Here is a 57,671-nt window from a genome sequence, read left to right as displayed (position 1 = left end):
ACAGCCTGGGAGGACGACGACGGCGACCGCAGCGCCGGTCCCGCCTCGGCTGCCTGGACTGCTGGCGCTGCGGCGAGCGCCTCCCACAGCGCGGACGCCGCCTCGGGCACCCCCGCCGACTCCGCGGCGCGCTGCACGTCAGCGCGCGTCACCAGACGCGGCGCGACGCCGTCGTCGTCGTCCTGCTCTGCCATCCCGACAGGGTGGCGCGGTTCAGCCCCGCTCGGCCACTGGCTCGCCGGGGCCGACGCTGTCGGGTCCGGCGTCCTGTGCAGGGTCACCCCCGGGGTCTGACGTGTCCGCGAGTCCGGCGACGCGCTCTGCGACGCCTCGGGCGATGTCCTGCGCGGTCAAGCCCGCGGCGGCGAGCACCTGCGCGCGGCTGCCGTGCTCCCAGAAGCGCACCGGGACCCCGACGACGCTCGTGGGGACGTCGACACCGGCGTCCGCGAGCGCCTGCGCCGTGCAGGATCCGACACCGCCGGTGCGCACGCCGTCCTCGAGGGTGAGCACCAGGCGATGATGGCGGGCCAGGTCGACGACGAGCGGGGAGACCGGCAGCACCCAGCGCGGGTCGACGACAGTGGCGCTGATGCCGTGCGCCGCCAGCCGCTGGGCGACGTCGAGCGCGAGCGTCGCGAAGGCTCCGACGGCGACGACGAGGACGTCGCGCTGGCCCTGCTCCGTCCGCTCGCCCGTAGACCCGGTGCGGGCGAGCACGTCGATGCCGTGGGGGCCGCCGAGCCGCTCGAGCGCCGGCACGGACTCCGGCGCGGCGCCCTTGGAGAAGCGCAGCACGGTGGGGGCGTCGTCGACGTCGAGGGCCTCGGCCAACTCCTCGCGCAATGTGAGCGCGTCGCGCGGGGCGGCCAGGCGCAGCCCCGGTACGGGGGCGAGCAGGCTCATGTCCCAGATGCCGTGGTGGCTGGGGCCGTCGTCGCCGGTGATGCCCGCGCGGTCGAGCACGAACGTCACACCTGCCCGGTGCAGGGCGACGTCGAGCAGCACCTGGTCGAAGGCGCGGTTGAGGAACGTCGAGTACACCGCCACCACCGGGTGCAGTCCGGCGAAGGCCAGGCCGGCGGCAGCAGTCGTGGCGTGCTGCTCGGCGATGCCGACGTCGATGACGCGGTCGGGGTGCTCCGCGGCGAAGCGGTGCAGGCCGACGGGGATGAGCATGGCGGCGGTGATGCCGACGACGTCGGCGCGGCGCCGCCCGACCTCCACCATCTCCTCGGCGAAGACCTTCGTCCAGGTCGGGCCCGCGCTCGAGGGCGCCAGCGACTGGCCGGTGTCCGGGTCGATGATGCCGACGGCGTGGAACCTGTCGTCGTCGTTGGCCTCCGCTGCCGAGAAGCCGTTGCCCTTACGGGTCATCGCGTGGACGATCACCGGCCCGCCGTACGCCTTCGCGCGGCCCAGGGCGTGCTCGAGCGCCTCGACGTCGTGCCCGTCCACCGGGCCGATGTACTTCAGGCCGAGGTCCTCGAAGAGGCCCTGCGGCGCGACGAAGTCCTTGAGGCCCTTCTTCATGCCGTGGAGCGTGTCGTAGGCCATCCGGCCCGGAACGCCACCGCGCGCGAGGGTGGCCTTGCCCCACTCGAGGAACCGCTCGTACCCGCGCGTGGTGCGCAGCGTGGCCAGGTGATGGGCCATCCCGCCGATGGTGGGGGCGTAGGAGCGGCCGTTGTCGTTGACGACGATGACGAGGCGGCGGTCGGCGTCGGCCGCGATGTTGTTCAACGCCTCCCAGGCCATGCCGCCGGTCAGCGCACCGTCGCCGATGACGGCGACGACGTGCCGGTCGTTCTGCCCCTGCAGCGCGTACCCCTGCGCGATGCCGTGCGCCCAGCTCAGCGACGTGGACGCGTGGGAGTTCTCCACGACGTCGTGCACGGACTCCTCGCGGCTGGGGTAGCCGGCCAGCCCGCCCTGCTGGCGCAGGCCGGAGAAGTCTTGCCGGCCGGTGAGCAGCTTGTGCACGTAGGCCTGGTGGCCGGTGTCGAAGACGACGGTGTCGCGCGGGGAGTCGAACGTGCGGTGCACGGCGAGGGTCAGCTCGACCACGCCGAGGTTCGGCCCCAGGTGCCCGCCGGTGCGGCTGACCTCGCGGACGAGGAAGGCGCGCAGCTCGTCGGCGAGCTCGCGCAGCTGCGCGGCGGACAGGCGGCGAAGGTCGCGCGGACTCGTGATCTGCGGCAGCAGGCCCACCGGCTGCCCTCCCCTCGTGGTGCTCCGCCGCGCAGGGTGCGAGGCGGTGCGAGTGTCGAGTCTAGGCAGCGGACCTGGTCGCACCCCTCGGACGCCGAGCAAACCGCACATCACCTGCACACTTCCGGAGGACTGTGGCCGACGTCACGGGTCACGCCCACGTCACAGCCGATCTCAACGAGCGATGGCCAGGGGCCGTCACGCCCGCTGTGGGGCCGCCATTGCCCGACGCTGGCCCCCGCAGCGCCCGTCGTCGTGACGAGAGCTGTGTTCTGTTGGCCCCTTCGGCGTGACTGGCTGCTCACGCTGAAGGGGCCAACGCTGCACAGCTCCCGACACGGATCCGCCCCCGGTGAGGCCGTCCAGGTCGACGTCCACGACGACCTGCGGCTCGGCGCCCGGAAGAGGAAGACCGCCCCTGGGAATCAACCAACTAGAGGCGTGGAGGGCGTCTCACTCCGCGCAGCGCCTCGGCCACCAGCGCCACCCCGCGGCTGGCTGCGGCCAGCCGGGCCTGCTCGGCGTCGAGGACGTCCAGGGCTCGTTCGACGACGTCGACGCCGACCGCAGCGGCCAGGTCCGTGCGGAGCGTGGCCACCGCCCGGCGCTGCCCCTGCGCCTGCGCGGCGACGTGGTGCCCGGCGAGCACCGCAAGCACGAGCGGGTGGCGGACCAGCACGTCGTGCGCACGGTAGTCAGGTGGGCACAGGTCGAGCAGCCACGCGCTCGCCGTCCTCGTGAAGCCGTCGGTGTCGGGCGGGTGGACCTCGCGGGGCCAGCCAGGCGGCACGTGCGCGCTCACGGGTGCAGTGCAGCACCAGCCACCGACACCCGCCCTCCGACGCCCCCTCTCCGCCGTGATCATGGTCCCCCGTAAGCGGGAGGTACCCCCAGCCCGCCACCTCAGAGGTGGCCGACTGCCCATGATCACGGCGGGGACGAGGCTCAAGGAAGTTAGGCACGTTGGCCGTGCACAACTTCCTTGATCGTCACGGAGGGGGGAGGCAAGGACGGCGAGAGGCCGGCCCGGCTCCCCCGTGGGGGAGCCGGACCGGCCTCTCGTCTCGTCAGTGCATCAGCACAGACCCGCAGGTCAGGCGCTCAGCAGGCTCCGCAGCACGTACTGGAGGATGCCGCCGTTGCGGTAGTAGTCGGCCTCACCGGGGGTGTCGATGCGCAGGCGCGCGTCGAACTCGATGACCGAGCCGTCGGCCTTGGTGGCCTTCACCGCGAGCGTGCGCGGCGTCGTGCCCTCGTTGAGCTCGGTGACCCCGGTGATGTCGAAGGTCTCCGTGCCGTCCAGGCCGAGGGAGTCGGCCGACTCGCCCTCGGGGAACTGCAGCGGCAGCACGCCCATCCCGATGAGGTTCGAGCGGTGGATGCGCTCGAAGCTCTCCGTGATGACGGCCTTGACGCCGAGCAGCGTGGTGCCCTTGGCGGCCCAGTCGCGCGAGGAACCCGAGCCGTACTCCTTGCCACCCAGCACGACCAGTGGGATGCCGGCGGCGGCGTAGTGCTGCGCCGCGTCGTAGATGGTCTCCTGCGGGGCGCCCTCGACGGTGAAGTCGCGGGTGAAACCACCGGCGACGTCGTCCAGGAGCTGGTTGCGCAGGCGGATGTTCGCGAACGTGCCGCGGATCATCACCTCGTGGTTGCCGCGGCGGGAGCCGTAAGAGTTGAAGTCCTTGCGCTCCACACCGTGCTCGGCGAGGTAGCGGCCTGCGGGGCTGTCGGCCTTGATGGAGCCGGCCGGGCTGATGTGGTCGGTGGTGACCGAGTCACCCAGCTTGGCCAGCACGCGGGCGCCGTGGATGTCGGAGACCGGCGACGGCTCGGTCTGCATGCCCTCGAAGTACGGGGGCTTGCGGACGTAGGTCGACTCGGCGTCCCAGCTGAAGACGTCGCCGTCGGGCGTGGGCAGCGACTGCCAGCGCTGGTCACCAGCGAAGACGTCGGCGTAGCCGCGGTCGAACATCTCCTGGGTGATGGAGGTGCCGACCACCTCGGCCACCTCGGCCGCGGACGGCCAGATGTCCTTGAGGAAGACGGCCTTGCCGTCGGAGCCGGTGCCGATCGGGTCGGTCTCCGGGTCCCAGTCCATGGTGCCGGCCAGCGCGTAAGCGATGACCAGCGGCGGGGACGCCAGGTAGTTGAGCTGGACGTCGGGGTTGATGCGCCCCTCGAAGTTGCGGTTGCCCGAGAGCACCGCGGCAACGGCGAGGCCGCCCTCCTGGATCCCGGCGGAGATCTCTTCCGGCAGCGGGCCGGAGTTGCCGATGCACGTGGTGCAGCCGTAGCCGACAAGGTGGTAGCCGAGCTTCTCGAGGTAGGGCACCAGGCCCGCGCGCTCGTAGTACTCGGTGACGACCTTGGAGCCGGGTGCCATGGAGGTCTTCACCCAGGGGCGGACCGACAGGCCCTTCTCCACGGCGTTGCGGGCCAGCAGGCCCGCACCGACCATGACGAACGGGTTGGACGTGTTCGTGCACGAGGTGATCGCCGCGATGACCACGTGACCGTGGTCGAGGTCGAAGCTCGTGCCGCCGCCCACGCTGACCGGCACCTTCTTGGAGGGGCGCCCGGCCGGAGTGGGCAGGTCGCCGCCGGAATGCACCGGCGCCGCCCCGTTGCCACCGGAGGCGGAGGGGACGTCGGAGGCCGGGAAGGTCTCCTCGAGCGCCTCGTCCAGGGTCGTGCCCGAGTCCACCTCGTCAGCGCCCACGTAGTTCGGGAGCACCTTGCGGAACGCGGACTTGGACGCGGACAGCTCGATGCGGTCCTGCGGGCGCTTCGGGCCGGCGATCGACGGCACGACGGTGGACAGGTCCAGCTCGAGCTTCTCGGAGAAGCGCGGCTCGGCGGCCGGGTCGTGCCAGAGGCCCTGCTCCTTGCAGTACGCCTCGACCAGGGCGACCTGCTCGTCCGACCGGCCGGTGAGGCGCAGGTAGTCGAGCGTGATGTCGTCGACCGGGAAGATTGCGCAGGTGGAGCCGAACTCCGGGCTCATGTTGCCGATGGTGGCGCGGTTGGCCAGCGGCACCGCGGACACGCCCTCGCCGTAGAACTCCACGAACTTGCCGACCACGCCGTGCTTGCGCAGCTGCTCGGTGATGGTGAGGACGACGTCGGTGGCGGTGGCGCCGGCCGGGATCTCACCGGTGAGCTTGAAACCGACCACGCGCGGGATGAGCATGCTCACGGGCTGTCCGAGCATCGCGGCCTCGGCCTCGATGCCGCCGACGCCCCAGCCGAGCACGCCCAGGCCGTTGACCATCGTGGTGTGGGAGTCGGTGCCGACGCAGGTGTCGGGGTAGACGACCGTCCGGCCGTTGATGGTGCGGTCGTAGACCACGCGCGCCAGGTGCTCGATGTTGACCTGGTGGACGATGCCGGTGCCCGGCGGGACGACCTTGAAGTCGTCGAAGGCGCCCTGACCCCACCGCAGGAACTGGTAGCGCTCGCCGTTGCGCTGGTACTCGATCTCGACGTTGCGCTCGAACGCGTCCTGGCGGCCGAAGACGTCGACGATGACGGAGTGGTCGATGACCAGCTCGGCGGGAGCCAGCGGGTTGACCTTGGCCGGGTCTCCACCGAGCTCGGCGACGGCCTCACGCATGGTGGCGAGGTCGACGATGCAGGGGACGCCGGTGAAGTCCTGCATGACCACGCGCGCCGGCGTGAACTGGATCTCGGTGTCCGGCTCGGCGCTGGGGTCCCACCCGGCGAGCGCGCGGACATGGTCGGCCGTGGTGTTGGCGCCATCCTCGGTGCGCAGGAGGTTCTCCAGCAGCACCTTGAGGCTGAAGGGCAGGTCAGCGGCGCCCTCCACCGCGGAGAGGCGGTAGAGCTCGTAGCTCTTGGAGCCGACCTGCAGCTCGCCCCTCGCTCCGAAGCTGTCGATGCTGGTGCTCTTGGTGCTTCCCGAGCTCATGCCCGTCCTCCCGCTCGACCCGATCTTCGGTGACCGCAGACCATCCTCGCCCACGCCTGGTGATCACTCGTCATCGGGCATGGCTAACTGAAGTACCTTGAGCTCAAGATACCTCCTCGGGTCAACGCGCTACCCGGTGCGCACGAGTCGCGCGACCGCCTCCACGTGGTGAGTTTGCGGGAACAGGTCGAACGCGCGCAGCCCGTCGAGGCGGTAGCCGAGCTCGGCGAGGACAGCGACGTCGCGGGCCAACGCCGCGGGATCGCACGCGACGTGCACCACCGTGCGGGGTGCCAGCGCCACGACCCGCTCCAGCACCGCGCGGCGCGCCCCGACCCGCGGCGGGTCGAGGACGACGACGTCGACCCGCTCCCCATCGGCGGCCATCGCGGCGAGCGCCCTGTCGACACGGCCGGGCAGCACCCGCACCTGCGGCAGGTCACGCAGGTTGCGACGCGCGTCGGCAACGGCGCGGGCGTCACCCTCGACACTCACCACGGTCCCGTCGGCACCGACCTCGTCCGCGAGCGCGGCGGTCAGCAGGCCGGCCCCGGAGTACAGGTCGGCCACGTGCTCGCCCGGCTCCAGCCCGGCGGAGGCGACGACGGCCCCCGCGAGCGCCGCCGCGGCGCCGGGGTGCACCTGCCAGAAGCCGGACCCGGTGACGCGGAAGCTGCGCGGCCCGCGCGGCAGCTGCACCTCCTGGGCCACCCAGGTGCGGCCGCGCACGCGCGCCAGGCCTTCCTCCCCCACGACGGCGAGGGACGACGGCGCGGGCGGGGTCGGCAGGCGCAGCCGACGGCCCTCGCCCGTGCGGCGCGGGGTCACCACGAGCAGCCGGTCGTCACCGGTCTGCGGCGCCACCACCTCGACGCCCTCGGCGCCCGGCCAGGTCACGGCCTGCGGGTCGACCTCGGCGGCGCGCGGAGCGGCGATGCGGCAGTCGTCGATCTCCACCACGCGGTGGGAGCGGTGCTCGCGCAGCCCGAGACGGCCGCCGGGCCCGACGGCGTACTGCACGCGGGTGCGCCAGCGCAGGCCGGCCTCGACGTCCACGCCGTCGCCGTCGACGGCCTCCACCACCAGCCCACCCTCCCCCACCACGGGGACCAGCGCCGCGGCGTCGAGCCCGGCCAGCCGCTCGAGCTGCTCGGTCAGCACCGCGGCCTTGAGCGCGCGCTGCGCGGAGACGGTGGCGTGCTGCCAGTCGCAGCCGCCGCAGCGGCCCGGACCGGCCCAGGGGCACGGCGGGGTCACCCGGTCCGGGGAGGGGCTCAGGACCTGGACGGCGTCGGCGCGCCAGTAGCTGTCGCGCGGGGCGCCCTCGGTGACGCGCGCGACCACGCGCTCACCGGGCAGGGCGTGGCGCACGAAGAGCACGCGCCCCTCGTGGCGGGCCACGCAGTGACCGCCGTGGGCGACCGCGCCGACCTCGACCTCGACCTCGAGTCCGACCGGCGACACCTCGGGCTGGTGCTGGGTGCTCATCGCTTCTCCCCTTCCTGGGCGGCGAAGGTCGAGGAGGAGGACGACGACGACCTCGTCGTCCGGCCGGCCACCGCCCCCTGGCGGACCGACCCGGCGGCCGGGCCGCGCCAGCGGTCCTCCGCGCCTGCGGACGAGCTCAGCTGGAACGGCACGCTGGCCACCACCACACCGGGGGTGAACAGCAGCCGCCCCTTGAGCCGCAGCGCGGTCTGGTTGTGCAGCACCTGCTCCCACCAGTGGCCCACGACGTACTCGGGGATGTAGACGACCACGAGGTCGCGGGGCGAGGCGCGCCGCAGGTCTCGCACGTACTGGACGATCGGGCGGGTGATCTCGCGGTAGGGCGAGGCGATGGCCGTGAGCGGTACCGGCAGGTCGAGCTGGTCCCAGCGGCGCTGCAGCGCCGCGGTCTCCTCGGGCTCGACGTCGACGGTCAGCGCCTCCAGCACCGACGGCCGCGACACCCGGGCGTAGGCGAGGGCCCTCAGCGTGGGCCGGTGCAGCTTGGACACCAGCACGATGGCGTGCACCCGGGAGGGCAGCACCTTGGCCGCGGCGGACTCGTCGATGGCCAGCTCCCGGGCGACGCGGTCGTAGTGCTTGCGGATGGCGCCCATGAGGATGAAGAGCACCGCCATGCCCAGCAGCGTGATCCACGCCCCGCGGGTGAACTTGGTGATGAGCACGATGACCAGCACCGAACCGGTCATGGCCACGCCGACGGCATTGATGATGCGTGAACGCACCATGCGGGCCCGCTCGCGCGGGTCGCTCTCGGTGGCAAGCAGCCGGGTCCAGTGCCTGACCATGCCGGTCTGGCTCATGGTGAAGGAGATGAACACGCCCACCACGTAGAGCTGGATGAGCTTGGTGACCTGCGCGTCGAAGGCGACGATGAGCACGATCGCCACGCCGGCCAGGGCGAGGATCCCGTTGCTGAACGCCAGCCGGTCACCGCGGGTGTTCATCTGCCGCGGCAGGAAGCCGTCGCGCGCCAGGATCGAGGCCAGCACGGGGAAGCCGTTGAAGGCGGTGTTGGCGGCCAGCACGAGGATCACGCCGGTGGCGATGGTCACGAGGTAGAACGCCGGCGTGAACCCGGAGAACACCGACTGGGCGATCTGGCCGATCACCGGGTCCTGCACGTAGGAGTCGCCCACGGGCTGCCCGTCGCGGATGAGCTGGATGGCCGGGTCCTCGGCGAACTGCACGCCCGTGGCGCGGGCCAGCAGGATGATGCTGAACAGCATGACGATGCTGATGCCGCCCAGCAGCGCCAGCGTCGTCGCGGCGTTCTTGCTCTTGGGCTTGCGGAACGCCGGCACGCCGTTGCTGATGGCCTCCACACCGGTCAGCGCTGCGCAGCCGGAGGAGAACGCCCGGGCCAGCAGCAGCGCCCCGCCCAGTCCGGTCAGGCCGGCCTCGTAACCGGGCTCGGCGATGAGCCCCAGCCCCGCGCTCTCCGCAGGCGGCAGGTCTCCCATCACGTAGCGCGTGCCGCCAACGAGCGCCATGGCACCGATGGCGCCCATGAACACGTACGTGGGGATGGCGAAGGCGGTGCCGGACTCCCGGACGCCGCGCAGGTTCAGCGTCGTGAGGACGACGACGACGGCGACGGCGAGGAGCACCTCGTGGCCGTTGAGGAACGGCAGCGCCGCCGCGGCGTACTGGGCGCCCGCGGAGACCGAGACGGCCACCGTCAGCGTGTAGTCGCACAGCAGGGCCGCGCCCACGGTGACCCCGCCGGTGCGGCCGAGGTTGGTGGTCACCACCTCGTAGTCGCCACCGCCGGAGGGGTAGGCGTGCACGTTCTGCCGGTAGGACGACACCACGACGACGAGCACGATGACCACGGCGAGCGCGATCCACGGGGAGAGCAGGTACGCCCCCGTCCCGGCGATGGCCAGGGTGAGGAGGATCTCGTCGGGGGCGTAGGCGACCGAGCTCAGGGCGTCGGAGGCGAACACCGGTAGCGCGATGCGCTTGGGCAGCAGCGTCTCGCTCAGCTTGTCGCTGCGCACCGGGCGACCGACGAGCAGCCGCTTGACGGCGTCCGTGATGGGCACGAGCGACGATGGTAGGCCGGACGGAGCCCTGCGGAGGCCGAGCAGCCACCGGCCCGCTGTGCGCTGTAGGTTCGCAGCCGTGCGGGTGGTCATCATGGGGTGCGGCCGGGTCGGCTCGGCGCTGGCCCTTCGCCTGGAGGGCCTCGGGCACCAGGTGACGGTGGTCGACCAGAACCCCGACGCCTTCCGGCGCCTGGGTGCGTTCGACGGTGACCGGGTGACCGGCATCGGCTTCGACCGCGACACCCTCATCGAGGCGGGCATCGAGTCAGCGGACGCCTTTGCCGCCGTCAGCAGCGGTGACAACTCCAACATCCTCGCCGCGCGGGTGGCCCGTGAGACGTTCGGCGTGGCCAACGTCGTCGCGCGCATCTACGACCCGGGCCGCGCGGAGGTCTACGAGCGGCTCGGCATCCCCACCGTGGCCACCGTGCCGTGGGCTGCCGACCAGGTGCTGCGGCGGATCCTCCCGCAGGGCGCGGCCAGCGAGTTCACCGACGCCACCGGCGCGTTGTCGCTCGTCCAGGTGGAGGTGCACCCGGCGTGGGTGGGCACGCGGCTCACCACTCTCGAGGCGCGGGTCGGGGCACGGGTGGCGTACGTGGTCCGGCTGGGCCGGGCCTTGCTGCCGAAACCTGACACGGTCTACCAAGACGGAGACCAGCTGCACGTGCTCGTCCGCGGAGACGAGCTGGACGGCGTCGATCGGGCGCTGTCGCTGGCGCCCCCGGTCGAAGACTGAGCCACTGAGTCGAAGACTGAGCCACTGAGTCACTGGGTCGAGGACCGACCGGTGGGGAACCCAACCAAGGAGGCGTCGTGCGGGTCGTGATCGCGGGAGCGGGCAACGTGGGGCGCTCGATCGCGCGCGAGCTGCTGGGCAACGGCCACCAGGTGCTCCTCATCGACAGGGACCCCCGCGCGATGAAGATGCAGTCGGTGCCCCAGGCCGACTGGCTGCTGGCCGACTCCTGCGAGACCTCCAGCCTGTCCGAGGCGGCGCTGGACACCGCCGACGTCGTCGTCGCGGCCACCGCCGACGACAAGGCCAACCTCGTGACCAGCCTGCTCGCCAAGACCGAGTACGGCGTGCCGCGCACGGTGGCGCGGGTCAACAACCCGAAGAACGAGTGGATGTTCGACGAGGCGTGGGGGGTCGACGTCGCCGTCTCCACCCCGCGGCTCATGACGGCGCTCGTCGAGGAGGCCGTCTCCATCGGCGACCTCGTGCGCATGTTCACGTTCCAGCAGGGCGGCGCGGCCATGGTCGAGCTGACGCTGCCCGCGTCCTCTCCGCTGTCGGGTACCCGCGTCGGCGACGTCGCGTGGCCGCTGGACACGGTGCTCGTGGGGATCATCCGCGAGGGGCGTCCCATCGCGCCGTCCCCTGACGACGCCCTGGAGGGCCGCGACCAGCTGCTCCTGCTCACGGTGCAGGACAGCGAGGAGGCCCTCAAGGACCTGCTGGCGCCTCCGGCGTCCGCTCGGCCGGGGCCGCCGGACCAGCTGCTGGGCTGACGCCACCGTCGACACGGCGCAGGGCTAGCCACGTCACCCACGCGGCGGCCGCGAACAGCGGCAGGCCCATCACCAGTCGTGCGACGCCCAACGCCGTCACGGCTCCCGCGACGTACAGCGGGGTCTGCACCGCCAGGCGCAGCGCGAACAGTCCCACCCACATCCAGGTGAGGCGCCGGTGCAGGCGCATCTGGGCGGGGTCGTGACGCCAGGGCGCGCTGCCTGCGCCGCCACCACGGGCCGCGGCGACGAGCAGCCCCGTCACGGGCAGCGGTCCCCCGGGCAGCGGGCCGACCTTCGGCAGGGGCAGGGTGGAGATCGCCAGTACGACGGCGTACACGGCGTTGAGGAGGAGTCCCCACGAGTAGAAGTCGACGGCGTCGCCGGTGCGCCACGCCGTGAGGGCACAGACACCCACGCCGACCGCTCCCGCCAGTGCCTGCTGCAACGGCTGGCGGGCGACGAGCCGCGCCAGGGCCGCCAGGCCTGCCACGCCCAGGGCGAGTCCGCAGGCCCAGGGCAGGGAACGGGTCACTGTGACGACGATCACGAAGACGAGCCCCGGAAGGACCGCCTCGGCGGCTCCGCGGGGACCGCCGACCGCGTCGGCCAGGGAGAACCGCTCGGCGGTGGCGGCGCGCCCGACGCCGGACTGCATGCTCACCGGATCAGGAGGCGGCAGGGGTGGGAACGAGCTCGTAGCGGGGGTTGTAGACGGTCTTGTGGCCGTCGTCGCAACCGACGAAGCCCTCCACCCTGACGGCGGCTCCGGGCACGATGCCCGGGATCTCGCGCCGGCCCAGCCAGATGACGGTCAGAGTGCCCGTGCCGTCGAACAGCTCCGCCACCAGTGCCGGGACACCGGCTCGCGGCCGCAGCGTCACCGTGCGCAGCGTGCCGGAGACGCTGGCGCGCCGCCGCCCCGACAGGGATGCGCAGGGGGTGCCGCCCATGGCGGCCGACCGCTCCTGCGCGTCCTCGGCGATCAGCTGCTCGTTCCCCGCGGTGAGGCGCGACAGCGCGCGCAGCAGCGGGTGGCGAGCGGACTTCGCAGTGCCCATGGCGTCGAGACTAGGCGCTCCGCAGGGGTGCTGTGACCGGGTCCACGAGAGGGTCGCCCGGCAAGCTCAGGTGCTCTCGCCCGGCGCGGCGGAGGGCTGGCCGGGCTGGGACGGCGCCGGGCCGGACTGCGGCAGCCGCAACGGCAGGAGGTCACGGGGCGCCATGGCCTCGGAGCCGCGCACGACGACGGCGCCGCGCAGCAGCGCCTCCAGGGGTGCGGCGGCCTCGGAGTCGACAGCGGCGGGCCCGGACAGCACCGCGCGCAGGAACCACCGGGGACCGTCGACGCCGACGAAGCGCGCAGGGGAAGCCACCACGCGCCCGTCGGGCAGCCGCGAGGGGACCTGCGCCAGCAGCTCGGTTCCGTAGGGCCCCGGCACCTCCTGGGAGATGCCCCCGGAACGGGCGAGCGACTCGACGATCTCGGCGCGGACCTCGGCCCAGATCCCCTGGGTGCGGGGCGCTGCGAAAGCCTGGAGCTGCGCGGTGGACCCCTCCAGCGCCACCGTCGCAGCGACGACACGGCGGGTGCCGTCCTCGACCTCGAGCCGCAGCTCCATGCCGGGAACACCGGGCAGGCGCAGGGCGCCGAGGTCGACGCGGGGCAGCTCGTCGGTGACCTCGGTGACGTCGAAGGGGCCGGACGGCCGTGACGACAGCCCCGTGGGGGCCGGGTCCCCCGCGAGGGCGCCAGCGGTCGGCGGCTCGCCGTCCCGGGAGGTGTCCTCGGTGGACTCGGTGAACTCCGTGTTCTCGGTGGGCTCTGCGCCCTCGTCCTCGCGTGCGCGGCGGCGGAAGATGCTCATCGCGCCTCCTTCTCTACCTGGTCCGTGGTGGGCTTCCTGGGTACCGACGGTGCCGCGGGCTGCTCGCCACTGGCCCCCCACCCGCCACTCGACCCGTGCCCGCCCGCGCCGCGCACCGAGGGCTCGAGAGCCTCCACCGGCACGAAACGCACCCGGGCGACGCGTTGCAGCACCAGCTGGGCGATGCGGTCACCGCGACGGATCTCGAACGCCTCGTCGGGGTCGGTGTTGACGAGGGTGACCTTCACCTCGCCCCGGTAGCCGGCGTCGACGGTGCCCGGACCGTTGAGCGTGGTGACCCCGTGGCGGGCGGCCAGACCGGAGCGCGGGTGCACGAAGGCGGCCCACCCGTCAGGCACGGCGACCGCCACACCGGTCGGCAGCGTGGCGCGGCCCCCGGGGGCGATGACGGCGTCGACCGCCGAGCGCAGGTCGGCGCCGGCGTCACCGGGATGGGCGTACGACGGGTCGGGGAGATCGTCGGTGAGCCGCTGCAGCGGCACCACCAGCTCCTCGGCCGACGGGTCGCCCAGGACCTCTGCAGCTCGGACGCCTGTCACGGGCCGAGCGTAGGAGGACGCCGGACGTGCGAGGCTGGCGGGGTGGGCGAACCGCAGCAGCCGCAGCCAGCCGGCCACCGCACGACCGGCCAGCCAGCCGGGGAGTCAGCCGGGGAATCAGCGCAGGGATCGGGACCGGAGTTCCGGGAGCGCCTGTGGCCGGGGCCGGCCACGTGGCTCCTCGTGCCGCTGGCGGTGGCGTTCGGCGCCGCGACGGGCTACATCGGTGGGCCCTTCTGGGCCGCCGTGGGTGGCGTCGCGCTGGCCGCCGTCGTCGTCGCCTGGTTGGTCTCGGCCAGCACGGTGGTGTCGCTGAATGCTGACGGCGTGCTGCGGGTGGGGCCGGCGCGGATCGAGGTCGAGCACCTCACGGGGGCCATGTCGGCCCGCGGGGAACGCGCCACCGCGCTGCGGGGTCCTCTGCTCGACGCGCGCACGCACCTGCTCCTGCGCGGCTGGGTCGACCCGGTGGTGCTGGTCGGCGTGGGTGACCCGGAGGACCCCACCCCGGCGTGGCTGTTTTCCTGCCGCCACCCCGAAGCGCTCGTCGAGGCGTTGGCGGGTCACGGGGTCAGCGGCCCGGTGGCGGTGCACGTTCCGTTCAGCGGCGGGCTGCCCCTGTGGGGGCCGGGGAGCCGGGAGGCGCTGGACGCCGCAGCGCCCCGGCAGGAGCTGGGCTCCGACCGGGGCGCTGAGGACTGACCCGAGAATCGACGCTGCGTCAGCGCCGATGAGCGACCGCCGTCAGGCGGCGCACTCGGTGCAGACGAGCTGCCCGCCGTTGTCGCTGGCGAGCTGGCTGCGGTGGTGCACGAGGAAGCACTGCGAGCACATGAACTCGTCAGCCTGGCGCGGGAGCACCCGCACCGAGAGCTCCTCGCCGGAGAGGTCGGCGCCCGGCAGCTCGAAACCCTCCGCGGCCTCGGTCTCGTCCTCGTCGACGGAGGCGGCACCGGGCTCGTTGCGCCGTGCCTTCAGCTCCTCGATGGAGTCCTCAGACAGCTCGTCGTCGGTCTTGCGTGGTGCGTCGTAGTCGGTCGCCATGGTGGCTGCTCCGGATCTGGCTGGTGGTGGGGCTGGTCGGGGTCCGGCCGGGGCGCGGTGGGAGCCGGCTGGCCGTGGTCACGTCACCCGTCTCCCGGCGGAGCGCCAGATGTACTGGAACTCGCCCTGGATCCGCCTGTGACACGACGGGGAAGAAGCTGTGAACGATCTGTTGATGTTCTGCTGTCGTGTTCTCGGTGAGTCGTGGTGGTCGGGTCGTTCTCGTCGGTGGCCGCTCTCCGCCCGCGATGGACGGACCCCCTGCAACACCGGGGATGCCGCAGGCATGCCCGGTCGCGCCGGGATCATGCCCTACTCGGCGCGGGTTCGCGCACCGGGTCCCCGATGATGGGTCTCACGGAGATCACCCGAGGGGTCCGGCGAAGGTCAGGACGACGCCGCGGCGCCCGCTCCGGAGGGCACTCCGGCGATCGCTGCGGCGACCTCTTCGGCGAGGCCGGGCGCTGCCGCGACCAGCATCTCCGAGCTCGCGCCAGCGCCGTCCAGGCCCACCAGCGCGACACCGCACTCGCTGGCCACGAGCCACCCCGCGGCAACGTCCCAGGGGTTGAGGCCGCGCTCGTAGTACACGTCCAGGCGGCCGCTGGCGACGGCGCACAGGTCGAGTGCGGCCGACCCGATGCGCCGGAGGTCGCGCACGCGAGGCAGCAGGTGCGCGACGACGGCGGCCTGCTCGGCGCGGCGCTGCGCCGTGTACCCGAAACCGGTACCGACCAGGGCCTCCGCCAGCGGCGGCCGCTGCGGGCCGGGGAGCGCTTCGCCGTTCAGCCGCGACCCGGCGCCCAGGGCCGCCGTCCACGTCTCCCCGGTCTCGGGGTTGTGCACGCAACCCGCCACGGGCTGCCACGCCGGAGGTGACGGCGGTCCGGCCACCACGGCCACGCTCACCGCGTAGGCGGGGATGCCATAGACGTAGTTGACGGTGCCGTCGATGGGGTCGAGCACCCACGTGAGGCCGCTGGTGCCTCCGGTCGCGCCACCCTCCTCGCCGAGCACGGCGTCCTGTGGGCGCTCGGCCTCGAGCATCGAGCGGATCAGTCGCTCGGCGGCGGTGTCCATGTCCGTCACGACGTCGGTGCGGCTGGACTTGGTCGCCGTCACGGTGCCGTGCTCGGCGCGACCGGCACGCACGAGCTCCCCGGCGGCACGGGCAGCGCGCTCGGCAAGGTCAGCGAGCGCTGCCACCTCCGCTGCCGTCAGAGCGGCAGCGTCGCTGCCGGCTCCCGTCGGGGCCGGGCTCACGCGCCGCTCCCCGTGCCCGCAGCCGCCGACACGGGCGGGTCGACCCAGTCCGCGCCGCACGCCGCCGGCTTGTCGGGCGTGCGCAGGTTGCGGCAGCAGCCGACAGGGCAGACGTCGTGGCTGGGTCCCAGCGGCCCCACAGCAGCTCGCTGCGGGGGCTCGCCTCCCTCAGCAGCGGCCCGCTCGGCGGCGGCCCGCTCGACGACGAGGTCGACCAACGAGGTCACGAAGGCCGCGTGGACCCCCGCGGTGGCCGCGCGCGCCATGGGCAGGCTCAGGCCCTCTGCCGTCTCGGCGGCCTCGGTGTCGAGGTCGTACTTGACCTCCATGTGGTCGCTGATGAAGCCGATCGGCGCGACCACCGCCGCCGGGCCGCCCGCGGCACGGATCGCCTCTAGGTGGTCGTTGACGTCGGGCTCCAGCCACGGCTGCGTCGGCGGGCCGGAGCGGGAGCAGTACACGAGGGCGCTGGGGTGCTCCACGCCCGTGCGCTCGGCCACGCGACGCACCACCTCGGCGCGGACGGCCTCGTGCTGGGCCTCGTAGGCGCCGCCTCCCGGGCCCGCGGCCTCCGCCATGGCCGTGGGGATCGAGTGCGTCGTGAAGACCAGGTGGGCGCCGGCGCGCACGTCGTCGTCCAGCTCCTCCAACGCGGCCAGCACCGCGTCGGTGTTGGCGTCCAGGAAGCCGGGGGCGTTGAAGTAGTGCCTGACCTTGTCGGCGCGCAGCTCGCGGCCCTCGTCGGCGAGTGCGATGAGCGACGCGGCCACGTCCTCGCGGTACTGGCGGCACCCCGAGTACGAGGCGTACGCGCTCGTGGTGAGCACCAGCACGCGCCGGGCGCCGGCGTCGTGGGTCTCGCGCAGCACGTCGGTGAGGTACGGGTCCCAGTTGCGGTTGCCCCACACCACCGGCAGCTCACCCAGCCCGCGCGAGGCCAGCTCGGCCCGCAGGGCCGCCAGGAGGGCCTTGTTCTGGTCGTTGATGGGGCTGCGCCCCCCGAAGGCGAAGTAGTGCTCGCCGACCTCGACGAGGCGCTCACGGGGGATGCCGCGGCCCCGGGTGACGTTCTCGAGGAAGGGCACCACGTCGTCGGGGCCCTCGGGGCCCCCGAAGGACAGCAGCACCAGGGCGTCGTAGGGGGCGCTGGGGGACGTGTCGGCACTCACCCGGACATCCTGCCCCGCCCGCCTCGGCGCGTCGCACGGGAGATCGCCGGTGATCGCACGCGAGTCGACGCGGCGGCTCGACGCGGGGGAAGCGGGGGTGGCACCCTGGCAGCTCGGGTCACGGCGGGGGCCGCGACACCGCATGGCACCGTCGGGGGTTCGGCGGAAGAGACGGGGAGGCCTCGTGCGCGACGGGCTGGAGGAGGCGCCGCAGGGCGTCGACGGCGCAGCTGCCGGCGGCGGGAAGACCGCCGTCGAGCTGTCGGTGGTCGGCACCGACCCCGCCGACCCTTCCGTGGTGCTGCTGGAGGGTCCCGACGGGAGCCGCTACCGGCTGCCCGTCGGTCCGAGCCTCAAGGCCGCCCTGCGCAGCGCGGGCCCGGCTGCGGCGTCGGCGCTGCCCCCGAGCGGCCCGCTGCGCCCGCGGGACATCCAGGCGCGCATCCGCGCCGGCGAGACCGCCGAGGACGTCGCCGCCGACGCCGGCATGCCCCTGGAGCAGGTACAGCGCTACGAGGGTCCGGTGCTGGCAGAGCGCGCCCACATCGCCGAGCTGGCCCGCACCGCGGTGGTCCGCGGCGGCCCGGCGAAGCTGACCCTGGAGGACGCCGTCCGCACCCGCCTGCTCGCCCGCGGCGCCGACCCCGGCACCACCGCGTGGGACGCCTGGCGCCGCGACGGCGGCTGGGCCGTGCAGGCCTCCTTCCGTGCCGCCGGCCGCGACAGGTCGGCGCAGTGGTCCTTCACGCCCTCCAACCGGGCGCTAGAGCCCCTCGACGACGAAGCGCGCTGGCTGACGGCCCCCTCCGACGACCCGACCGGCCGCCGCCTCGCGGCGGTCCGCGTCTTCGACGTCGAGGCCGAGGACTCCCTGGCCGACGCGCACCACGACCCCCGCAGCGACCCCCGCAGCGACCCGCGCCAGGGTCCGGCGGTCCCGGCCGGCGAGGTGGCACCCCGACAGCCGGTTTCCCCGTCACCGGTGGCTCCGACCGCGCCGACGCCACCTGCTACCAGCGGTGTCGAGATCCTGCCGAACCTCGACACCGAGCTCGTCGCGCCTGCTTCCGGCCCGGCCGCTCATCATGCCTCGGCCGGTCACGCGCCCGTCGAGGCTGCTGGTTCCGCGGCGTCCGCCGGGGAGAGCCCCGACGACGCCGACCCTGCCCCCTCCGACGACCTCGCCTCCCGCACGCTCGACCTCCTCGACGCTCTCCGCGACCGGCGCGGCCGTCGGGTTCCCCTCGACCTCGGCCCGGACGGTGAACCGTGGGACGAGGAGGAGGACGACGACGACCTCCTCAACGCCCTGCTCGACCTGCCTCCCGGCGCCCAGCCCGACACCCGCGAGCTCCAGGAGGAGGTCGACCGGGCCCGCGCACGGCTCCGGATGGTGACCCCTCCCCGCGGCATCCAGCTCCCGCCCGCCGGCGCGTCCGACACGCCCGAGGATGAGGACGACGACGAGGGCGCTCAGCACCCGAGCCCGCCCCGCGCGTCGCTGGGTCTGGTGCCCGCTCCCCCGCCGACGGGGCAGCAGCGTCAGACGCCGGCGCCGCCGAGCGCCGGTGAGCGCCTCCTGCCGCGTCCGTCGTCCGAGGACCTGCCCCGCCGTGAGCCGGTGAGTCGCCGTGACCGCCGCTGGAGCGGAGACGCCGAGCCGTCGTCGTCAGCGACCGCGACGTCGACATCGCCGTCGAGCGGGTCGCCGTCGTCGGCCTCGTCGTCCCGGGTGGAGCCTCCGGCGCCGAGCGCGCCGGCCAGCCCGCGCTCACCCGATGCCGCGCGCCCTGCGTCGCCGTCGGTCTCTGTCCCCACCGGCATCGACGACCCCGAGCACGACGGAGACGACCCGGCCGAGCAGCCCGCGCGGCGGCGTCGCAGCGTTCCGAGCTGGGACGAGATCGTCTTCGGCGCTCCCCGCCGCGACTGACCGAGGTCACCGACGGACGTGACCGCGGTCAGTCGCGCAGCTGACCGCGGTCGGATCCCGACGCGACAGCGGCGGTCTCCCGCCGCATGTGGTGGCGCCGGCACAGCACTTCGTAGCCGACCACGCCGGCGTCCGCGGCGACGTCACCGATCACTACCTGCTCGCCCTCGACGACCATGATCCCGTCGACGGTGCGGGCGTTGTGGGTGGCGCGCGCCCCGCACCAGCACAGTGCCTCGACCTGCAGCACCTGCACCCGGTCGGCGAGCTCCACGAGGCGGGCGCTGCCGGGGAACAGCCGCGTGCGGAAGTCGCTGGTGATGCCGAAGGCGTAGACGTCGACGCCCGCCTCGTCGACCACGCGGGCAAGCTGTTCGACCTGCTCAGGGCGGTAGAACTGCGCTTCGTCGCACACCAGGTAGTCCAGACCGCCGTCCTCCGTGGCCGCGTGGGCGACCACGGCCTCGAAGTCGGTCTCCGCGGTCACCTCGCGGGCGGCGCGACGCAGCCCGAGGCGACTGGAGATGACGTCGACGCCGGCGCGGTCGTCGCGCGTGAAGAGCAGGCCCCGGCGCCCGCGGGCGCGGTGGTTGTGGTCGACCTGGAGCGCGAGGGTCGACTTCCCGCTGTCCATGGTCCCGGAGAAGAAGACAAGCTCGGCCACGGAGCCCATCCTCTCGGGACCTGTGCCGTCAGCGGCGGCGGGGGCTCCCCGCCACCAGCAGCGGTACGAGCACCTCGTCGGGGCTGCGGCCGCCGTGCATCCCGATCAGGCCCTCCAGTTCGGGGCGCTGGACGCGGGAGTCGTGGACGGACACGGGCGCGATGGCCGCGGCGACGACGTCGCCCGCGCGCTCCAGCACGCCCGCGTCGACGCCGTGCGGACCGAACCAGCCGGCCTCAATGGCCTCCTCGCGGCTGAGCACCTCCAGCACGTGGCCGAGGCGCGCGCGCCAGGTGGCGAGCACGTCGTCGAGGGCGCCGGGGGCGCAGTGCAGCTGCGGAGCCCGCGGCTCCCCCGCGACGACGTCCACCCCGGCGGCGAGCTCGGCATCGACGGCGACATCCCAGCGGGCGTCGTCCGGGACGTCGACCATGCCGTGGTCGCCGGTGACGAGCAGCACCGCCCGCGGCGGCAACCCCGCCACGAGGTCGGCCACGGCGGCGTCGACGCGCTCCAGCTCGTCGGACCACTGCGGGGAGGTCCACCCGTGGGTGTGGCCGGCCTTGTCGAGGTCGCCCCAGTAGACGTGCACGAACGCCCGGCGACGCGCCCGCGCCGCCGCGCGCAGCGCCCCCAGCCCAGCGTCGACGCGGGCGGGCAGGCTGGTGGCGGCGCGGAAGCGACCGCCCCGGGAGGTGGCCTCGGTGAGCCCGGAGCCGTCGAAGAAGCCCGGTCCGACGCGCGTGACGTCGACGTCAGCAGCGGCGAGGTGCTCGAAGACGGTCGGATGGCGCTGCCAGCGGCGTGGGTCCGGCGGGGCCGCCGCGCCGGCGGGGGCGCCGGGCGCCAGCTCCCAGGACAGCTCGTTGAACAGCGACCCCGTGGCGGGGTCGCGGACCTGGTAGCCCAGCACGCCGTGCTGACCGGGGTGCAGGCCGGTGCCCAGCGACGCTGTCGACGTGGCGGTGGTGGAGGGGTAGCCGACGGCCAGCACCGCTGCACCGGGAGCGCCGGCCGCGGCGGTCAGGGACCGCAGGCGAGGGGCGTGGCCGCCCCGGGCTGCCAGGAGCCGCTCCCCCAGTCCGTCCACGAGGAGCACGCAGACCTGCTCCACGCCGTCGTGGGCTTCCCGCAGGGCCGCGGTCAGGGGCGAGGGCTCCGCCGGGGCGGGGGCTGGCCGAGCTGGTGCCCCGAGGAGGTCGGCGACCGCAGGCAGGACGTCGGCCAGGGCACCGTCGACGGCAAGACCCCCGGGAACCGGTCGGGCCGGGCCCACCGGCTCAGATTGACCGGCCCGACCGACCTGACCCTTCACGCGGTGCGTGAGGTCCGGGTGCCCCGGGTGAGGCTGCGGGCGAAGCGCCGGGCCGCGAGCACCGCGGCCTCGCCCTCGGCGTCGGCGCTGATCCGTAGCGAGACGTCGTCGGCCGTCATGGTGCCGGTGTAGCCGTGGTCGGCCTCGCACTCCGGGTCACCGCAGGTCGCGGGCTCCACGTCGAGGCGGCTGAGGGTGCCCCACGCCACGGTGAGGGTCAGCTCCTGCGGGGCCGCCCCGGCACGGTACCGCTCGGGGGCGTTCACGCGGTGACCGATGACCACCGAACGCACGTCGGACAGCGGCACCGACTCCGAGGACGCCACGGCCACGGGGGCGCCACCGGTCTCCGGCGGGTCGTGGTCGTCGACGTGGGCAGTCACCAGGCGCGTCGCCGTCAGAGCCAGCACGGTGACGTGGCGGCGCACCGCGTCGGCGTCGAAGGTGGTCTCCAGGTGCACGAGCGCGTCGAGCACCGGTTCTCCCGCGAGCGCCTGCAGGACGACGTCGGCGAGCAGCTGCGGGTAGTACCCGGTCTGCTCCAGCTCCCGGAGCAGCTCGTCGGGGAGTCGATCCGCCTCGTCACCAGCGTCACGGCGCCATCCGGAGGCCCAGCCGCCCCCAGCGGGCGCACCGCCGTGCGCGGCTCCCGGGAGACCCTCGAAGCCCTCGCCGCGCCGCTTGCTCGCACCGTCACCACCCCACACGCGGGCCATCCTCCCACCGGGGTCCGACGTCACTGCGGCAGCACCCTGCTCAGCGCGTCACCGCTGTCCTCACTGGGGCAGCACCCTGCGCCCGGCGTCGGCCCGGCCGACCGGCACCGCGAGTTCCACCTGCGCCCCGAGCACCGCCAGGCCGCGCTCGGCGACCTGCACCGGCGACAGCTCGCTGGAGAACACCTCCGGCAGGTCGTCGGCCATCACGGAGATCCGCGCCAGGAGGTCCTCCAGGGCGTGGACGTCGACGGCGGGGGTGCCCATGTAGCCGAACAGACGCGGCGCGGCGCGCAGGGTGCGGACGAGGTCGACGACGTCGACGTCGGTCAGCGGTGGGATGCGGTGCGAGACATCACCGAGGAGCACCGTGGTGTCTCCGGCCAGGCCGAAGGAGACCAGCGGCCCGAACAGCGGGTCCTCCAGGGTGCGGACCAGCACGGAGATGCCGGCCGAAGCCATGGCCTGCACGAGCAGCGCGGGGGTACTGCCGCCGCCGCTGCCGGCCGGCCCGGCGAGCATCGACGTGACGTGCGCCCGTAGCTCCCGGGCATCGGCGACGTCGAGGCGCACTCCCCCCAGGCCGGGGTGGCGCAGACGCCGTTCGGTGGCCTTGACCGCCACGGGCCACCCGACCCGGTCGGCGGCGCGTACCGCCTCGTCGGCGGAGCGGACGGTGATCGAGGGCCACAGCTGCACCCCGTAGCAGGCGAGCAGGGCGCTGACCTCCTCCTGCTCCAGCTGCAGCGGCGGATCGTCCGCGGTGCGCCCGGACAGCAGCGATTCCACGAGCGAGCGGGCCGCGCGGGCGTCCGTGCCGGCCGGATCCACCCGGGTGCCAGGGTCGCGGCGCCGCCACGCCGCGTAGCGCACGACGGCCGCCAGGGAGCGGACGGCGTCCTCGGGGGTGGAGTACACCGGCAGCGCGCCGGAGGCAGCGCCGCCGTGCACGTCGCCGTCGTCGTCCTTGTCGCCCCCGGACTCCCCCGCCGCGGTCGCGTCGCCCGTTGCTGTACCGGCGGCACCGGCGGCCGGCTCGTCGTCGGAGGTCTCACCGGGTTCGACCCGGGACAGGCTGAGGGTGCGCTCCGCGCCACCGACGAGCGCCACGAGGCACGCCGCGCACGGCTTGCCGGCGTCCGCGGCGACCTCCTGCAGCGCCGCTACCACCTCCCGGTCCACCTCGGTGACCGGGGGGATGAGGCAGGCGACGACGGCGTCGACGTCGGGGTCGGAGAAGACCCGCTGGAGGGCCTCGCGGACCTCGGAGGCCTCGGCCTCGGGGGCCACCACGGCAGGGTCGGCGACGTCCAGGCCCCAGGAGACGGCCGCCTCGGCGGCCAGCGCCGCGAGGGCGCCGGAGTTGGCGACCACGCCGATGCGCTCCCCCGCCGGCAGCGGCTGGGTCTTCAGGAGCTGGGCGACGTCGAAGAGCTGGTGCACGTTGTCCACGCGGATGACGCCGGCCTGGCGCAGCATCGCGTCCAGGGCTTCGCGGGGGGCGCGGGTCTCACGCACCGCATGCCCCGGGGGCACCGTGAAGGAACTCACCCCGGACTTCACGACGACGACGGGTTTCGTGCGCGCCAACCCCCGGGCCACGCGGGAGAACTTGCGGGGGTTGCCCACGCTCTCGAGGTACAGCCCGACCACGGTGGTGGCCGGGTCGTCCTGCCAGTACTGCATGCAGTCGTTGCCGGACACGTCGGCGCGGTTGCCCGCCGAGACGAACGTGGAGATGCCCAGGCCGCGGCGGTTGGCGGCGTCGAGCACGGTGATGCCGAGCGCTCCGGACTGGCTGAACAGACCCAGCCCCCCGGGCGGGGGCACGACGGGCGCCAGGGAGGCGTTGAGGCGCACCTGCGGGTCGGTGTTGATGATGCCGAAGGACGTCGGGCCGACCAGGCGCATGCCGTGCCCCCTGGCCAGGCGGAGGAGCTCCCGCTGGCGTGCCAGGCCCGCCTCGTCGACCTCGGCGAACCCGCTGGAGACCACGACCAGCCCGCGCACGTCGAGCTCGGCGAGCCCTTCGACCACCTCGTTGACCGACTCCGCCGGCACCGCGACCACGGCGAGGTCGACGGGGCCTGGGACGTCGGCCAGGGAGCGGACGGCGGGCACACCCCGCACGACGTCGGCCTCGGGGTGGACGACGTGCACGTCCCCCGTGAAGCCACCGCCGACGAGGTCAGCGAGGAGCCTGCCGCCGACCGAGCCGGGACGGCGGCCCGCCCCCACGACCACCACGGAGCGGGGGTGGAGCAGACGGCGCAGGCTCTCGGACTCGGCGCGGTGCTCGCGGGCCTCCATGACCTCCCGCGACCTGTCCGTGGGGGCGATGTCGACGGTGAGCATGACCACGCCGTCCTCGACGGCCCGGGTGGTGGCGAAGCCCGCCTCGGTGAAGACGTCGAGCATCTTGCGGTTCTCCGGCAGCACCTCGGCCACGAACCGCGTGATGCCCTGCTCCCGCGCGGCCACCACGAGGTGCTCCAGCAGCACCGACCCGACCCCACGACCCTGGTGGGCATCGGAGACGTTGAAGGCGACCTCGGCCACGCCCTCCTCGACGCGGTCGTAACGGCCCACGCCGATGATGGCGTCGCCGACGAGCACCACGAGGGCCACCCGGTCGTGATGGTCGACCGTGGTGAACCGCGTCAGATCCCGTGGGGACAGCCGCGGCATGGGCGCGAAGAAGCGCAGGTAGGTCGACCGTGGCGACTGCGCCACGTGGAAGGCCTGCAGGGCGTCAGCGTCATGAGGCTGGATCGGTCGGATGTGTGCTGCTCCGCCGTCCCTCAGGACGACGTCAGCCTCCCACGCGCGGGCCCACACGGGGTGGCTCGGTGACACCCGGTGAAGGCTAGTCGTCGCCGGTGACGACCGGGCGCCCCGGCGGGTCCCCTGCGCTGTCCCCCTCCGAGTCAAGTTCGTCATCAAGCTCTCGGCTTGCCGGTTGCTGGCGGGCACTGCCCGACGTGGCAGGGTCGGCCGGGTGGAGCTGGAGGAGGTGCTGCGCCGCCGCCGTGCAGTGCGCAGGTTCACCAACGCTGACGTGCCACGGGAAGTGCTCGACCGCGTCGTCGCGGCCGGCGTCAGCGGTCCCACGGCGGGAGGCTCGCAGGGCAGGTCGCTGCTCGTGCTCACCTCCGCCGCGGACCGGGACCGCTTCTGGCGCGCCACCAGCGACGACGTCGACGCGCCCGACGCCTGGCTGGCCGGGATGACGACGGCGCCCGTCGTCGTCGTCTGCCTGGCGGAGCCCGCCGTGTACGTCGAGCGGTACGCGCGCCCGGACAAGGCCCGCGCCCAGCCCCACCTCGGGCCCGATCCGCGTGACGCGAGTGCGTGGCCGGTGCCCTGGTGGGACGTCGACGCCGGCGCCTCGGCACTGCTCGTGCTGCTCGCCGCCGTCGACACCGGCCTGGTTGGGTGCCTCATCGGGGTACCCCCCGACCGCTGGCCGCGGGTACGCGGGGCCTTCGGCATCCCGGCCGACCAGCGGCTCACCGCCGCCGTCGTCCTGGGCCACCCCGCGCCCGATCTCCCCCGCTCGCGCCGACGGCCGCCGGTGGCCCGAGTGGTGCACGACGGCGCCCACGGACGTCCCTGGACCGCGACCCCCGGCTGACCGGCTGACCCTGGGATCAGCACCGAGGTCAGCGCAGGGCGCGCACCCAGCTCACCGCGCGAGAGGCGTCACGACGGGTCTGCTCGATCCGGATCGCCAGCACCAGGACGACGGCGCCGGCGACGAACAGCCCCACCCACACCGGGGCCTGCACGGCGATCGGGCCCAGCTCGCCCACCGCCACGAGCAGCGCCGCCCCGGCACCGACCACGACCGGCGCCTGCAGGCCGGCGCGGACACCTGCCGCGCACGCCAGCGCCCCGACGACGGCCACGGCCGCGGTCCGCCACGCCCCGCCGTCCACGACGGCCACCAACGCGGACGGCACCAGGGCGACCAGCAGACCGGCGCCCAGCGTCACCCACGAGCTCAGACCCGGGTGCCGATGCCACACGAGCACGCCCACCGCCAGCGCCAGCACCGCCGGCGGCAGCGACCACCACTCGACACCGGCCTGCGACGGCACGAGGTCGCCGACCTCACTCCACCAGGCCAGCACGAGCAACCCCACTCCTGGCACGACCCAGCCGGTGCGCCACCGGTCGACGGCCCGCACCAGCGCCCCCACACCCGCCACGCCCAACGGCAACACCGCACCCACCGGACCGGCGCCGGCGGTGAGCACCGCCACGAACGACGTCAGCCCCCACCCCGTCACGAACACCACCTCCGGAGCTCCCCGCTCCCGCACCGCCAGCGCGAGCAGCGCGCTCGCGGCGACCAGCGCGACGACGAGGGGCAGCGGGTCCGACAACGGCCACGGGGCCAGGACGCTGCCCCCCAGCACGGACAGCGACGCCAGCGAGGCCCACACGGCGCGAGGGACCTGCAGCGCGCTGCGGTCGGCCACCGTCTCGGGGGTTGCAGCCCCCACGGGCCGCCGACGGCCGGTGAGCACCGCGGCCAGGGCCAGGGCGTACCAGGCAGCCGGGCGCCACCAGGTGTCCTGCGCGCTGCCGACCACGGGTTCGCTGACCAGCGAGCCACCGGCCAGGCCGATCGCGGCCACGAGCACCGGCCAGGGCAGCAGACCCGGGCGGACCACCAGGAGCACGGACAGGAGGATGCAGACCCCGAGCGCGAGCAGGAGCAGCGCGAACGCCCCTCCGGCGGCGGCCAGCGACACCACCGCGCCGATGGCACCGCCGTAGGCCACCACGACGGCCGTGCGGCGCAGCCGCGATCGCTCAGTCTCAGAGCCCGTGTCAGAGCCCGTCTCAGACGCGGCGACAGGCCTTGCGCGAGAGACGGTCCGCGAGGCAACCCGCGCAGCGGCGACCGCCAGCAGCGCGAACTGGGCGGCGGCGAGGAACGGCTGGGACGCGTCGGGGCCCTGACCGGGCACGGCATCAGCCCCGGCGTCGACCGCGAGCAGCATGAACACCGCGACGACGAGGTGGGCGCCACCGACGACAAGCCCGGCGGCACCCAGGCCGCGGGCCCTGGCGTCGAGCCGGCGCGCGGCGGGTGCGGACAGCACCGCAAGGGCCAGGGCCGCAGCGGACCAGGTGAGCAGCTCGCCGTCGACGGCGAAGGTCACCGCGGTGGGCACGAGGGCCGTCAGGAGCACCGCCGCCCAGGCCAGTGCCGTGGGCCGGCTCGGCTGGGCGGCGGGTCGCAGCCAGCGGTCTCCCGCGGCGCAGACCCCGACGGCGACCAGCAGCGCCCCCAGCCCGTAGATATCCGCGTCGGTGGCGCCGAGCCCCAGCACGTCGAGGCTGCGCGCAGCCCCGAGGAGCACGAGCAGCACCACCACGGACAGGACCGCGAGCGCCTCGGCGCTGGCGCCGAGATCGCGGCGGGCGGTGGCCCGCGAAGCTGCGGCACCTCCGGCGCACACCGCGAGCAGGACGACCGCCTGCCCGAGGGGACCGATGACGCCCCAGACGGAGGCGGTGAAGGCGAGCGCCGCCACCGAGACGAGGACGACGGCCGTGACGAGCAGGAACTGCTGGATGCCGAACCGGCGCTGGCGTCGCGCCGACGGGCCTGTCGGCGCAGCCATCTCCGCCGCAGAGGTCGACAGCGGGGTCGACTCCGGGGCGGACTGCGGGGCAGACTGCGGGACCGGCCGGTAGGGGTCGGGAGCCGACCAGGGGCTCGTGGGCTGAGCCCCGGCCGCCGCTGCCGGGGCCTCCGGGACCGCGGGAGCTGCAAGCCGGGTTTCCGCGGAACCCTTCGCGGGTACCTCGCTCGCCTTATCCGCGGCGGTCACTCCCGCGAGCGCGGCCAGCAGGCCGGCTCGGCGCTGCTGGAGCCGCGCGAGCTCCTGGTCGACCTCCCACAGGGCCGCAGCGTCTTCCCCGACGAGCCGCAGGCCGCAGGCCGGGCACGCGCCGCGCCCTGGCACGAGCGGCGCCGAGCAGCGGGGGCAGCCCGGCGCTGACGGGTGTAGGGGCGGGTGCTCCGCCTGGTCGGTCACCCGGCCACTGTGACAGCGCGGGTGTGGCGCCGTCATCGTCCACACAAGGGGCTGTGGATAACTCCGGCGAGGGGCGAGCTGCGCCACTGCCGCCCGGGGTGTCGGTGGCGCACGGGACAATGCGCGCATGGCACGTCGCAGCACTCCGCCGTCCTCCGACGGCACGCAGCCGCCCACGGGGAGGATCGTCGACGTCGACGTCGACGAGGAGATGCGGACGTCGTTCCTCGAGTACGCCTACTCCGTCATCTACTCGCGCGCCCTGCCCGATGCCCGTGACGGCCTCAAGCCCGTGCAGCGCCGGATCCTGTTCCAGATGGGCGAGATGGGCCTACGACCCGACCGCGCGCACGTCAAGAGCGCCCGTGTGGTCGGTGACGTCATGGGGCGCCTGCACCCGCACGGTGACACCGCCATCTACGACGCGCTCGTCCGCATGGCGCAAGACTTCTCCCTGCGGCTGCCCCTGGTCGACGGCCACGGAAACTTTGGATCATTGGACGACGGCCCGGCCGCGAGCCGGTACTGCGTCACGGCCAACACGCGAGTCCGTCTGGCAGACGGTTCCAGCCCTCGTATTGGCGACCTCTGCGATGTCGGGCCCAACAGCGACCAGGACGTCGAACTCGAAGTCCTGGACAAGGACGGCAAGCGGGTCACCGCTGACCGGCTCTTCCATTCGGGGTTCCACCCAGTCTTCAAAGTCACCACTGACAGCGGGCACGTCCTGAGGGGGACGGGCAACCACCCCGTCCTGTGTCTGGTTCCGATCCTCGGGGTCCCGGTCCTCCAGTGGATGCGGCTCGATGAGCTGGAGCCGGGAACTGTCGTCGCGCTGGCGCGAAACGCTTGGACGACAGCTGTCCCCACGCCTGACGAGTGGAACCGAGGTGTTCTTGCTGGAGGGTGGGTCAGCGAGGGCTGGGCTAGCACCAAGCGGGCTGGCTTCAACAACACCGATGCCGAGTTCTTCCGCCACGTCCTGCGGGCCTACGACGAAGTCGTCGGCGGCCCGCGCTACACGACGGCGCGCACCCTGCCTTCGGGCAAGGTGATCCAGGAGATCGACATCCAGAACACGGACTTCTTCGCGGACAGTCCACTCAAGACCCTGATCGAGGCCAAGGCGAACGCCAAGTCCATCCCCGACTACGTATGGACCGATGGTCCAGGCACCAAGCGCGCGTTCCTCATGGCGGCCTTCGAGGGCGACGGGAGCATCGCCAACGGCCCCAACGACGGCGTCTCAGTCCAGTACACGACGTTCAGCGAACAGCTTGCCGAGGAAATGCTCGAGATGCTCCTCGAATTCGGCGTGAGCGCACGCCTCTGGCGCAACGAGAAGCGCGGGGAGATCCGACTCATTATTTCCGGGCGCCACAACCTTCTTGCCTTCCACCACCGGATCGGTTTCCTCACCGCCAAGAAGCAACGCCTGGCCCGCCGCATCGAGTCACTCACCAGCACCACTCACCGGCTCTCCCGAGACCACGCGCCCTACGTGCGCCAGTACCTTGAAGAAGTGCTCCCAGCTGGTCAGGGGCGGGGCACCGGCCGGAAGTGGCTCCTCAACCACAACCTCGACAGGTACGAGCGCTGGCAGGCGGAGCGCCCGCTGCTCCTCCACAAGCTCAAGGACCCGGAGGTCCGCGCCGTCGTCAGCGCTGTCATGGACCCGGGGTACCGGTACGTCACCGTCGACTCGGTGGTCCCGGACGGCACCGAAGCAGTCTTTTCCCTCCGTGTGCAGAGCGCAGACCACTCCTTCCTCGCCGGTGGCTTCGTCAACCACAACACCGAGGTCCGCATGGCGGTCTCTTCGACGGCCATGGTGGACGGCCTCGACGAGGACGTCGTCGACTTCGTCCCCACCTATGACAACTCCTCGACACAGCCGTCAGTGTTGCCCTCGTCCATCCCGAACCTGCTGGTCAACGGTGCGTCCGGCATCGCGGTGGGCATGGCCACCAACATGCCGCCGCACAACCTGGGTGAGGTCGTGGCGGCGGCGCGGCACCTCATTGCGCGTCCGGACGCGTCCCTGGACGACCTCATGCGCTTCGTTCCCGGGCCGGACCTTCCCTCAGGCGGTCGGATCGTGGGGCTGGAGGGCATCCGCGAGGCGTACGCCACCGGGCGTGGCACGTTCCGCACCCGCGCGACGGCGCGCATCGAAGACCTCACCGCCCGCCGCAAGGGCATCATCTTCACCGAGCTGCCGTACACGGTGGGCCCCGAGAAGGTGATCGAGAAGGTCAAGGACGCCGTCTCCGCGAAGAAGCTCGTGGGCGTCTCCGCCATCGACGACTTCACCGACCGCGAGCACGGCCTGCGCCTCGTCGTCGAGGTCAAGACCGGCTTCCAACCGGAGGCCGTGCTGGAGCAGCTGTACCGGTTGACGCCCTTGGAAGACTCCTTCGGCATCAACAACGTCTGCCTCGTCGACGGGCAGCCCCGCACGCTGGGGCTGCGCGAGCTGCTGCAGGTGTTCATCGACCACCGCCTCGAGGTGGTGCGCCGGCGCAGCACCCACCGCCTGGCCCGGCGGCGGCAGCGGCTGCACCTCGTGGAGGGCCTGCTGATCGCCGTCCTCGACATCGACGCGGTGATCCAGGTCATCAGGACCTCCGACGACGGCGCCGCGGCGCGTACCCGCCTGATGGAGACGTTCACGCTCTCCGAGCTCCAGGCCGAGCACATCCTCGAGCTGCGGCTGCGGCGCCTGACGCGGTTCTCGCGGATCGAGCTGGAGACCGAGCGCGAGGAGCTGCTCGCGGCGATCGCCGAGCTGGAGGCGCTCCTGGCCGACGAGCAGCTTCAGCGCGAGACCGTCTCCGACGAGCTGGCGCAGGTGGCGCGCGAGCACGGAGACCCGCGCCGCACCGTGCTGCTGGAGGCCGGCGCCGCCCCCGTGCGGGCCGCGGTGCCGCTGCAGGTCGCCGACGAACCGTGCTGGGTGCTGCTGTCGGCCACCGGGCTGCTCGCCCGGACGGCCGGACCGGAGCTCACCGGCGGGGGCCCGCGGACCAACCACGACGTGCTGCGCAGCGCCGTCAGGACGACGGCGCGCGGCGACGTCGGCGCGCTGACCTCGCGCGGCCGCGTGCTGCGGGTCGGCGTCGTGGAGACCCCGGTGCTTCCGCCGACAGCGGGGGCGCCGAGCCTGTCCGGTGGGGCACCGCTGCGCGAGTTCGTCACCCTCGACTCCGGCGAGGACGTCGTGGCGCTCGTGCCGCTGACACCGCAGCCGGGCGACGGCCAGGGCGCCGGCCTCGCACTGGCCACCGCGCAGGGCGTGGTCAAGCGTGTGGCGGCCGAGCCGTGGGGAGCTCGCGACTCCTGGGAGGTCATCGGTCTGGACGACACCGACGAGGTGGTCGGTGCGGCGTGGCTGACGACCGGCACGGAGGAGCTGGTGTTCGTCACCAGTGACGCGCAGCTGCTGCGCTTCAGCGCGTCGCTGGTCCGGCCGCAGGGCCGCCCCGCGCGAGGCATGGCCGGGGTGCGCGTCACCGCCGGTGAGCGGGTGGTGTCGTTCAGCGCGATCAGCGCGGCCGATGCGGCTCGCACGGAGGTCGTGACCGTGGCCGCCGCGGAGGGGGCGCTGCCGGGCGCGCCGGGAGTCAGCGTGAAGGTCGCCCCCTTCGAGGAGTACCCGCCGAAAGGCCGCGCCACGGGTGGCGTGAGGTGCCACCGGTTCCTGCGGGGCGAGGGATCGCTGGCGCTGGCCTGGGTCGGCCCCGGACCGGCGCGAGGCTCCTCCGCCACCGGTTCGCCGGTGCAGCTGCCCGCGCCGACCGGCCGGCGAGACGGCTCCGGGGTGCCTCTGACCGGGGCGCTGACGGCTATCGCCGGCAGCTCCGCGCCTGCCGACGGCGACGACGGCAGCGGCGGCGGCCCCACGGCCTGAGGCTCACCGCTCGACGGCCAGGCCCCAGACCACCTCGACCTGCTGGGGGGCGTAGCCGAGCCGCTCGTACAGCCCGAGAGCGCCGCTGGGGTTCTCCCGGTCGACGTCGAGCCCAGCTGCATCCATCCCCGCCGCTTGGAAGGCCCGCAGGCTCGCCGCGAGCAAGGCGGCGCCCACGCCGCGGCGCCGGTGCGCTCGCCGGGTACCGAGCAGACCGGTCCAGCCCTCCTTGACCCCGTCGACCCAGTCCTGCTCGAACGCGAAGGCCACGGTGTAGGCGGCCACCTCGGGATCCGGACCGTCGGTGAGCACGACGAAGCTCCAGTCGGTGCGGGCGTCGCGGTGGCCGCTGACCCACCGCTGCCAGTCCTCGCGGCTGCGGGGCTCGCTGCCGCGGTGATCGGCAAATGCCTCGTTGTGCGCGAGGCGCACCTGCTCGTCGAGGTCCGGCGACCACGGGACCATCCGGTAGCCGTCGGGCAGGTCGACCTGCGGCACGGGTGATGCGCCTGCTCCGCTCAGGAGGCGGCGCATCACCAGGTGGTAACGGCGCACCGAAAAGCCGGCAGCCCGTGCCAGGGCGGACCTGTCGGCCAGGCGCTCATCGCTGTGGAGCACGAGCTCGCCGGGTGCCGAGCCGTGCGCGGCGGCGATGAGCTGGCGCCCGACGCGGCACTGCCAGGTCAGCAGCTCGCGCCCCAGGCCGCGTCCGCGGTGGTCGGGGTGCACCCCGCCCCACAACGAGGCCCGCACCGTGCTCACGTCACCGGGTCGTACGTCGACCAGCCCGAACGCCACGAGAGCACCATCGGCGTCCTCGGCGGCGATGGAGCGGTGGGCCGGGTCCTTCCACGAGCCCGCCAGCAGCTCGTCGCGCAGGTCGTCCTCGGTATACCGCTCGGCGGGAGCGTCGACGGCCTCGATCGCCTGCGTCAGCGTGTGCCACCGGGTCAGGTCCCGCTCGCGCAGAGGCCGCCAGGTCACGCCCGGGGACTGCGGCTCGGGGACGTCGGTGGTGTTCACGCGCGGGAACGCTATCCAGCCGGCGCCCGACGCGCACCCCTCGGGGTCGCGGCCGGCCGTCACCCTCCCAGGCGGGCGGGGTCGTCGACGCGGGTGTCCAGACCCTTGCGACGGCGCGACAGCCAGGTGAAGAACCACAGCACCAACCCGAGCGTCAGCAGCGCACCGGCGATCTGATACTGGATCGGCTCGCGCGGAGTCAGCGGCGTCACGAGGTAGAGGCAGATCGCGGCGCCGATGTACGGCAGCACCGTGGGGGCCTTGAAGTGCTGGTGGTCGACGCGGTCGCGGCGCAGCACCAGCACCGCGATGTGGACGACGCTGAAGACGGCGAGCAGCAGCAGCGAGGTGGTACCTCCGAGGTTGCTCACCACCTTCGAGCCGGGGTCGGCCGCGGCGATCGCAGAGACCACGCTGATGAGGATGAGCGACAGGCACGTGCTGAAGACCACGGCCGTCCACGGGGTGCGTCGGCCACGCAGGACGCGCCCGAGGAAGCGAGGCAGCACGCCCTCTTGCGACATGCCGTACAGCAGGCGTGACGCCATGAGCATGTTGAGCAGCGCCGAGTTGGCGACCGCGAACATCGTGATGAGAGCGAAGATCCCGATCGGGAAGTTCGGAGCGCCCGCGGAGACCACCTGCAGCAGGGGCGTGTCGCCCTCGGACAGGGCGTCCAGGGGGACGACGGCGACGGCGATGACGCCGACGAGCAGATAGAGGACGCCGGCGGTACCCAACGCCAGGAACATCACCTTGGGGAACGTGCGGATCGGGTCGTGGGTCTCCTCGGCCATGTTCACCGAGTCCTCGAAGCCCACGAGCGCGAAGAACGCCAGGGCCGTCGCCGCCGTGATGGCGGTGAAGGGGGCTTGGTCGGAGGCGAGGTCGATCGAGGCGGCGCGGGACAGGTCGCCCTGTCCGCCGAGCAGCGCCCACGCGCCCACCGCGATGACGATGAGCAGGCCCGACAGCTCGATGAGGGTGAGCACCATGTTGGCCTTGACGCTCTCGCCGACGCCGCGGAGGTTGATGGCGGCGACGAGGAGCATGAACGCCAGGGCGACCACCGTGACGACCAGCGCACCGGGCGTCTCGACCCCGAACAGCTTGAGACTGTTGGAGGAGAACGCCCGCGACGCCGTGGACGCCGAGGTGATGCCCGAGCACATGACGGTGAAGGCGACCATGAACGTCAGCACGTGCACGCCGAACGCCTTGTGCGTGTAGAGCGCCGCGCCGGCGCACTTCGGGTACTTGGTGACCAGCTCCAGGTAGCTGCAGGCGGTGAGCATCGCCACCGCGAACGCCACGAGGAACGGGATCCACACAGCGCCGCCGACCTCGGAGGCCACCTGACCGGTGAGGGCGTAGATGCCGGTCCCGAGGACGTCACCGATGATGAACAGGAAGAGGAGCTTCGTGCCGATGGCCCGCTTGAGCTCGGGTTCACCGGCTTCGCCCTGCACGGGCGCACTCGTCGTCGTCGCCATCGCGCCAGAGTGGACCGACGATCTTGGTCCCGCCAGCCGAGAACACGCCTCAGGCAACTCCGCAACCCAGCCGTAACAAGGTCGCGTCTCGCCCGGTCGGGCGAGGGTCAGATGCAGTCCAAGAGCTGACGAGGAGCTGGTCCGGAGCTGGTCAGGCGTCGATGCGGTCGGTGTCGAGCGCGTGGGCACCCTCGGCGATGAAGTCCTTACGGGGCGCGACGTCGTTGCCCATGAGCAGCTCGAAGACGCGCTCTGCCGCGGCAGCGTCGGCGATGCCCACCCGCCGCAGCGTGCGGTGCGCAGGGTCCATCGTGGTACCGGCCAGCTGGTCGGCGTCCATCTCGCCCAGTCCCTTGTATCGCTGGATGTCGGGCTTCCAGCGGCGACCGGCCTGCTTCAGGCGCGCCAAGGTGCTCTGCAGCTCGGCCTCGGAGTAGGTGTAGACGTACTCGTTCTTGGCCTTGCCGCTGCCGATGACCTCCACCCGGTGCAGCGGCGGCACCGCGGCGTAGACCCGGCCTGCCTCGACCATCGGCCGCATGTAGCGGAAGAACAGCGTGAGCAGCAGCGTGCGGATGTGCGCGCCGTCGACGTCGGCGTCGGCCATGAAGATGACCTTGCCGTACCGGGCGGCCTCGAGGTCGAAGCTTCGCCCGGAGCCGGCGCCCACCACCTGGATGATCGCGGCGCACTCGGTGTTGCGCAGCATGTCGGCGATGGACGCCTTCTGGACGTTGAGGATCTTGCCGCGGATGGGCAGGAGCGCCTGGAACTCGCTGGAGCGCGCAAGACGGGCGGTGCCGAGAGCGCTGTCACCCTCGACGATGAACAGCTCCGACCTCTCGACGTCGTTGCTGCGGCAGTCGACGAGCTTGGAGGGCAGCGTCGAGGTCTCCAGCGCGGTCTTGCGGCGCTGGGTCTCCTTGTGCTGGCGCGCGGTGACGCGGGCGCGCGACTCGGCGACCACCTTCTCCAGCAACATGGCCGTCTGCATCCTGGTGCCCTTGGCGGGGTCCGCGAAGAGCGCCGCGACTTCCCTTTCCACGACCCTGGCGACGATGCCGCGCACCGCCGAGGTGCCCAGCACCTCCTTGGTCTGGCCCTCGAACTGCGGCTCGGCCAGGCGCACTGTGAGGACCGCCGTCATGCCGGCGGTGACGTCCTCCTTGGTGACCGGCTCCTCCTTGGCGCCCACCTTGAGCTTGCGGGCGTTGTCGGCGATGGCCTTGCGCAGCGCCTTGAGCAGGGCGGTCTCGAAGCCGGCGACATGGGTGCCGCCCTTCGGGGTGGAGATGATGTTGACGAAGCTGCGCAGCTCCGTGTCGTAGCCGGTGCCCCAGCGCAGGGCGACGTCGACGCCGCACTCGCGCTCCACCTCCTGGCTGACCATGTGCCCTCGCTCGTCGAGCATCGGGACGGTCTCCTTGAAGCGGCCCTCGCCGTGCAACCGCCAGGTGTCGGTGACCGGCGGGTCGGTGGCGAGGTGCTCGACGAACTCGGTGATGCCGCCGTCGTGGCGGAACACCTCCTCGTGGGGGCCGTCCTGCCCGGGGGTACCGGAGACGCCACGCTCGTCACGGATGACCAGCGTCAGCCCGGGGACGAGGAAGGACGTCTGACGGGCACGGGTGACGAGCTCGTCGTAGGAGAACGCCGCTTCCTTGAGGAAGATGGTCGGGTCCGCCCAGTAGCGCACCCGGGTGCCCGTCTTGCCGCGACGCACGTTCCCGGTGATCCGCAGCTCCGAGGCATCCGTGAACGGGGTGAAGGCGCTCGTCGGTGAAGGGGTCACTGCCCCGCCGACAGCGGGGTCGGCGAAGGTGCCCGGCTCACCGCGGCGGAAGCTCATGGCGTGGGTCACACCGCCGCGGTCTACCTCGACGTCGAGGCGGGCCGACAGGGCGTTGACCACGCTGGCCCCCACCCCGTGCAGACCGCCCGAGGCCGTGTACGACCCGCCACCGAACTTGCCGCCGGCGTGCAGCTTGGTGAAGACCACCTCGACGCCGGTGAGGCCGGTGCGCGGCTCGACGTCGACCGGGATACCGCGCCCGTCGTCACGGACCTCCACCGACCCGTCGGCGTGCAGGACGACGTCGATGTGGGTGCAGTGCCCCGCCAGCGCCTCGTCGACGGAGTTGTCGATGACCTCCCACAGGCAGTGCATGAGCCCGCGGGAGTCGGTGGAGCCGATGTACATGCCGGGCCGCTTGCGGACCGCTTCCAGGCCCTCCAGCACCGACAGGTGGCGGGCGGTGTAGTCACCACCAGCCGTCGGTGCGGGGCGAGGAGGGGTCGAGGTCACCCGGCCAGGGTAACGACGCCTACCGACAGCGCGGCGGCGTTCACCGGCGGTCCGCTCGCAGGTCCGCCCCCAGGTCCGCACTGGGGCGCCCACTCGGGCGCCAGCCGGACGTGTTACGCGGTCGGCGAAAGGGTTGGTTCCGCCCGCCGGGAAGCACGAAGCCATGGTTCGATGCTGAGACTGGTGGACGCCAACCGGCATCCAGCAACGGTCCGAGCAGTAGAACGGACCACGAGGCACTCGGAAGGGGCCACAGTGACCGCTGTCCTGACGACTCCGCCCATCACCGCCGCCGAGCGGTGCGACCGTTGTGGGGCGCAGGCCTACGTGCGCGTCCTCCTAGCCTCCGGCGGAGAGCTTCTGTTCTGCGCCCACCACGGTCGTGAACACTCTGCGCGACTGCGCGAGGTTGCCGCCGAGATCCACGACCAGTCCGACCGGCTCACCTCCTCCACCATGGCCTCCGCGCCGGCCGAGGAGCGCTGAGCCCCACCCGCGTCCGAGGGCGCCGGCGATGAGCGTGATCACGCTCCTCGCCGGCGCCCTCGTCGTCGTGGGGTTGGCGGGCATCGTGCTGCCCGTGCTCCCTGGGAGCCTGCTGGTCGGGCTCGGCGTGCTCGTGTGGGCGATCGCCCAGGGCACGCTCGGCGGCTGGCTGGTGTTCACCGCCGCGACGGTGCTGCTGGCCGTGGGCTGGGGGACGTCGTACGTCTGGACCGGCAAGCGGCTGCTCGCCGCAGGCGTGCCCACGCGCTCCCTCGTCATCGGGGCGCTCGCCGGCGTCGTGGGGATCTTCGTCATCCCCGTTGTCGGCCTGCTCGTCGGCTTCTGCGTCGGGCTCTACCTCGCCGAGGCGACGCGCCTGGGGTTCGGAGAACCCTCGTGGCGCTCCACCCGGCTGGCCCTGAAAACCGTGCTGCTGTCCATCGGGGTCGAGCTGGCGCTCGCCCTCGTGGCCACCACCGTGTGGGTCGTGGCGGCGTTCAACGCCGCCGCCTGACAGCTCGCCCGGCCTGCGGCGTGGTCGCGTCCACCAGAGCTGCCACACACGCGTTCCGGTGGCGCCACACTGCACGGGTGGACTGGTGGATCATCGTCGGAGGCCTCGCCGCCAGCTTGCTCGTCGTGGTCGTGCGCGCCCGCGGCGCTCACCGGCGCCGCGCCCGGCTCGCCGCTGGCGACGGCGTCTCCTGCCGCGCACGGCTGGGCACGGCGACCGGCCGGCTGCAGCGCGGGCGCCTGCACCTGACCCCGGACGGGATCTCGTGGACGGGTAGCGGCCGCCACGTGCCGCTGGCCGGGGTGCGGGTCCTCGCCGTCAGCGAGCCCCCGCCGCGGGGAGCTCAGCAGGACGACGCGCTGGTCCAGCTGCGGCACCCGGACGGCCACGACCTGCGCCTGGCCCTCCACGCGGCCGACGCCGCCCTGCTCGTCGAGAGGCTCCTCATCACCGGAACCAGTGCGACAGGCCCGGCCGCACAGGTCACCACTACCGGAGCGCCGTCCACGGCCCCTCTGGGGCCGCCGCGCCGGCGCCGCTGGCCGCTGGTGCTGCTCGCCCTCGCGGCGCTCTGGCTCCTCGGCTGGGCCTACCTCGTGCTCGGTGGCCGCACCGTCAGCGCGGACGTCGTCGAGCCCCTCGGCGACGGCGCCTGCGCTGTGGCGTGGACCGGCTCGAGCGGACAGCCACTGCGCTCGGAAGTCGACTGCAACGACGACCCCGCCGGGTCCGCCGTGGACCTGTGGGAGTTCGCGCCGCCACTCACCCACGAGGTAGCCGACCCCGCCTGGACCGCCGGCAGCGTGCTCGTCTTGGCCCTCCTGGTCGCCGCACCCGGGGCTGTCGGCCTTCTCCTCGACCGGAGGGATCGCCGGTCGGCTCTGCTGGAGGCAGCCTCGCGGGCCTCCGCGTGCCCGAGCGGTCCGCCGCCGCTCGAAGAGCTGCCAGCCCTCACCGTGAGCGACGTGGCCCGGACGGTCGAGGCACCACCGGTGGTCCTGGCCCGCTACGCCCCGTACGCCCACCGGCAGGTGCCCTCCGGGGGCTGGCAGGACCCGCGCCGTCCGGCTGGCCCGGGCGTGCCGTCGCTGCTGCGGGACCTTCCGCGGGCACTGGCGTGGCCCGTGCTCGGGCTCGGCGTCGTGGTGCTGCTCACCGCTCCCGCACCGTGGCGCTGGTGGCAACTCGAGACCACCAGCACGGCACAGGCGGTCGCCACCAGCACCGGCGAGGTCGTCGTCGAGGGTCCGGCGTTCGTCCCAGACGAGGTCGCGCTCACCTACCGGGACCAGGCGGGGGCCGCGCACCGGGCCGAGGTGGCGACCACGCGGGACCTGCCCGCGGGCGAGCAGGTGCGCATCACCCACTCCACCAGCCGTCCCGGCTGGGCGCGCATCGACGGGCCGGGGGACGGGCTGCCGCGGTACCTGCTGCTGACCGGCGCCGGGGCCGCTGTGGCGCTGGGCCTCGCCGGCTGGCGCACCTCCCGCCTCGTCATCGCCCGCAGGCGGCTCATCGCCGCCGCAGCGGTACCGGACCGCCCCGCGCTCGCCACGCTCACGGGCTCGCCGGACGGTGAACCCGTCCTCCTGGTCTGCGACCCGGTCTCCCAGCCCGCCGAGGTGCTCGCGGTGCCGCTGCAGGCACCCCTGCCGCACGGCGCGGCCAGCGCGTTCCCTGCGGACCGGGCCCTCGGGATCAGGGCCCGCGGCCCGCTGCGCGACGGGGAGGCGGTCGTCGTGCACGTCCCCGGCGTCGACGCGGCGCTCGTCCCGGCCGGCCCCGCCTGGACGCCCGACAGCGACGACCTGCTCGTGCTGCTGGACGCCGAGACGGCGTTCCGCAGAGCGCTCGAGGACGGCGAATCCCCCTCCCGCTAAGCAGGAGGGGGATTCGCCGGAGCGCCGGTCTTAGTCGAGGTAGTCGCGCAGGACCTGCGAGCGCGACGGGTGGCGCAGCTTGCTCATGGTCTTGGACTCGATCTGACGGATCCGCTCGCGCGTGACGCCGTAGACCTTGCCGATCTCGTCGAGCGTCTTCGGCTGGCCATCGGTCAGACCGAAGCGCATGGAGACCACACCGGCCTCGCGCTCGGACAGGGTGTCGAGCACCGAGTGCAGCTGCTCCTGCAGCAGCGTGAAGCTCACCGCGTCGGCGGGGACGACCGCCTCGGAGTCCTCGATGAGGTCACCGAACTCGCTGTCGCCGTCCTCGCCGAGGGGGGTGTGCAGCGAGATCGGCTCGCGGCCGTACTTCTGGACCTCGACCACCTTCTCGGGGGTCATGTCCAGCTCCTTGGCCAGCTCCTCCGGGGTGGGCTCGCGGCCCAGGTCCTGGAGCATCTGACGCTGCACGCGGGCCAGCTTGTTGATGACCTCGACCATGTGCACCGGGATGCGGATGGTGCGGGCCTGGTCGGCCATCGCGCGGGTGATCGCCTGCCGGATCCACCAGGTGGCGTACGTGGAGAACTTGTAACCCTTGGTGTAGTCGAACTTCTCCACCGCGCGGATCAGACCGAGGTTGCCCTCCTGGATGAGGTCCAGGAAGAGCATGCCGCGGCCGGTGTACCGCTTGGCCAGCGAGACGACGAGGCGGAGGTTGGCCTCGAGCAGGTGGTTCTTGGCGCGGCGACCGTCGTGCGCGATCCACTGGAGCTCGCGCCGGTACGCCGGGTCGAGGGTTTCGTCGGAGGCGAGCTTCTCCTCGGCGAACAGTCCGGCCTCGATGCGCTCGGCGAGCTCGACCTCCTGCTCGGCGTTGAGGAGGGCGACCTTGCCGATCTGCTTGAGGTAGTCCTTGACCGGGTCGGCCGTGGCACCGGCGGAGACGACCTGCTGGGCAGGCGCGTCGTCGTCGTCGGCGTCGGAGACGACGAAGCCGGAGTCGGAGTCGGCGCTGGCGCCCTTGGCGGCGGCCGGGGCGGCGTCGTCGGACTCCTCGTCGGCGTCCGCCTCGACCTCAGCGGCGACCTCGGGGGTGTCGTCGGCGACCTCGACGACCGCGTCGGCCTCGACGTCGTCACCGACGAGCGCCTCGACATCCTCGGGGGTCTCGTCCTCGACGGTCTCGTCGTCGGCATCGGTGGCCGGCTTGGCGCCCTTGGCGGCGGGCTTGGCGGCGGCCTTCGCCGCCGGCTTGGCGGCGGGCTTGGCCTTCGGCTTGGCGGCGGCGCGCGGCTTCGGCGTCTCGGCGCCCTCCGCGCCGGACTCCAGCGTGGCCGTGGCCGAGGCCGCGCGACGGGAGGCCGCCGCGGCGACGGCCCGGGCCGGGCGAGGCTCGTCAGCGGCCTCGTCACTGGCTGCGGTGGCGGCCTTGCGCGCGGCCGGGGCGGGAGCCGCGGGACGCGGGGCGCTCTTGGCGCGGGTCGGGCGGGCGGGCGCAGCCGGCTGCTCGACGACGACGGTGACCTCCGCCGCCTCCAGCGCACGCAGGACGGCCTTCATCCGCTTCATGGGCACCTGCGCGTCTTCGCAGGCGGTGCGCAGCGACGCGGCCTGGACCGAGCCGTTCGCGGTGCCCACCCGCAGGAGTTCCTGCAGGCTGGGGTGGCTGAACTCCGGCGGGAGCGTGGGCGTGGAGACCGACGACACGGACTGCCTTTCGTCGACTGCGGATCTCGGACTGAGGGGCGGTCGCACCGCCCTGACAGGGTTCACAACGTCCGGACTGCCGTCCTGCTTCCCGGTCGAGCTGGAACAGGGCATGCGTCGCCGAGGACCTTGGCAAGCATTCTGCCACGATCGGGACGTTCGGTGCGCCACTTCAGCCGCTGCCGCCCGATTGGGCGCGGGCCGGACGAGGACGGGACGACGACTGGACGAGGGCTGGACGACGACTGGACGAGGGCTGGAGACACGGAGAGGGCCCCGGCAGCTCTCGCTACCGGGGCCCTCGGGTCCTCGCTCGACTACCGCGCGGGAGCGGGTGGCTTGACGGTGATGACCGGGCAGGGCGACTCCAGGAGGATGCGGGTCGCGTTGGCGCCGAGGATGAGCTTGCCCACGCTGGAGCGGCGCCGCAGACCGATGACGACGAGCTCCGCACCGGCGGCCGCGGCGATGACCTCCTCGGCAGCATCACGCACCGGGCCGGGCGGGACGACCTCGTGCTCGACGTCGAGTGCGTCCAGCGCCGCGGCGAGCTCGGCCGCGGGGGTCGGCTCGCGGCCGGTGTCGACCACGAGCAGCGAGGTGCCACGCAGGGAGGCCTCCGCGGCCGCCCTGGCCAGGGCCGCTCGCCCCTCGTCGTTTCCGGCGTAGCCCACGACGACTGCCATCGCACCTCCTCGGTCCCCCGCCGCTGACGGGCCCGGCGCACTTCGCCGTCAGCAGCAAACTACCCACCCCCGCGGGCGCGCCGCTCACCGCGCGCTCGGTCGGGGCGCTGTCAGCTCCCGAGCAGCTCCTCGACGACCTTGGCGATGGCGCCGCTTTCGATGAGGAACCCGTCGTGCCCGTACGGCGACGTCACGACGTCGAGCTCGGCGCCGGGAACGCCGTCGGCGATCTCCTGCGACAGCGACACCGGGTAGAGCCGATCGGTGTCGACGGCGACGACGCGCGTGCGGGCCGTCACGTGGGCGAGCGCCGCGGCGGTGCCGCCACGACCGCGGCCGACGTCGTGGCTGTTCATGGCCTCGGTGAGCACCACGTAGGAGCCGGCGTCGAAGCGGCGCACGAGCTTGTCGGCGTGGTGCTCCAGGTAGGACTCCACCGCGAACCGCCCGCCGCCGCCCATCGGCTGCTCGCCCGGCTGCGCCGAGCGCCCGAAGCGTGCGTCGAGTTCCTCGGCGGAGCGGTAGGTCGTGTGGGCGATCATCCGTGCCAGGCCGAGGCCACGGTGCGGCCCCTGCCCGGGGACCGCGTCGTAGTAGTCGCCCCCGTTCCAGCCCGGATCCGTCCGGACCGCCGCGAGCTGCGGGGCGCACCAGGCGATCTGGTCGGCGGTCGCCCGGGCCGTGGTGGCCACGGCGAGCAGCCGCTGCACCCGCTCGGGGTGGGTCACCGCGTGCTCGACGGCCCGCATGCCCCCCATGGACCCGCCCACCACGACCGCCCAGGTGCCGATGCCGAGGGCGTCGGCGAGGGCGATCTCTGCGGCCACCTGGTCGCGGATGGTCAGATAGGGAAAGCGACTGCCCCAGGGACGGCCGTCGGGAGCGGTCGAGGACGGCCCGGTGCTGCCCTGGCAGCCGCCGAGCACGTTGGGCGCCACGACGAACCATCGGTCGGTGTCGATGGCCAGTCCGGGCCCGACCAGCTCCGACCACCAGCCGGCGGTGGGGTGGCCCGGACCCGCCGCACCGACGACGTGGCTGTCGGCGGTGAGGGCGTGGCACACGAGCACAGCGTTGTCGCGCTCGGGGGTGAGACGACCCCAGGTCTCGTAGGCGAGCCGCACCGCGGGCAAGGACCCGCCGGCCTCCAGGTCGAGCGGGCCGAGGTCGGCAAAGCGGCGGTCACCCGCCGGGTCGCCCTCGCGCCACGCCCCGGTGACCGGACGCAGGGGACGGTTGGTTCCCTGCCCGCGGGCGGCCCCGCTCATGCGCCCTTGGCTGCGGTGAAGCCGGCCTCGAGGTCGGCGAGGATGTCCTCGATGCCCTCCAGGCCGACGGCCAGGCGTACCAGCCCGGGCGTCACGCCGGCGGCGCGCTGCTGCTCGACGTCCAGCTGGCTGTGGGTGGTCGAGGCGGGGTGGATCACCAGGCTGCGCACGTCACCGATGTTGGCGACGTGGCTGTGCAGCGACAAGCCCTCGACGAAGCGGCGCCCCGCCTCCGCACCGCCGTCGATCTCGAAGGCCACCACGGCCCCGACGCCGCGCGGCAGCAACTTCTGCGCGCGCTCGTACCACGGGCTGGACGGCAGGCCGGCGTAGGAGACCGACAGCACCTCGGGGCGCTGCTCGAGCCACTGGGCGACGCGGGTGGCGTTGGCGACGTGGCGCTCGATGCGCAGGCTGAGCGTCTCCAGGCCCTGCGCGATGAGGAAGCTGTTGAACGGTGCCAGCGCAGCGCCCAGGTCGCGCAGGAGCTGCACGCGCGCCTTGAGGATGTAGGACAGGTTCGCGCCCAGCGCGCTGCCGACCCCCAGGTCACGGGCGTAGACCAGACCGTTGTAGCTCTCGTCGGGGGTGGTGAAGCCGTGGAACTTGTCGCCCTGGCCGTAGTCGAACGTGCCGCCGTCGACGATGATCCCGGCGATGGCCGTGCCGTGGCCCCCCAGGTACTTGGTGGCGGAGTGGACGACGACGTCGGCGCCGTGCTCCAGCGGGCGTAGCAGGTACGGCGTGGCGACGGTGTTGTCGACGATGAGCGGTACACCCACCTCGTGGGCCACGCCCGAGACGCCCTCGATGTCGAGCACGTGCGAGCGCGGGTTCGACACCGTCTCGGCGAAGAACGCCCGGGTGCGCGGGGTCGCCGCGGCGCGCCACTCGTCGAGGTCGTCGGGGTCCTGCACGAACGTCACCTGGATGCCGAACTTCGGCAGAGTGCGGCCCAGCAGGTTGTACGTGCCGCCGTAGAGACTGGCGCTGGCCACCACGTGGTCACCCGCTTCGGCCACGTTGAGCAGCGCGAGGGTCTCCGCGGCCTGGCCCGACCCGACGGCGAGGGCACCCACACCGCCTTCGAGGGCGTTGACGCGCTGCTCCACCACGTCGGTGGTGGGATTCATGATGCGCGTGTAGATGTTGCCGAACTTCTGCAGCGCGAACAGGTCCGCGGCGTCCTTGGCGTCGTCGAAGACGTAGGACGTCGTGGAGTAGATCGGCAGGGCACGGGCGCCGGTGGCGCTGTCGGGGCTCTGGCCGGCGTGGATCTGCCGCGTCTCGAAGGACCAACCGTCGTTCACAGGAATCGCTCCCCTGACCTCTTGGGGCCAGGGCACGGCGGCGCTCGGTCCGCCGAGCCCGTGGCCCGCGCTTGCCGTGCCCGTATGGGCAGCGGCCGGGTCATCACCCGGGGCACCCCACCGCGGGCGGGGGTTGCCGGCCAGCAAGCCGGGGCTTCGCGCTGGCACTCATGACCTGGCTGGGAGGATAGGCAGCCTGGCAGCGGCACTCCACTTCGTCTCACGATGTGGACGCATTCGGGGCGCCGGCACCACCCGTCTGTCCCATCGGCATCCCCGGCGGGGGCACCGCACAGGCCACCGCCTGCTGCACCAGCTGGCTCAGCGAGTGCGCCGGATCCAGTTCGAGGGCTGCCTCGGCCCACACGCCCGCCACGGGAGCTCGCCCCGCGCACCAGGCAATCCAGGCTGCGCACCCGGTCGCGGCGGCACGCCACAGCCTCGGCGCCCGGCGGGCCAGCTGCTCGAGCACCGCGAGCGCAACGTCGGGGTCGAGTGCCGGGTCGCTGGCTGGGTCGATCGCCGGGTCGATCGGGGAGCCGCTGGGGTCGATGCCGGGAACGTTCGGCCCAGCTGCCACCGGCATGACCGTGGCCAGCAGCTGGTCGCGCACGGGGAGCCGGCGCAGCGCGTCGAGCAGCACCGCGGCTTGCTCGGCGTCCAGCCGCGATGCGGCCCCCGGGGCGTGGTCCTCGGCGCGCAGCAGCTCGCTCCAGGCGCTGCGCACGGCGCGGTCGGCCGGGCGGCCTCGCCGACCCCGTGCCTCGAGGGCAGCCAGCGCCTGCTGCACGGCCAGCTCGTCGGGGTCGGTGGGGCGTCGTGGACTGACCACGGGACCGACCGGGCGGGCGGCGACGGCCGCGCGCAGACTCCGCTCCCAGGTGGCGCGGTCCGGAGCGACGACCCGACCGGCGAGCACCATCTCAGCGGCCATGTGCGTGGATGCGAGCTGGTCGAGCGAGAGGCCCTCGGCGGGGCAGCAGGAGCGGTCGCAGGCGTAGGAGTGCAGGCGCCCGCGGTGCACTAGCCACGGTTCGGCCTCCACACCCGCGGCGAGCAGGGCCGCGCAGACGCGCTCGGCGCGCTCGACGGCGGGAAGGCCCAGCAGGCCTGTCAGCGGGCGGCCGGCCGACGGGGCCGACGAGCTGGCAGGTCCGCGGCCGGGACGGGGCACGACCCGACGGGTGCGGCGTGCGGGGCGCCGCGTCCAGGACGTCTCACCCTCATCGGTGACGAGCGCCACGAAGCAACGCCCAGCACCGTCGGCGACCACCGCGCGGACCACCTCGTCGACCAGTTCGGGGTGGTCGGCGGCCTCGACGTCGATCCGCCCGACCATGCCGGTGCGCCAGCGGGGTGGACGCAGCGAGACCAGCAGGAGGCTCTCACGGGGGCGGAAGCCGAGGGTGTTCTCGGCGTAGGACAGCACCTCGAAGGGGCTACCGCTGCGGATGACGGTGCGCTCTGCCTGGGTCACGCCGCCACGCTCGCCGAGCGCCGACGCGGGGGACAGGCCGCTCGCGCGGGTGTGGACGGACCCGCCTGGCGGGCGTCTCGCGTGACGACTGTGGGCGGACGACGCGGTGTGCTGTGTGGCCTCGCGGTTAGCTCAGGACGTCTCCGGGGACGACGTCGGGGCGCCCGCCCCGCCCACGCCGTGTCCGATGCGACGCGGCGCCCGGTGTGCCCGCGGCGCCCGGTGCACCCGCGGTGCGCTGCTCGCGCTCCCACGCGAGGAACGCCTCACCTTCGGACAGCAGCGCCCCGGTGAGCCACGCGAGCACCGCGGCGTCGTCGGTGAGGCCAATGGGGCCGAGCAGCCCCTCGGGAAGCAGGTCGGCCGGGGAGACGACGTAGGCGGCCGCAGCGGCCATGAGCGCGAGCCGGCCCCGCGAGCAGCCGGTGTACTGGCCGGAGAGCACCGCGGTGACCAGGCGCGGCAGGCTGCCGAGCAGCGTCGTCGTCCCGGGGCTGCCCCGCCGACGACGCCGCCGCAGCGCCCACCACAGCACCCGGAACGCCCCCGGGCCGTTGCGGGCCGCGCGGCTCGCGGATCCGCTCACAGCCCCGAGTCCAGCGCGCTCCCCACCTCGCCGCGGCGCAGCGGGAAGGCTGCGCGGGCAGCCTTGGCGGTGCGGCGCAGGGCGTAAGCGTCCAGGCCGGCCCCGAGCAGGCCACCGGCCAGGGGCAGCCCGCGACCGAGACGCGACAGCCCCGAGCGGCCCAGGCGCGAGAGCAGCTGGAAGCCGATGGCCTTGTTGAGCACGGCGAGGCCGGGGCCGGTCAGCTGCTTGCGCGCGAGCCGGGTGACCAGACCGCCGGGGCCTGCCAGGCCGAACTTCGCCAGGAGCGCGCCGCCGTCCTCGTCGGCCAGGACCAGCAGCACGGCCGAGCGGACCTCCTCCGAGGAGAGGTCGTAGCCCCGCAGTGCGGCGGTCCCGGCGACCGTGCGGGTGGCGATGACGTAGTAGCCGAGCAGGTTGGCCGGCAGCGCCACCGGCAGCGTGATGAAACCGCCCAGCCCCGTGACGAAGCCGCCGACGGCCGCGGAGCGGGTGGAAGAGGAGACCAGCGCGTCGATGGCGTCGTCGACCTGGGGGTGCTTGCGACGGGCCGCCGCGGCAGCCTCGGCGGCCGGTGCCAGCGGCCCGGCACCGTCGATGCCGAGGTCCACCAGGCGACGCACCAGCTGCGTGGCGGCCTGGGAGAGGCGGCCCTTGTCGGCCTCGTCGGACGCGGCCTGGGCCAGGGCCTTGTCGGCGGCGGAGTCCTCGGACTTGGAACGGCGCAGCAGCGGCATGGACCTAACGGTAGGCCCGGTGCTGGGGCCACGGCGCGTCGAGGGGACGCAGCTCGGACCACCCGCGTTCGCGCGCGGTCCATGCCGCGAGCACGCCCGCTACCAGGCTCGGGCTGTTGAGGTCACCGGCCAGCACGGCGTCGCGCGCAGCCTCCAGCGGCACCCAGGTGGAGACCATGCCGGCCTCCTCATCGGTGCGCTGGTGCCGCTCGGCCTCGGGCACGGGGGTCAGGTCGCGCGCCAGGAAGAGGCGGAACGCCTCGTCGGACCCGCCCGGCGACAGGAACCAGTCGAGCAGCACGTGGTACGTGCCGGCGCGCAGGTCCGCCTCCTCGGCGAGCTCGCGGGCGGCCGCCAGGTGGGGCGGCTCCCCCGGTACGTCGAGCAGGCCCGCGGGCAGCTCCCACAGCAGGTGCTCGACGGGGTGACGGTACTGGCGCAGCAGGAGGATCCGCTCCTGCTCGTCCAGGGCGAGCACACCGACCGCGCCCGGGTGGCGCAGCAGCTCCCGGGTCACCGTGCCGCTGCCGAGCGCGCCGTCCGCGACGCCGTCGAGAGTGACGACGTCGCGCACGAGGTCCCACACGTACCCGCGGTGCAGGACCTCGCTGGTGCGCGGCGCGGACGTGACCAGCTCGTCGAGCGGTGCCCCGGAGGCCCCCGCCGTCGCGCTGGCCGGCAGCCTCCCGGTACCTCCCCCGACAGTTCCCCCGACGGCTCCTCCAGCAGCAGCGGTCACGCCGTGACCTCGAGCAGCCGCTCAGAGGACTGGCGCGCCAGCGCTGCCGCCACCAGGCCCTGGAACAGCGGGTGCGCGCGGTCGGGGCGGGAGCGGAACTCCGGGTGCGCCTGGGTGCCCACGTAGTACGGGTGCACGTCGCGCGGCAGCTCCACGTACTCGACCAGACCACGGTCGGGAGAGGTACCGGAGAAGACCAGGCCGGCCTCCTCCAGGCGGCCCCGATAGGAGTTGTTGACCTCGTAGCGGTGCCGGTGGCGCTCGGAGACCTGGGTGGACCCGTACGCCTCGGCGACGACGGAGCCCTCGGCCAGCACCGCCGGGTACAGCCCCAGGCGCATCGTGCCGCCGAGGTCGCCGTCGCCGGAGACGATGTGCTCCTGCTCGGCCATGGTCGCGATGACGGGGGCGGGGGTGCCCGGGTCGAACTCGGTGCTGCTGGCGCCCTCGATCCCGGCGACGTTGCGGGCGTGCTCGATGACCATGCACTGCAGGCCCAGGCACAGGCCCAGGGTGGGCACCTGGTTCTCGCGCGCCCAGCGCAGCGCCCCGAGCTTGCCCTCGATGCCGCGCACCCCGAAGCCGCCGGGGACGCACACCGCGTCGACCCCGGACAGCTCACGGCGGGCGCCCTCGGGCGTGGTGCAGGTGTCGGAGGCGACCCAGCGCAGCTGGATCCGCGCGTCGCAGGCGATGCCGCCGGCGCGGATGGCCTCGGTGACCGACAGGTACGCGTCGGGCAGGTCGATGTACTTGCCCACCAGCGCTAGCACCACGGTGTTGGTGGGGCGGTGCACGCGGCGCAGCAGCTCGTCCCACGCCGTCCAGTCGACGTCGCGGAAGGGCAGGTCGAGGCGGCGGACGGCGTAGGCGTCCAGGCCCTCGGCGTGCAGCACCTTGGGGATGTCGTAGATGGAGGCGGCGTCGACGGCGTTGACCACGGCGTCCTCGTCGACGTCGCACATCGCGGCGATCTTGCGCTTGACCGACTCCGGCACGGTGCGGTCCGAGCGCAGCACGATCGCGTCGGGCTGGATGCCGATGCTGCGCAGCGAGGCCACCGAGTGCTGCGTCGGCTTGGTCTTCAGCTCCCCCGACGGACCCAGGTAGGGCACCAGGGACACGTGGACGAAGAAGCAGTTGTCGCGCCCGATCCGCTGGCGCACCTGGCGGGCAGCCTCGAGGAACGGCAGCGATTCGATGTCGCCGACGGTGCCGCCGACCTCGGTGATGATGACGTCGGGCGCCGGCTCTCCGTCGGGCCCGGGCTTGGCCTGGGCGCGCATCCGCTCGACGATCTCGTCGGTGATGTGCGGGATCACCTGCACGGTGTGCCCGAGGAACTCCCCGCGCCGCTCCTTGGCGATCACGGTGGAGTAGATCTGGCCGGTGGTGACGTTGGCCGCGGCGTCGAGGTCGACCCCGAGGAAGCGCTCGTAGTGGCCGATGTCGAGGTCGGTCTCGGCGCCGTCGTCAGTGACGAACACCTCGCCGTGCTCGAACGGGTTCATGGTGCCCGGATCGACGTTGAGGTACGGGTCGAGCTTCTGCATCGAGACCCGAAGCCCGCGACCCCGCAGCAGGTGGCCGAGGCTGGAGGCCGTGAGGCCCTTGCCGAGGGAGGAAGCAACCCCGCCGGTCACGAAGATGTGCCGGGTGATGCCGCCGTGCTGACCCTGGGTTCCGCGTTTCGCCACGGGCTGCCAGCCTACCAGCGGCGCCCCGAGGTCGGTCGGGCTCGCTGGGGTCACCGCTCTTTCGCCGCAGCGACCAGCAGCTCCTCGGCGTGGGCGCGAGCCGAGCCGGAGTCCTCCTGACCTGCGAGCATGCGCGCGAGCTCGACCACGCGCTCCTCTCCGTCCAGCGCGGTGACACCGCTCACGGTGACCTGCCCGTCGACGGCCTTGGCCACCCGCAGGTGCTGGTCAGCCCACGCCGCGACCTGCGGCAGGTGGGTGACGACGACGACCTGCCGGTCGCGCGCGAGCCGCGCCAGGCGCCGCCCGATCCCCACCGCCGCCTTGCCGCCCACGCCGGCGTCGACCTCGTCGAAGACGAACGTCGGGACGACGTCGCTGGCGGCAAGCACCAGCTCCAGCGCGAGCATGACCCGTGACAGCTCACCACCGGAGGCGCCCTTGGCCAGCGGCCGCTCGACCTGACCGGGCGAGGGCCGCAGCAGCAGGGCGACGTCGTCGGCGCCGGAGGCGCCGAGCCCCGGCAGCCCTTCCCGGTCTCCCGCCGAGGCCGGGGACGGCGACACCTGCACGAGCAGCTGCGCATGCGGCATCGCGAGCTCCGGTAGCTCGGCGGTGGCCAGCTCCCCCAGTCGCTGCGCGGCCTCGGTGCGCGCCGCGGTCAGCTCCGAGGCCAGCTGCAGCAGCTGCCCCACGAGCTCGGCGCGCTCGGCGCGCAGGTCGGCGGTGCGGTCGCCGTCGCCGTCCAGCTCCAGCAGCCGCGGTGAGGCCTGCTCGGCCCACGCGAGGACGGCGTCGACACCGGTCGGCGCGGACTCGTCGTCGTCATTCGCCCTCGCCGACCTGTCGGGTACGGAGACGGGCAGCGCCCGCACGAGCGCCGCGAGCGCGGCGCGCCGCTCCTGGACGGCGGCCAGGCGTACCGGGTCGACCTCGACGGCCTCGGCTGCTGAGGCGAGCTCGGCAGCGGCGTCGGCGACGAGGTAGCCCACCTCGGCCAGCTGGTCGGCTAGTGAGCCCAGGTCGGGATCGTGCTCGCGGACGGCCTCCAGCGGCCTGCGTGCGGCCTCGATCAGGGAGGCGGCGTCGGGTGCGTCATCGGCGAGGGGGTCACCGGTGAGGGCGGCGTGCGCGAGCGCCGCGGCGGCGCGCAGCTCCTCGGCGTGGTCGAGCCGGTCCGCTTCGACCGCCAGCGCTCGGTCTTCCCCGGGCTGGGGTGCCACGGCCTCGACCTGCCCGAGCCCGGCACGCAGGAGTTCGGCCTCCGCGGCGCGCTCGCGCGCGGTGGCGGTGATCTCAGCGAGCTCGGCGTCCAGGACCCCCAGGCGGCGCCAGGCCGCCGTGTACCGCTCCAGCGGTTCGGCGACGGCAGCCCCGGCGAACCTGTCCAGGGCCAGCCGCTGCCGCGCCGGGGAGCGCAGCAGCACCTGCTCGGACTGGCCGTGAACGGCGACGAGGTCGTCGGCGAGCTCGGAGAGCACCGCGACGGGCACGGAGCGCCCTCCCGCGTGGGCGCGCCCGCGGCCGCTGGCCGAGACGCTGCGAGCGACGATGAGCACGTCGTCGTCGAGTTCGGCGCCTGCCTCCGCGGCGCGCTCGGCGGCCCGGCTGCCAGGGGTCACGACGAAGCGGCCCTCGACGAGGGCGGAGTCGGCGCCGCGGCGCACGGCGCCGGCGTCGGCACGGGCACCGAGCAGCAAGCCGAGCCCGGTGACGAGCATGGTCTTGCCGGCGCCGGTCTCACCGGTGATGACGGTGAATCCTCCGGACAGCTCCAGCGTGGCGTCGGTGATGACGCCGAGATTGCGCAGGCGGACCTCCTCGAGCACGCCCCTCACCTCTGCCCGCGCGGCCCCGACGGGCGCCGCGTCGAGGAGTGGCCGGCTCCCCCGAACGGGCCCACAGCGCCGCCGAGCTTGCCGTCGTCAGGGCCGCGCCAGCCACCGACGGCCAGGCCGAACTTCGCCACGAGCCGGTCGGTGAACGGGCCGGTGTTGATGTGCGCCAGCCGCACGGGCTCCGCGCCGCGACGGACCTCGATGCGCGCGCCGGGGCCCACCTGCACCGCACGGCGCCCGTCACACCAGACCACGCCGTCGGTGTGGTTGCGCTCCAGCACCTCCACCGCCATCACCGAGTCGGGGCTGACCACCAGCGGGCGCGCGAACAGCGCGTGCGCGGAGATCGGCACCATGAGCAGCGCCTCCACGCCGGGCCAGACCACGGGGCCGCCCGCGGAGAACGCGTACGCCGTCGAGCCGGTGGGCGTGGCCATGACCACGCCGTCGCAACCGTAGGTGGACACCGGGCGCCCGTCGACCTCGGTGACCAGCTCCAGCACCCGCTCGCGCGCGCCCTTCTCGACGCTGACGTCGTTGAGTGCCCAGGACGTCGCGCGCACGACGCCGCCCTCGACGACGTCGACCTGCAGCGTCAGGCGCTCCTCCACGCCGTAGTCACGCGCGGCGACGTGCGCGACCGTGCTCTCCAGCGCGTCGCGCTCGATCTCCGCGAGGAAGCCGACCCGGCCCAGGTTCACTCCCAGCAGGGGCACCCCCGTGCCGTGGACGAGCTCGGCGCCGCGCAGCACCGTGCCGTCACCGCCGACGACGACGACGAGCTCGATGCCGTCGAGCTGACCCGGCCGCACGCGGCGCACGCCCGTGCAGTCGGGGATGTCGGCGGCCTCGTCGTCGAGCAGCACCGGCTCGATCCCCGCGGCGTCGAGCAGCGCCACCAGCTGACGCGCGGCGTCGACGGCGTCCTGACGCCCGGTGTGGGTGAGCACGAGCACGCGCCTCACGGCGTTCCTCCCGGTCCTTCGGCGACGGCGGTGGCCACCAGCTGCTCGACGTCGTCGGGCGGCAGCGGGTCTCCGCGGCGCAGGTGCACGAAGTACTCCACGTTGCCGCTCGGTCCCGGCAGCGGGCTGGCCGCGCAGGCCAGGAGGCGCAAGCCCAGCTCGCTTGCCGCAGCGACCACCTCCTGGACCGCCGCCGCGCGCAGCGCGGGGTCGCGGACCACCCCTCCGGAGCCGAGGCGCTCGCGCCCGACCTCGAACTGCGGCTTGACCATGAGCAGCAGGTCAGCCTCCGGCGCGGCACAGCGCACCAGCGCGGGCATCACGAGGCGCAGCGAGATGAAGGACAGGTCCGCCACGACGAGCTCAGGCGCCGGAGCGACCTGCTCGGGGGTGAGCTCGCGCACGTTGGTGCGGTCGTGCACCTCGACGCGCTCGTCGTTGCGCAGCCGCCACAGCAGCTGCCCGTAGCCGACGTCGACGGCGACGACGGACGCCGCGCCCGCGCGCAGCAGCACGTCGGTGAACCCGCCGGTGGATGCGCCGGCGTCCAGGCACCGCCGCCCCTCGACCGGCACGCCCGTCGCCTCGAGAGCGCCGAGGAGCTTGTGGGCGCCGCGGCTGGCCCAGCCGGCGTCGTCGACATCGTCCTTGACGACGACGGCGGCGCTCGCCTCGACCTGCGTGGCCGGCTTGGACGCCACCGACCCGCCGACAGTGACACGGCCGGCCGCGACCAGCTCGCCGGCATGCTCGCGAGAGCGAGCCAGGCCGCGCCGCACCAGTTCGGCGTCGAGGCGCAGGCGTCGTGCCCCGGGACTCACCGGGCGATCATCCCGCGTCGACTCCCGAGTCTGCGAGGCGCGCGCGCAAGGCGGCGTGCGCCGCGGCAAGCGCACGAGACGCGGCCAGCGGGTCGGCGTCGGGTGCGGAGGCGACACCGCGCAGGGAGTCCAGTGCGGCGTCGACCGTGGCGTCACCGGTGTGCGGGATCTCGCTCACGAGGACCCGCCCTTGTCCTGAGAGTCCTCGGCGGCGGTGGTGTCCACCGCGGGCTTGCGGGGACGCCGGACCGGCGTGACACGGCCGCTCGCCGTGCCCGCCGCTGGCTTGGTCTCAGCCGAAGCCTGAGCCGTGGTCTCGGGCTCGGCATGGGCCTTGGAGGCGGGCGCCTCGGTGGCGTCGTCCTCGGTCTTCTTCGGCTCAGCCCTGCTCGCGGCAGTCGTGGAACGGCGACGCGGGGTGCTCGGCGCCGAACGCCGCTGCGGCCGGGTGCCCGACGACGACGTCGTGCCCGTCACGGACTCCGGAGCATCCGAAACCGTTGCCGAGCCGGCCTCCTCCGGTGCCGGCGGAGGTGCCGCCGGAGACGAGGGGCGGGTGGAGTGCGGGGCACCCACGGGTGGGCGGGAGCCGACGCCGCCGCGAGCAGTCGCGCGGGCGCGAGCGGCAGAGGGACGTCGAGCGGGACGCGCAGCAGGCGCCTCGGAGGCGGCCGCCGTCGTCGTCCTGGTCTCCTTCTCGCTCCCGGGCGGGGTGCCCTCGAGGGCGGAGACGCGGCGCTGCAACCTGTCGACCGAGCGCCGGAGCGCGGCGACCTCCTCGGCGGTGGCCAGCCCGACGGCGGCACCGGCGCGCTCGATCTCGCTCCGCACGGCCTCCCGGACGGCCTCGAGCAGGCGTCCCCGGGCGATGGCGGAGAGGTCGTTGGCGGCCTGCGCGTAGCTGCGCAGTCCCTCGAAGGTCATGGCTCCCCTCCCGTGCCCAGGTGCCGGTCGGCGCGCGGGCGCCGTCCTCACGCTACCCGGCGGAAGGGCAGGTCAGCTCGACGGCTGTGCGCGACGGCAGCGGGCGCTGAGGTCGGTGAGGGCCGCGGCGAGGGCAGGGTCGGGCGTCACCGTCCCGGCTCCGGCGTCGGCGGCAGCCCACGCCACGCCGCACGCCGCACGCAGGAGGTCGAGGAGGTCGGCCAGCGACGCGCCCGGTGCAGCACCGGTCGCGCTGAGGATGGTGCCGTCGAGCACCGCACGGGCACCGCCGCACACAGCACCGCCCTCGACCAGGCGCGCGCGCGACGGCGGTGGCGCGTGGAGGGCGCCGAGGTCGGGCAGCACCAGATCGGGACGCTCCCCCGCCGCGGCGGACAGCAGGGCCAGCGCGCTGGTCAAGCCGGTGAGCACGAGGGCGCCCGTCATCTCCGAGCGGACGGCTCCGGCGACGTCGGTGTCGAGCCGGTCGCCCACCACCAGGGGACGCTCAGCGCCAACACGTCGAGCGGCCGCGTGGAACAGGGTCGGCTCGGGCTTGCCGGCCACGAGGGGGTCGACGTCAACGGCGTTGCGGACCGCGCCCACAAGCGATCCGTTGCCCGGGGCCGGGCCGCGCTCGGTGGGCAGGGTGAGGTCGGTGTTGGTGGCCACCCACAGGGCCCCGCCGCGGATCGCCGCGGCAGCATCAGCGAGGTCGGACCACCCGAGCTGACGGCCGAACCCCTGGACGACGGCAGCCGGCTGGTCATCGGCGGGTGTCACGGGCACAAGCCCCGCTTCGACGAGCGCGGCGCGCACGCCGGGCCCGCCGACGGGGAGCACGCGCGCGCCCTGTCCAAGGCGCTCGACGACGAGCTGAGCGGCGGCCTGGGAGGAGTTGGTGACCTCCTCGTCACGGGCGGGGATCCCCAGGCGGCGCAGGTGCTCGGCCACCTCCTGCGGGGTGCGGCTCGCGTTGTTGGTGGCGTAACCGATGGCACGGCCGTCGTCGTAGGCGCGGCTGATGGCCTCGACGGCGCCTGGCACGGCGTCCTCGCCGACGTAGACCACGCCGTCCAGGTCGAAGAGCAGCAGGTCGTGCGCCTCGGCGAGGGACGTGGGCGTGATCTGCGGGGTCTCAGCCATGGGAGGCCTCCTTGCGGGCGCGCAGCGTGGCGCGCGCCTGGGTCAGGCTGTCCCGGTATTCGGGGCGGTCGGGACGCATGGCGACGGCCAACGCCAGGTGCTCCACTGCCTCGGCGAACCTGTCGAGGCGTGTCAGGCTCAGCCCGAGACCGAAGTGCGCGTAGTCGGCGTCAGGAGCGGCCTCGACGAGCGCGGCAAACGTGTGCGCGGCCTCACCGATGCGGCCGGCGTCGAACTGGGCCCGCGCGAGGGCCTCGAGAACGCTCGCCGATCCGGGCTGGTCACGGTTGGCGCGCTCGAGAAGGACGGCCGCCGCCTCGGCATCTCCGCTGCTGAGCAGCGCCAGTCCGCGCTGCAGCCACTCGTAGGCGCCGCCGCTGGGGGCACCGGGATCGCTGGACACCTGGTGACGGTACGACGAGAGCCCCGCGGACGGCGCCGCGGGGCTCTCGATGAAGGTCGGGAAAACGGCTCAGCTGCGGGGTTCGGCGTCCTCGGCGTCCTCGGCGTCCTCGGCGTCCTCGGCGTCCTCGGCGTCCTCGGCGTCCTCGGCGTCCTCGAGGAGGTCGTACACGACGACGTCCTCCAACGGCTCCTCGTCGTCACCGTTCAGACGGTCCGCCGCACCGGTCTCGCCAGTGGTGTCGGCAGCCGCGGCGCGCTGCAACCAGACCTGCGCTTCAGCGTGCCGACCAGCGGCCTCGAGGGCGTCGGCATACGCCGACAGCAGCCGCGCGCGCCAGGGCTCGCGGCCCTTGCCCTCGAGCTCGGGACCCTGGAGGGAGACGACGGCGGCCTCGGCCTGGCCGAGGTCTTGCCGGGCTCCTGCGGCGACGATGCGCATCTCGATGCGGCTGGCCAGATCCAGCCGAGACACCTCAGGCGTCGCGGCCAGGTCGAGAGCGCGCTCGGGACGGCCCAGCCCGCGCTCGCAGTCGGCAAGCACGGGCAGGTGGACGTCGGAGCCGGTGAGCCTGCGGGCAGTGCGCAGCTCCCGCAGCGCGTCCTCGTAACGACCTGCGGCGTAGGCGGCGAGCCCCGCGGCCTCACGGACCGAGCCGATGCGGCCGGCCCGGCGGGCCGCGGCAGCTGCGTGCGCGTAGGCGGCTTCGGGGTCGGTGTCGAGGAGACGACCGGCGGCCACGAGGTGGCGGGCGACGACGGCGGCGGTGTCCTTCGACAGCGTCAGCAGGTCAGAGCGCACCTCCCGGTCGAGCTCGATGCCGGTGATGCCCTCCGGCAGGCGAGGTTCGTCGCGGTGCGCAGGGCCGCGACGCGCCGTGGACGGAGCGCTACGGTCACGGTCCCAGGGGCGAGCCGCGCTCGGACGACCCGCTGCCGCGCCGGAGCGCGCCGGTCCGCCCGTCCCCGGACGGCCGCCCCCGCGGGAAGCAGCGCCCGCACCGGCGGGGCCGCGCGACGGCGCACCGCTCCTGGAGCCGGTAGGGCCGGACCAGGACGTCGGGCCTCCAGACCGCGGAGCTCCATATCCGCCAGAACGGCCCGCTGGCCTGTCGCTTCCCCAGGAACGCTCGCCGCCGCGGTCGCTGCGGAAGGTCCCGCGGTCGTTAGAGCGGTCACTTCCGCGGTCGTTGGCGCGGTCATTCCCACGGTCGCTGGTGCGGTCGCCGAACCGGTCCCCGGTGCGCTCACCGGTGGATCGGGCAACAGGCCGCCCGGCTCCCCCGGCAGCCGGGCCGCTGCGGAACGGACGCGCGGGGCCTGACGAACGCTGCCCGGGCGCCCCTGCGCTGGGGCGCTGGTCGTCTCGCCCACGGAACGGACGTCCGGAGCCCGACTGACCTGCATCTCCTCGAGCGCCACGGTCGGGTGCAGACCCGCGTGACGGTCGAGCCGACGACTGCGGCCGAGAGGACCCCGTAGACCCGGGGGTCCACCGGCCAGTGCTGCCGCCAGCAGCGGGGCGCCCACCGGCGCTAGGAGGGCCGCCGCGGAAGTCGCCACCAGATCCCGACGACGTCCGCCGCGCCGCACCCTCGCCCCGGGGAGCGGCCCCGCCTCGCGAGGCACCGGCACCGCGAGGGGCGCCGCCGCCTCGTGGAGCTCCTGTGCCGCGCTGACCGCTGCTGCGGGGTCCGCCCGAGCGCGGTGCTGACGTCCTGTCACTCCGGCGCTGCTCGTCGTCCTGCACGGGTTCTCCTCGGCGGTGGAAATGGTGATTGAGAAATGAGGGGCAACACGTCGAAGGGGGATCGTCTACCGCTTCGACGCGGTAGACGATCCCCCTCGATGAAGGATGTCCGGCGGTGACCTACTCTCCCACCCAGCTTCCCGGGCAGTACCATCGGCGCAGGTGGGCTTAGCTTCCGGGTTCGGAATGGGACCGG

General features: G+C 73.7%; 47 protein-coding genes, 1 rRNA gene and 1 riboswitch (1 of these 49 running past the window's edge). Of the genes, 9 read left to right on the top strand and 39 right to left on the bottom strand.

What is annotated here, in order from left to right:
• From BXY45_RS17680 to BXY45_RS17655, 6 genes are all read right to left on the bottom strand, one after another.
• A protein-coding gene (locus tag BXY45_RS17680) for a hypothetical protein (RefSeq protein WP_146211253.1) crosses the window boundary here: on the bottom strand, positions 1-194 show its 5' end (the start). It extends 931 nt beyond the left edge of the window; the window shows 194 of its 1,125 coding nt (coding positions 1-194); the start codon lies at positions 192-194; the stop codon falls past the left edge of the window.
• A 19-nt stretch (positions 195-213) separates the two neighbouring features.
• Positions 214-2,211 (bottom strand): 1-deoxy-D-xylulose-5-phosphate synthase, encoded by a 1,998-nt coding sequence (gene dxs, locus BXY45_RS17675; protein WP_109775844.1) that lies wholly within the window; start codon positions 2,209-2,211, stop codon positions 214-216.
• A 433-nt stretch (positions 2,212-2,644) separates the two neighbouring features.
• Positions 2,645-3,013 carry a hypothetical protein gene (locus tag BXY45_RS17670; protein WP_109775843.1) on the bottom strand — a complete coding sequence of 123 codons (369 nt, stop codon included), beginning with the start codon at positions 3,011-3,013 and terminating at the stop codon, positions 2,645-2,647.
• A gap of 291 nt (positions 3,014-3,304) precedes the next feature.
• Entirely contained in the window at positions 3,305-6,142 is a 2,838-nt protein-coding gene (locus BXY45_RS17665) for an aconitate hydratase (RefSeq protein WP_109775842.1), read from the bottom strand.
• 129 nt (positions 6,143-6,271) lie between these two features.
• The gene (locus tag BXY45_RS17660) at positions 6,272-7,630 is read right to left on the bottom strand and encodes a class I SAM-dependent RNA methyltransferase (RefSeq protein ID WP_109775841.1); all 1,359 of its coding nucleotides are present in this window, start codon (positions 7,628-7,630) and stop codon (positions 6,272-6,274) included.
• Positions 7,627-9,699, bottom strand: a complete 2,073-nt coding sequence (locus BXY45_RS17655) for an APC family permease (protein ID WP_245961903.1) — start codon at positions 9,697-9,699, stop codon at positions 7,627-7,629. The genes BXY45_RS17660 and BXY45_RS17655 overlap by 4 nt, the downstream gene beginning before the upstream one ends.
• A 79-nt stretch (positions 9,700-9,778) precedes the next feature.
• Between BXY45_RS17655 and BXY45_RS17650 the strand changes: the two genes are divergently transcribed.
• Together BXY45_RS17650 and BXY45_RS17645 are read left to right on the top strand one after the other, a co-directional pair.
• Positions 9,779-10,441 carry a potassium channel family protein gene (locus tag BXY45_RS17650; RefSeq protein ID WP_109775839.1) on the top strand — a complete coding sequence of 221 codons (663 nt, stop codon included), beginning with the start codon at positions 9,779-9,781 and terminating at the stop codon, positions 10,439-10,441.
• Positions 10,442-10,518: 77 nt separating this feature from the next.
• A complete protein-coding gene (locus BXY45_RS17645) occupies positions 10,519-11,217 on the top strand; it encodes a potassium channel family protein (RefSeq protein WP_109775838.1) in 699 nt (232 codons plus the stop codon).
• Here BXY45_RS17645 and BXY45_RS17640 read toward each other — a convergent pair.
• The 4 genes from BXY45_RS17640 to dut form a co-directional block, all read right to left on the bottom strand.
• Positions 11,153-11,875: a DUF3159 domain-containing protein gene (locus BXY45_RS17640; RefSeq protein WP_109775859.1), complete on the bottom strand. Its 723-nt coding sequence runs from the start codon at positions 11,873-11,875 to the stop codon at positions 11,153-11,155. The genes BXY45_RS17645 and BXY45_RS17640 overlap by 65 nt on opposite strands.
• Positions 11,876-11,885: 10 nt before the next feature.
• Positions 11,886-12,278, bottom strand: coding sequence for an OB-fold nucleic acid binding domain-containing protein (locus BXY45_RS17635; protein ID WP_109775837.1), 393 nt, complete (start codon positions 12,276-12,278; stop codon positions 11,886-11,888).
• Positions 12,279-12,344: 66 nt separating this feature from the next.
• The gene (locus BXY45_RS17630) at positions 12,345-13,085 is read right to left on the bottom strand and encodes a DUF3710 domain-containing protein (RefSeq protein WP_109775836.1); all 741 of its coding nucleotides are present in this window, start codon (positions 13,083-13,085) and stop codon (positions 12,345-12,347) included.
• Positions 13,082-13,645, bottom strand: a complete 564-nt coding sequence (gene dut, locus BXY45_RS22960) for a dUTP diphosphatase (protein ID WP_245961902.1) — start codon at positions 13,643-13,645, stop codon at positions 13,082-13,084. The genes BXY45_RS17630 and dut overlap by 4 nt, the downstream gene beginning before the upstream one ends.
• A 42-nt stretch (positions 13,646-13,687) precedes the next feature.
• Here dut and BXY45_RS17625 point away from each other — a divergent pair, with 42 nt between their 5' ends.
• The gene (locus BXY45_RS17625) at positions 13,688-14,347 is read left to right on the top strand and encodes a DUF3093 domain-containing protein (RefSeq protein WP_170131581.1); all 660 of its coding nucleotides are present in this window, start codon (positions 13,688-13,690) and stop codon (positions 14,345-14,347) included.
• 42 nt (positions 14,348-14,389) lie between these two features.
• Here the strand turns inward: BXY45_RS17625 and BXY45_RS17620 are convergent, their stop codons facing one another.
• The 3 genes from BXY45_RS17620 to BXY45_RS17610 form a co-directional block, all read right to left on the bottom strand.
• On the bottom strand, positions 14,390-14,689 hold the full coding sequence (locus BXY45_RS17620; RefSeq protein ID WP_109775834.1) for a DUF4193 domain-containing protein: 300 nt from the start codon (positions 14,687-14,689) through the stop codon (positions 14,390-14,392).
• A 387-nt stretch (positions 14,690-15,076) separates the two neighbouring features.
• Positions 15,077-15,952, bottom strand: a complete 876-nt coding sequence (locus BXY45_RS17615) for an inositol monophosphatase family protein (RefSeq protein WP_245961901.1) — start codon at positions 15,950-15,952, stop codon at positions 15,077-15,079.
• Positions 15,949-17,121 carry a ferrochelatase gene (locus BXY45_RS17610; protein WP_245961900.1) on the bottom strand — a complete coding sequence of 391 codons (1,173 nt, stop codon included), beginning with the start codon at positions 17,119-17,121 and terminating at the stop codon, positions 15,949-15,951. The genes BXY45_RS17615 and BXY45_RS17610 overlap by 4 nt, the downstream gene beginning before the upstream one ends.
• A gap of 184 nt (positions 17,122-17,305) precedes the next feature.
• On the opposite strand from BXY45_RS17610, the gene sepH reads away from it, so the two are divergent.
• Positions 17,306-19,054, top strand: a complete 1,749-nt coding sequence (gene sepH, locus BXY45_RS17605) for a septation protein SepH (protein WP_170131580.1) — start codon at positions 17,306-17,308, stop codon at positions 19,052-19,054.
• Positions 19,055-19,082: 28 nt separating this feature from the next.
• Here the strand turns inward: sepH and BXY45_RS17600 are convergent, their stop codons facing one another.
• From BXY45_RS17600 to BXY45_RS17585, 4 genes are all read right to left on the bottom strand, one after another.
• Entirely contained in the window at positions 19,083-19,718 is a 636-nt protein-coding gene (locus BXY45_RS17600) for a thymidine kinase (protein WP_109775857.1), read from the bottom strand.
• Positions 19,719-19,746: 28 nt separating this feature from the next.
• Complete coding sequence (locus BXY45_RS17595; protein WP_109775831.1) at positions 19,747-20,994, bottom strand: alkaline phosphatase family protein; 1,248 nt, start codon at positions 20,992-20,994, stop codon at positions 19,747-19,749.
• Between the two features lie 35 nt (positions 20,995-21,029).
• Positions 21,030-21,740 carry a DUF5998 family protein gene (locus tag BXY45_RS17590; protein ID WP_211319709.1) on the bottom strand — a complete coding sequence of 237 codons (711 nt, stop codon included), beginning with the start codon at positions 21,738-21,740 and terminating at the stop codon, positions 21,030-21,032.
• A 69-nt stretch (positions 21,741-21,809) separates the two neighbouring features.
• Positions 21,810-24,605, bottom strand: a complete 2,796-nt coding sequence (locus BXY45_RS17585; protein ID WP_245961899.1) for a bifunctional acetate--CoA ligase family protein/GNAT family N-acetyltransferase — start codon at positions 24,603-24,605, stop codon at positions 21,810-21,812.
• Positions 24,606-24,747: 142 nt separating this feature from the next.
• Between BXY45_RS17585 and BXY45_RS17580 the strand changes: the two genes are divergently transcribed.
• Entirely contained in the window at positions 24,748-25,383 is a 636-nt protein-coding gene (locus tag BXY45_RS17580; RefSeq protein WP_245961898.1) for a nitroreductase family protein, read from the top strand.
• Between the two features lie 28 nt (positions 25,384-25,411).
• On the opposite strand, the gene BXY45_RS17575 is transcribed toward BXY45_RS17580, so the two are convergent.
• Positions 25,412-27,805, bottom strand: a complete 2,394-nt coding sequence (locus BXY45_RS17575) for an SCO7613 C-terminal domain-containing membrane protein (RefSeq protein WP_109775830.1) — start codon at positions 27,803-27,805, stop codon at positions 25,412-25,414.
• A gap of 127 nt (positions 27,806-27,932) precedes the next feature.
• On the opposite strand from BXY45_RS17575, the gene BXY45_RS24330 reads away from it, so the two are divergent.
• The gene (locus BXY45_RS24330) at positions 27,933-31,715 is read left to right on the top strand and encodes a DNA gyrase subunit A (protein ID WP_109775829.1); all 3,783 of its coding nucleotides are present in this window, start codon (positions 27,933-27,935) and stop codon (positions 31,713-31,715) included.
• Between the two features lie 3 nt (positions 31,716-31,718).
• On the opposite strand, the gene BXY45_RS17565 is transcribed toward BXY45_RS24330, so the two are convergent.
• The 3 genes from BXY45_RS17565 to BXY45_RS17555 all read right to left on the bottom strand — a co-directional run bounded on the left by BXY45_RS17565 (position 31,719) and on the right by BXY45_RS17555 (position 36,536).
• Entirely contained in the window at positions 31,719-32,738 is a 1,020-nt protein-coding gene (locus BXY45_RS17565; RefSeq protein WP_146211251.1) for a GNAT family N-acetyltransferase, read from the bottom strand.
• A 59-nt stretch (positions 32,739-32,797) separates the two neighbouring features.
• Positions 32,798-34,231 (bottom strand): APC family permease, encoded by a 1,434-nt coding sequence (locus BXY45_RS17560; RefSeq protein WP_109775827.1) that lies wholly within the window; start codon positions 34,229-34,231, stop codon positions 32,798-32,800.
• A gap of 151 nt (positions 34,232-34,382) precedes the next feature.
• Positions 34,383-36,536: a DNA gyrase/topoisomerase IV subunit B gene (locus BXY45_RS17555; protein WP_245961897.1), complete on the bottom strand. Its 2,154-nt coding sequence runs from the start codon at positions 36,534-36,536 to the stop codon at positions 34,383-34,385.
• A 255-nt stretch (positions 36,537-36,791) separates the two neighbouring features.
• Between BXY45_RS17555 and BXY45_RS17550 the strand changes: the two genes are divergently transcribed.
• The 3 genes from BXY45_RS17550 (at position 36,792) to BXY45_RS17540 (ending at position 39,416) form a co-directional block, all read left to right on the top strand.
• Positions 36,792-37,022 carry a DUF7455 domain-containing protein gene (locus BXY45_RS17550; RefSeq protein ID WP_109775825.1) on the top strand — a complete coding sequence of 77 codons (231 nt, stop codon included), beginning with the start codon at positions 36,792-36,794 and terminating at the stop codon, positions 37,020-37,022.
• Positions 37,023-37,050: 28 nt separating this feature from the next.
• A complete protein-coding gene (locus BXY45_RS17545; protein WP_109775824.1) occupies positions 37,051-37,536 on the top strand; it encodes a DUF456 domain-containing protein in 486 nt (161 codons plus the stop codon).
• A 77-nt stretch (positions 37,537-37,613) separates the two neighbouring features.
• A complete protein-coding gene (locus BXY45_RS17540) occupies positions 37,614-39,416 on the top strand; it encodes a hypothetical protein (protein WP_109775823.1) in 1,803 nt (600 codons plus the stop codon).
• Positions 39,417-39,446: 30 nt separating this feature from the next.
• On the opposite strand, the gene BXY45_RS17535 is transcribed toward BXY45_RS17540, so the two are convergent.
• From BXY45_RS17535 to rrf, 18 genes are all read right to left on the bottom strand, one after another.
• On the bottom strand, positions 39,447-41,129 hold the full coding sequence (locus BXY45_RS17535; RefSeq protein ID WP_281270617.1) for an RNA polymerase sigma factor: 1,683 nt from the start codon (positions 41,127-41,129) through the stop codon (positions 39,447-39,449).
• A gap of 317 nt (positions 41,130-41,446) precedes the next feature.
• Positions 41,447-41,815 carry a universal stress protein gene (locus BXY45_RS17530; protein WP_109775821.1) on the bottom strand — a complete coding sequence of 123 codons (369 nt, stop codon included), beginning with the start codon at positions 41,813-41,815 and terminating at the stop codon, positions 41,447-41,449.
• Positions 41,816-41,925: 110 nt separating this feature from the next.
• The gene (metX, locus tag BXY45_RS17525; protein ID WP_109775820.1) at positions 41,926-43,083 is read right to left on the bottom strand and encodes a homoserine O-acetyltransferase MetX; all 1,158 of its coding nucleotides are present in this window, start codon (positions 43,081-43,083) and stop codon (positions 41,926-41,928) included.
• A complete protein-coding gene (locus BXY45_RS17520) occupies positions 43,080-44,393 on the bottom strand; it encodes a bifunctional o-acetylhomoserine/o-acetylserine sulfhydrylase (RefSeq protein ID WP_109775819.1) in 1,314 nt (437 codons plus the stop codon). The genes metX and BXY45_RS17520 overlap by 4 nt, the downstream gene beginning before the upstream one ends.
• Before the next feature lie 62 nt (positions 44,394-44,455).
• Positions 44,456-44,569: riboswitch (SAM riboswitch) on the bottom strand.
• Between the two features lie 44 nt (positions 44,570-44,613).
• Positions 44,614-45,870, bottom strand: coding sequence for a DUF4192 domain-containing protein (locus BXY45_RS17515; protein WP_170131579.1), 1,257 nt, complete (start codon positions 45,868-45,870; stop codon positions 44,614-44,616).
• A gap of 127 nt (positions 45,871-45,997) precedes the next feature.
• Complete coding sequence (locus tag BXY45_RS23910) at positions 45,998-46,456, bottom strand: YkvA family protein (RefSeq protein ID WP_211319708.1); 459 nt, start codon at positions 46,454-46,456, stop codon at positions 45,998-46,000.
• Positions 46,453-47,193, bottom strand: a complete 741-nt coding sequence (locus tag BXY45_RS17505) for an EcsC family protein (protein WP_109775817.1) — start codon at positions 47,191-47,193, stop codon at positions 46,453-46,455. The genes BXY45_RS23910 and BXY45_RS17505 overlap by 4 nt, the downstream gene beginning before the upstream one ends.
• Before the next feature lie 4 nt (positions 47,194-47,197).
• A complete protein-coding gene (locus tag BXY45_RS17500) occupies positions 47,198-47,875 on the bottom strand; it encodes an NUDIX domain-containing protein (RefSeq protein ID WP_109775852.1) in 678 nt (225 codons plus the stop codon).
• A 53-nt stretch (positions 47,876-47,928) separates the two neighbouring features.
• Positions 47,929-49,629 (bottom strand): CTP synthase, encoded by a 1,701-nt coding sequence (gene pyrG / locus BXY45_RS17495; protein ID WP_245961896.1) that lies wholly within the window; start codon positions 49,627-49,629, stop codon positions 47,929-47,931.
• Positions 49,630-49,679: 50 nt separating this feature from the next.
• Positions 49,680-51,458, bottom strand: coding sequence for a DNA repair protein RecN (gene recN / locus BXY45_RS17490; protein ID WP_109775816.1), 1,779 nt, complete (start codon positions 51,456-51,458; stop codon positions 49,680-49,682).
• Between the two features lie 5 nt (positions 51,459-51,463).
• On the bottom strand, positions 51,464-52,432 hold the full coding sequence (locus tag BXY45_RS17485; RefSeq protein WP_109775815.1) for an NAD kinase: 969 nt from the start codon (positions 52,430-52,432) through the stop codon (positions 51,464-51,466).
• Positions 52,429-53,253: a TlyA family RNA methyltransferase gene (locus tag BXY45_RS17480; protein ID WP_109775814.1), complete on the bottom strand. Its 825-nt coding sequence runs from the start codon at positions 53,251-53,253 to the stop codon at positions 52,429-52,431. The genes BXY45_RS17485 and BXY45_RS17480 overlap by 4 nt, the downstream gene beginning before the upstream one ends.
• A 7-nt stretch (positions 53,254-53,260) precedes the next feature.
• Positions 53,261-53,431 carry a hypothetical protein gene (locus tag BXY45_RS23425; RefSeq protein ID WP_170131578.1) on the bottom strand — a complete coding sequence of 57 codons (171 nt, stop codon included), beginning with the start codon at positions 53,429-53,431 and terminating at the stop codon, positions 53,261-53,263.
• Positions 53,428-54,177: a hypothetical protein gene (locus BXY45_RS17475; RefSeq protein ID WP_109775813.1), complete on the bottom strand. Its 750-nt coding sequence runs from the start codon at positions 54,175-54,177 to the stop codon at positions 53,428-53,430. Before BXY45_RS17475 ends, BXY45_RS23425 begins: the two co-directional genes overlap by 4 nt.
• A 72-nt stretch (positions 54,178-54,249) precedes the next feature.
• Positions 54,250-55,323, bottom strand: coding sequence for an HAD-IIA family hydrolase (locus tag BXY45_RS17470; protein WP_109775812.1), 1,074 nt, complete (start codon positions 55,321-55,323; stop codon positions 54,250-54,252).
• Positions 55,316-55,726, bottom strand: a complete 411-nt coding sequence (locus BXY45_RS17465; protein ID WP_109775811.1) for a tetratricopeptide repeat protein — start codon at positions 55,724-55,726, stop codon at positions 55,316-55,318. Before BXY45_RS17465 ends, BXY45_RS17470 begins: the two co-directional genes overlap by 8 nt.
• Positions 55,727-55,795: 69 nt before the next feature.
• The gene (locus BXY45_RS23420) at positions 55,796-56,527 is read right to left on the bottom strand and encodes a hypothetical protein (protein ID WP_170131577.1); all 732 of its coding nucleotides are present in this window, start codon (positions 56,525-56,527) and stop codon (positions 55,796-55,798) included.
• A gap of 1,055 nt (positions 56,528-57,582) precedes the next feature.
• Positions 57,583-57,671, bottom strand: a 5S ribosomal RNA gene (rrf, locus tag BXY45_RS17455); the annotation flags it as partial.

The organism is Quadrisphaera granulorum (assembly GCF_003149145.1).
Lineage (GTDB): Bacteria > Actinomycetota > Actinomycetes > Actinomycetales > Quadrisphaeraceae > Quadrisphaera > Quadrisphaera granulorum.
The sequence above is the reverse complement of the archived record's forward strand: the minus strand, read 5'-3'. Positions and strand labels throughout refer to the sequence as shown.

What these genes read in the sequence shown, in the direction of transcription:
- BXY45_RS17545 (WP_109775824.1), top strand. Translation starts at nt 37,051, where the DNA reads ATGAGCGTGATCACGCTCCTCGCCGGCGCCCTCGTCGTCGTGGGGTTG.
- BXY45_RS24330 (WP_109775829.1), top strand. Translation starts at nt 27,933, where the DNA reads ATGGCACGTCGCAGCACTCCGCCGTCCTCCGACGGCACGCAGCCGCCC.
- BXY45_RS17475 (WP_109775813.1), bottom strand. Translation starts at nt 54,177, where the DNA reads ATGACCTTCGAGGGACTGCGCAGCTACGCGCAGGCCGCCAACGACCTC.
- BXY45_RS17530 (WP_109775821.1), bottom strand. Translation starts at nt 41,815, where the DNA reads ATGGCAGTCGTCGTGGGCTACGCCGGAAACGACGAGGGGCGAGCGGCC.
- BXY45_RS17665 (WP_109775842.1), bottom strand. Translation starts at nt 6,142, where the DNA reads ATGAGCTCGGGAAGCACCAAGAGCACCAGCATCGACAGCTTCGGAGCG.
- BXY45_RS17630 (WP_109775836.1), bottom strand. Translation starts at nt 13,085, where the DNA reads ATGAGCATCTTCCGCCGCCGCGCACGCGAGGACGAGGGCGCAGAGCCC.
- BXY45_RS17560 (WP_109775827.1), bottom strand. Translation starts at nt 34,231, where the DNA reads ATGGCGACGACGACGAGTGCGCCCGTGCAGGGCGAAGCCGGTGAACCC.
- BXY45_RS17505 (WP_109775817.1), bottom strand. Translation starts at nt 47,193, where the DNA reads ATGCCGCTGCTGCGCCGTTCCAAGTCCGAGGACTCCGCCGCCGACAAG.
- metX (WP_109775820.1), bottom strand. Translation starts at nt 43,083, where the DNA reads ATGAGCGGGGCCGCCCGCGGGCAGGGAACCAACCGTCCCCTGCGTCCG.
- BXY45_RS17635 (WP_109775837.1), bottom strand. Translation starts at nt 12,278, where the DNA reads ATGGGCACTGCGAAGTCCGCTCGCCACCCGCTGCTGCGCGCGCTGTCG.
- BXY45_RS17470 (WP_109775812.1), bottom strand. Translation starts at nt 55,323, where the DNA reads ATGGCTGAGACCCCGCAGATCACGCCCACGTCCCTCGCCGAGGCGCAC.
- BXY45_RS17620 (WP_109775834.1), bottom strand. Translation starts at nt 14,689, where the DNA reads ATGGCGACCGACTACGACGCACCACGCAAGACCGACGACGAGCTGTCT.
- BXY45_RS17640 (WP_109775859.1), bottom strand. Translation starts at nt 11,875, where the DNA reads ATGCAGTCCGGCGTCGGGCGCGCCGCCACCGCCGAGCGGTTCTCCCTG.
- BXY45_RS17660 (WP_109775841.1), bottom strand. Translation starts at nt 7,630, where the DNA reads ATGAGCACCCAGCACCAGCCCGAGGTGTCGCCGGTCGGACTCGAGGTC.